Annotated in this window: 50 protein-coding genes (2 of these 50 cut by a window edge); 30 read left to right on the top strand and 20 right to left on the bottom strand. The window is 71.2% G+C overall.

Features of this window, described 5'->3' with window-relative positions; translation table 11 throughout:
- From ACZ432_RS10925 to ACZ432_RS10875, 11 genes are all read left to right on the top strand, one after another.
- Window positions 1–457, top strand: the 3' portion of a protein-coding gene (locus tag ACZ432_RS10925; protein ID WP_426962384.1) for an enoyl-CoA hydratase/isomerase family protein. Its footprint begins 347 nt before the window's first position; 457 of the gene's 804 nt are visible here — the last part of the coding sequence; the start codon falls outside the window, past its left edge; it ends in the stop codon at window positions 455–457.
- Window positions 458–529: 72 nt separating this feature from the next.
- Entirely contained in the window at window positions 530–853 is a 324-nt protein-coding gene (locus tag ACZ432_RS10920) for a DUF5789 family protein (protein ID WP_426962385.1), read from the top strand.
- A 90-nt stretch (window positions 854–943) separates the two neighbouring features.
- A complete protein-coding gene (gene aglM / locus ACZ432_RS10915; RefSeq protein WP_426962386.1) occupies window positions 944–2242 on the top strand; it encodes a UDP-glucose 6-dehydrogenase AglM in 1299 nt (432 codons plus the stop codon).
- Between the two features lie 812 nt (window positions 2243–3054).
- Window positions 3055–4242: a chorismate synthase gene (gene aroC, locus ACZ432_RS10910; RefSeq protein WP_426962387.1), complete on the top strand. Its 1188-nt coding sequence runs from the start codon at window positions 3055–3057 to the stop codon at window positions 4240–4242.
- 173 nt (window positions 4243–4415) lie between these two features.
- Window positions 4416–6311 (top strand): 2-oxoacid:acceptor oxidoreductase subunit alpha, encoded by a 1896-nt coding sequence (locus ACZ432_RS10905; RefSeq protein WP_426962388.1) that lies wholly within the window; start codon window positions 4416–4418, stop codon window positions 6309–6311.
- Window positions 6312–6314: 3 nt separating this feature from the next.
- Entirely contained in the window at window positions 6315–7253 is a 939-nt protein-coding gene (locus tag ACZ432_RS10900) for a thiamine pyrophosphate-dependent enzyme (protein ID WP_426962389.1), read from the top strand.
- A gap of 189 nt (window positions 7254–7442) precedes the next feature.
- Window positions 7443–7871, top strand: a complete 429-nt coding sequence (gene lrpA1, locus ACZ432_RS10895; RefSeq protein ID WP_426962390.1) for an HTH-type transcriptional regulator LrpA1 — start codon at window positions 7443–7445, stop codon at window positions 7869–7871.
- Between the two features lie 133 nt (window positions 7872–8004).
- A complete protein-coding gene (locus ACZ432_RS10890; protein WP_426962391.1) occupies window positions 8005–9495 on the top strand; it encodes a DNA polymerase Y family protein in 1491 nt (496 codons plus the stop codon).
- A gap of 36 nt (window positions 9496–9531) precedes the next feature.
- Window positions 9532–11139, top strand: coding sequence for a hypothetical protein (locus tag ACZ432_RS10885; RefSeq protein ID WP_426962392.1), 1608 nt, complete (start codon window positions 9532–9534; stop codon window positions 11137–11139).
- 87 nt (window positions 11140–11226) lie between these two features.
- Complete coding sequence (locus ACZ432_RS10880) at window positions 11227–13284, top strand: ATP-binding protein (RefSeq protein ID WP_426962393.1); 2058 nt, start codon at window positions 11227–11229, stop codon at window positions 13282–13284.
- A gap of 97 nt (window positions 13285–13381) precedes the next feature.
- A complete protein-coding gene (locus tag ACZ432_RS10875; protein WP_426962394.1) occupies window positions 13382–14506 on the top strand; it encodes a DUF2891 domain-containing protein in 1125 nt (374 codons plus the stop codon).
- Window positions 14507–15077: 571 nt separating this feature from the next.
- Here the strand turns inward: ACZ432_RS10875 and tpiA are convergent.
- Entirely contained in the window at window positions 15078–15728 is a 651-nt protein-coding gene (tpiA, locus tag ACZ432_RS10870) for a triose-phosphate isomerase (protein ID WP_426962395.1), read from the bottom strand.
- Between the two features lie 155 nt (window positions 15729–15883).
- Between tpiA and ACZ432_RS10865 the strand changes: the two genes are divergently transcribed.
- Window positions 15884–16624 carry a DICT sensory domain-containing protein gene (locus ACZ432_RS10865; protein WP_426962396.1) on the top strand — a complete coding sequence of 247 codons (741 nt, stop codon included), beginning with the start codon at window positions 15884–15886 and terminating at the stop codon, window positions 16622–16624.
- Window positions 16625–16672: 48 nt separating this feature from the next.
- Here ACZ432_RS10865 and ACZ432_RS10860 read toward each other — a convergent pair whose 3' ends face one another.
- A complete protein-coding gene (locus ACZ432_RS10860) occupies window positions 16673–17194 on the bottom strand; it encodes a multiprotein bridging factor aMBF1 (RefSeq protein WP_426962397.1) in 522 nt (173 codons plus the stop codon).
- A 118-nt stretch (window positions 17195–17312) separates the two neighbouring features.
- Here ACZ432_RS10860 and aroA point away from each other — a divergent pair, with 118 nt between their 5' ends.
- Both aroA and ACZ432_RS10850 read left to right on the top strand, forming a co-directional pair.
- Window positions 17313–18668 (top strand): 3-phosphoshikimate 1-carboxyvinyltransferase, encoded by a 1356-nt coding sequence (gene aroA, locus ACZ432_RS10855; protein WP_426962398.1) that lies wholly within the window; start codon window positions 17313–17315, stop codon window positions 18666–18668.
- A gap of 59 nt (window positions 18669–18727) precedes the next feature.
- A complete protein-coding gene (locus ACZ432_RS10850; protein ID WP_426962399.1) occupies window positions 18728–19003 on the top strand; it encodes a pro-sigmaK processing inhibitor BofA family protein in 276 nt (91 codons plus the stop codon).
- A gap of 56 nt (window positions 19004–19059) precedes the next feature.
- On the opposite strand, the gene ACZ432_RS10845 is transcribed toward ACZ432_RS10850, so the two are convergent.
- On the bottom strand, window positions 19060–19299 hold the full coding sequence (locus tag ACZ432_RS10845) for a hypothetical protein (RefSeq protein ID WP_426962400.1): 240 nt from the start codon (window positions 19297–19299) through the stop codon (window positions 19060–19062).
- A 157-nt stretch (window positions 19300–19456) separates the two neighbouring features.
- Here ACZ432_RS10845 and pyk point away from each other — a divergent pair, with 157 nt between their 5' ends.
- Both pyk and ACZ432_RS10835 read left to right on the top strand, forming a co-directional pair.
- Window positions 19457–21214, top strand: coding sequence for a pyruvate kinase (pyk, locus tag ACZ432_RS10840; protein WP_426962401.1), 1758 nt, complete (start codon window positions 19457–19459; stop codon window positions 21212–21214).
- A 93-nt stretch (window positions 21215–21307) separates the two neighbouring features.
- Window positions 21308–21538 carry a DUF7312 domain-containing protein gene (locus ACZ432_RS10835; RefSeq protein WP_058365631.1) on the top strand — a complete coding sequence of 77 codons (231 nt, stop codon included), beginning with the start codon at window positions 21308–21310 and terminating at the stop codon, window positions 21536–21538.
- Between the two features lie 64 nt (window positions 21539–21602).
- On the opposite strand, the gene truD is transcribed toward ACZ432_RS10835, so the two are convergent.
- Window positions 21603–22991, bottom strand: a complete 1389-nt coding sequence (gene truD, locus ACZ432_RS10830) for a tRNA pseudouridine(13) synthase TruD (RefSeq protein ID WP_426962402.1) — start codon at window positions 22989–22991, stop codon at window positions 21603–21605.
- Window positions 22991–23329, bottom strand: coding sequence for a peptidyl-tRNA hydrolase Pth2 (pth2, locus tag ACZ432_RS10825; protein WP_426962403.1), 339 nt, complete (start codon window positions 23327–23329; stop codon window positions 22991–22993). The genes truD and pth2 overlap by 1 nt, the downstream gene beginning before the upstream one ends.
- A gap of 138 nt (window positions 23330–23467) precedes the next feature.
- On the opposite strand from pth2, the gene ACZ432_RS10820 reads away from it, so the two are divergent.
- The gene (locus tag ACZ432_RS10820; protein WP_426962404.1) at window positions 23468–24247 is read left to right on the top strand and encodes a YIP1 family protein; all 780 of its coding nucleotides are present in this window, start codon (window positions 23468–23470) and stop codon (window positions 24245–24247) included.
- An 81-nt stretch (window positions 24248–24328) separates the two neighbouring features.
- On the opposite strand, the gene ACZ432_RS10815 is transcribed toward ACZ432_RS10820, so the two are convergent.
- Both ACZ432_RS10815 and ACZ432_RS10810 read right to left on the bottom strand, forming a co-directional pair.
- A complete protein-coding gene (locus tag ACZ432_RS10815; protein ID WP_464378865.1) occupies window positions 24329–25816 on the bottom strand; it encodes a 2-isopropylmalate synthase in 1488 nt (495 codons plus the stop codon).
- A gap of 872 nt (window positions 25817–26688) precedes the next feature.
- Window positions 26689–27735, bottom strand: coding sequence for an NAD(P)-dependent glycerol-1-phosphate dehydrogenase (locus tag ACZ432_RS10810; RefSeq protein ID WP_426964414.1), 1047 nt, complete (start codon window positions 27733–27735; stop codon window positions 26689–26691).
- Between the two features lie 198 nt (window positions 27736–27933).
- Here ACZ432_RS10810 and ACZ432_RS10805 point away from each other — a divergent pair, with 198 nt between their 5' ends.
- Window positions 27934–28560: an NfeD family protein gene (locus ACZ432_RS10805; RefSeq protein WP_426964415.1), complete on the top strand. Its 627-nt coding sequence runs from the start codon at window positions 27934–27936 to the stop codon at window positions 28558–28560.
- Between the two features lie 24 nt (window positions 28561–28584).
- On the opposite strand, the gene ACZ432_RS10800 is transcribed toward ACZ432_RS10805, so the two are convergent.
- The gene (locus ACZ432_RS10800; protein ID WP_426964416.1) at window positions 28585–29016 is read right to left on the bottom strand and encodes a hypothetical protein; all 432 of its coding nucleotides are present in this window, start codon (window positions 29014–29016) and stop codon (window positions 28585–28587) included.
- 122 nt (window positions 29017–29138) lie between these two features.
- Here ACZ432_RS10800 and ACZ432_RS10795 point away from each other — a divergent pair, with 122 nt between their 5' ends.
- A complete protein-coding gene (locus tag ACZ432_RS10795) occupies window positions 29139–30278 on the top strand; it encodes an SPFH domain-containing protein (protein ID WP_426964417.1) in 1140 nt (379 codons plus the stop codon).
- 117 nt (window positions 30279–30395) lie between these two features.
- A complete protein-coding gene (locus ACZ432_RS10790; protein ID WP_426964418.1) occupies window positions 30396–31007 on the top strand; it encodes a winged helix-turn-helix transcriptional regulator in 612 nt (203 codons plus the stop codon).
- Between the two features lie 50 nt (window positions 31008–31057).
- On the opposite strand, the gene ACZ432_RS10785 is transcribed toward ACZ432_RS10790, so the two are convergent.
- Window positions 31058–31729 (bottom strand): HAD family hydrolase, encoded by a 672-nt coding sequence (locus tag ACZ432_RS10785; protein ID WP_426964419.1) that lies wholly within the window; start codon window positions 31727–31729, stop codon window positions 31058–31060.
- Between the two features lie 55 nt (window positions 31730–31784).
- The gene (locus tag ACZ432_RS10780; RefSeq protein ID WP_426964420.1) at window positions 31785–32033 is read right to left on the bottom strand and encodes a DUF7123 family protein; all 249 of its coding nucleotides are present in this window, start codon (window positions 32031–32033) and stop codon (window positions 31785–31787) included.
- 180 nt (window positions 32034–32213) lie between these two features.
- On the opposite strand from ACZ432_RS10780, the gene ACZ432_RS10775 reads away from it, so the two are divergent.
- A complete protein-coding gene (locus tag ACZ432_RS10775; protein ID WP_426964421.1) occupies window positions 32214–34025 on the top strand; it encodes a flippase-like domain-containing protein in 1812 nt (603 codons plus the stop codon).
- A gap of 124 nt (window positions 34026–34149) precedes the next feature.
- On the opposite strand, the gene ACZ432_RS10770 is transcribed toward ACZ432_RS10775, so the two are convergent.
- Complete coding sequence (locus ACZ432_RS10770) at window positions 34150–34680, bottom strand: DUF84 family protein (RefSeq protein WP_426964422.1); 531 nt, start codon at window positions 34678–34680, stop codon at window positions 34150–34152.
- A 75-nt stretch (window positions 34681–34755) separates the two neighbouring features.
- Complete coding sequence (locus ACZ432_RS10765; RefSeq protein WP_426964423.1) at window positions 34756–35550, bottom strand: helical backbone metal receptor; 795 nt, start codon at window positions 35548–35550, stop codon at window positions 34756–34758.
- Window positions 35551–35774: 224 nt separating this feature from the next.
- Between ACZ432_RS10765 and ACZ432_RS10760 the strand changes: the two genes are divergently transcribed.
- The 6 genes from ACZ432_RS10760 (at window position 35775) to ACZ432_RS10735 (ending at window position 41988) form a co-directional block, all read left to right on the top strand.
- Window positions 35775–36758 (top strand): transcription initiation factor IIB, encoded by a 984-nt coding sequence (locus ACZ432_RS10760; protein ID WP_058365617.1) that lies wholly within the window; start codon window positions 35775–35777, stop codon window positions 36756–36758.
- A 424-nt stretch (window positions 36759–37182) separates the two neighbouring features.
- Window positions 37183–37710, top strand: coding sequence for a hypothetical protein (locus tag ACZ432_RS10755; protein WP_426964424.1), 528 nt, complete (start codon window positions 37183–37185; stop codon window positions 37708–37710).
- 24 nt (window positions 37711–37734) lie between these two features.
- Window positions 37735–38712, top strand: coding sequence for a signal peptidase I (locus ACZ432_RS10750; protein ID WP_426964425.1), 978 nt, complete (start codon window positions 37735–37737; stop codon window positions 38710–38712).
- The gene (locus ACZ432_RS10745) at window positions 38709–39227 is read left to right on the top strand and encodes a hypothetical protein (protein ID WP_426964426.1); all 519 of its coding nucleotides are present in this window, start codon (window positions 38709–38711) and stop codon (window positions 39225–39227) included. Before ACZ432_RS10750 ends, ACZ432_RS10745 begins: the two co-directional genes overlap by 4 nt.
- Before the next feature lie 19 nt (window positions 39228–39246).
- Entirely contained in the window at window positions 39247–40629 is a 1383-nt protein-coding gene (locus tag ACZ432_RS10740) for a DUF5305 family protein (protein WP_426964427.1), read from the top strand.
- Window positions 40630–41295: 666 nt separating this feature from the next.
- The gene (locus ACZ432_RS10735) at window positions 41296–41988 is read left to right on the top strand and encodes a type I 3-dehydroquinate dehydratase (RefSeq protein ID WP_426964428.1); all 693 of its coding nucleotides are present in this window, start codon (window positions 41296–41298) and stop codon (window positions 41986–41988) included.
- A 20-nt stretch (window positions 41989–42008) separates the two neighbouring features.
- Here the strand turns inward: ACZ432_RS10735 and ACZ432_RS10730 are convergent, their stop codons facing one another.
- From ACZ432_RS10730 to acs (ACZ432_RS10700), 7 genes are all read right to left on the bottom strand, one after another.
- Window positions 42009–42242, bottom strand: coding sequence for a hypothetical protein (locus tag ACZ432_RS10730; RefSeq protein WP_426964429.1), 234 nt, complete (start codon window positions 42240–42242; stop codon window positions 42009–42011).
- 105 nt (window positions 42243–42347) lie between these two features.
- Window positions 42348–42806: a universal stress protein gene (locus tag ACZ432_RS10725; protein WP_426964430.1), complete on the bottom strand. Its 459-nt coding sequence runs from the start codon at window positions 42804–42806 to the stop codon at window positions 42348–42350.
- The gene (locus ACZ432_RS10720; RefSeq protein WP_426964431.1) at window positions 42806–44491 is read right to left on the bottom strand and encodes a sodium:solute symporter family transporter; all 1686 of its coding nucleotides are present in this window, start codon (window positions 44489–44491) and stop codon (window positions 42806–42808) included. The genes ACZ432_RS10725 and ACZ432_RS10720 overlap by 1 nt, the downstream gene beginning before the upstream one ends.
- Entirely contained in the window at window positions 44488–44889 is a 402-nt protein-coding gene (locus ACZ432_RS10715) for a DUF4212 domain-containing protein (protein ID WP_426964432.1), read from the bottom strand. The genes ACZ432_RS10720 and ACZ432_RS10715 overlap by 4 nt, the downstream gene beginning before the upstream one ends.
- A gap of 59 nt (window positions 44890–44948) precedes the next feature.
- Window positions 44949–46940 (bottom strand): acetate--CoA ligase, encoded by a 1992-nt coding sequence (acs, locus tag ACZ432_RS10710; protein WP_426964433.1) that lies wholly within the window; start codon window positions 46938–46940, stop codon window positions 44949–44951.
- A gap of 121 nt (window positions 46941–47061) precedes the next feature.
- Window positions 47062–48945, bottom strand: a complete 1884-nt coding sequence (locus ACZ432_RS10705) for a bacterio-opsin activator domain-containing protein (RefSeq protein WP_426964434.1) — start codon at window positions 48943–48945, stop codon at window positions 47062–47064.
- Between the two features lie 258 nt (window positions 48946–49203).
- Window positions 49204–51147, bottom strand: coding sequence for an acetate--CoA ligase (gene acs, locus ACZ432_RS10700; RefSeq protein WP_426964435.1), 1944 nt, complete (start codon window positions 51145–51147; stop codon window positions 49204–49206).
- A gap of 229 nt (window positions 51148–51376) precedes the next feature.
- Between acs (ACZ432_RS10700) and dcd the strand changes: the two genes are divergently transcribed.
- Window positions 51377–52033 carry a dCTP deaminase gene (dcd, locus tag ACZ432_RS10695; protein ID WP_426964436.1) on the top strand — a complete coding sequence of 219 codons (657 nt, stop codon included), beginning with the start codon at window positions 51377–51379 and terminating at the stop codon, window positions 52031–52033.
- Entirely contained in the window at window positions 52030–52947 is a 918-nt protein-coding gene (locus tag ACZ432_RS10690) for a thiamine-phosphate synthase family protein (RefSeq protein ID WP_426964437.1), read from the top strand. Before dcd ends, ACZ432_RS10690 begins: the two co-directional genes overlap by 4 nt.
- 669 nt (window positions 52948–53616) lie before the next feature.
- Here the strand turns inward: ACZ432_RS10690 and ACZ432_RS10685 are convergent.
- Entirely contained in the window at window positions 53617–54549 is a 933-nt protein-coding gene (locus ACZ432_RS10685; RefSeq protein WP_058365606.1) for a sulfide-dependent adenosine diphosphate thiazole synthase, read from the bottom strand.
- Window positions 54550–54714: 165 nt separating this feature from the next.
- On the opposite strand from ACZ432_RS10685, the gene ACZ432_RS10680 reads away from it, so the two are divergent.
- Window positions 54715–55580: the 5' portion of a sodium:calcium antiporter gene (locus tag ACZ432_RS10680; RefSeq protein ID WP_426964438.1), read on the top strand. It continues 169 nt past the right edge of the window; 866 of the gene's 1035 nt are visible here — the first part of the coding sequence; it begins with the start codon at window positions 54715–54717; the stop codon falls past the right edge of the window.

Raw genomic sequence — 55580 nt, 5'->3', positions numbered from 1 at the left:
CGGCGCGGGCGGGAACCTCGCGATCGCCTGCGACATCCAGCTCCTCTCCGAGTCCGCGTCGATCGGCTTCGGGTTCAGAAACGTCGGTCTCGCGGTCGACTCGGGGACCTCGTACCTCCTGCCGCGGCTCGTCGGCGACAACGTCGCCCGGGAGCTCGTGTTCACCGGCGAACTCGTCGCCGGCGACCGCGCGCTGGAGCTAGGACTCGCGAACCACGTCTACGCCGACGAGGCGTTCGAGGAGGAGGCCGAGTCGTTCATCGCCGGGATCGCCGAGGGGCCGAGCGTCGCCCTCCGCACCTCGAAGCGCCTGCTCAGACACGGGGCGGACGGGAGCCTCGACGCGGCCATCGAGAACGAGGCCGCCGCGCAGGCGGCGGTGCTCGACTCCGAGGACCACGCGGAGGGCGTGGCGGCGTTCACTGAGGGGCGCGAACCGGAGTTCGAGGGGCGCTGAGGGGCTGGGGGCGGCCGAGACACGCGACCGACGGAGCCGGATTTTTGGGCCCGGAGGCCACACGCTTCCCCGATGGCAGCCAGACCGCCGACCGGGGGTACCGAGGAACCGGACGCGATCGAGTTCGGGATCGCGGCGCTGGACGCCCGCCTCGACGAGACGGAGCTCCAGTTCCCCGCGACGGCCGAGGAGGTCCGCGCCGCGGTCAGGAACGCGGAGGTCCCGTACGACGCGTCGGGCCACACCGTCACGCTCGACGCCGCGCTCGCGGAGACCGACGCCGACCGGTTCGAGACGCGGACCGAACTGCTCGACGAACTGCACCCCGTCTTCGAGCGCCGGCGCCGGCGGGGCGGCGGTCCGATCGCGCGGCTGCGGGACCTGCTGCCGTTTTGAGGGCGCGGTTCACGAAGCGACCGGCCACGGCGTGTTCGCGCTCCGTTCCGTCGAGCAACACTCTTGAGGCCCGGCGCGGTTCCATCGCGTATGCAGATCAACGTCGTCGGGAGCGGCTACGTCGGGACGACGCTCGCGGCCTGCCTGGCCGAGATGGGCCACGACGTGACCGCGATCGACATCGACGAGGCGGTCGTCGCGACGCTCAACGAGGGGCGCGCGCCGATCCACGAACCGGGGCTCGACGCGCTGCTGGCCGAACACGTCGGCGACCGCCTGCGCGCGACGACGTCCTACGACGACCTCGCCGCGGCCGAGGTGACGTTCCTCGCCATCGGCACGCCCTCGCGCGCGGACGGCAGTATCGACCTCGGCGGGCTGACCGCCGCCGGGGAGATGGTCGGCGAGGCGCTGGCCGACCTCGGTCCCGACGAGCGCCACCTCGTCGTCGTCAAGAGCACCGTCACGCCGCCCGGCGTCGAGGAGGTCCGCGAGGCCGTCCTCGCGGGCGCTGGCGAGGCCGCCGACCGCGTCGGCGTCGCGACGAACCCCGAGTTCCTGCGCGAGGGGACCGCCGTCGAGGACTTCCAGCAGCCGGACAAGGTCGTCTTCGGGACGGACGGCGCCTGGGCGCTGGAGCGGTTGGAGACGGTCTACGAGCCGCTTATCGCGATCGAGGACCCCGACGTGGTCCGCACCGACCCCGCGACGGCCGTGCTGATCAAGTACGCCAACAACGCCTTCCTCGCGGCGAAGGTGTCGCTGGCGAACGACCTCGGCAACGTCTGCAAGGAGTTCGGCGTCGACGCCTACGAGGTGATGGAGGCGGTCGGCCTCGACGACCGCATCGGCGCGCGGTTCCTGCGCTCGGGAGTCGGCTGGGGCGGGAGCTGCTTCCCGAAGGACGTGGCGGCCATCACGGCGGCCGCGAAGGCGGCCGGCTACGACCCCGCGATGCTGGAGGCCGCGGTCGCGGTGAACGACCGCCAGCCGGAGCGCCTGCTCGACCTGTTGGACGACCACGTCGACGTGAGCGGGCGACGCGTCGCGGTGCTCGGACTCGCGTTCAAGCCCGGCACCGACGACGTGCGGAACTCGCGGGCGATCCCCGTCATCGAGGGCCTGCTCGCCCGCGGTGCGGAGGTGGTCGCCTACGACCCCGTCGCGACCGCGAACATGCGCGAGCAGTTCTCGGACGGCGAGGTCTCCTACGCCGACTCCGCCGCGGCGGCGCTGGAGGACGCGGCCGGCGCGGTCGTCGTCACCGACTGGGACGAGTTCGCCGCGCTCGACGACGAGTTCGACGCCATGGCCGACCCGGTCGTCGTCGACGGGCGCCGGATCGTCGAGCGCCGCGAGGGGATCACCTACGAGGGGCTGACGTGGTAGCGTGATTCGGGACTGATCGATGCGGGGACCGCGGTGATCGTGACGGCGAGCCCGTCAGCGGTCGCTGCGTCGTGACCGGTACGGAGTCGCGTTGAACGTTCCAGCCGACTCTTCCTGCGACGTGTCTGGGTTTTCTGTGACTTCTGTCGATCCTGCTGCTCGGGATGGAGACACCCAGAAAGCCCCAGCCGGCTCTCTATACGGCGCTTTTTCTGTGTCTGTTGTCGCTCCTACTGATCGGGGCGGCATCATCCAGAAATCCCCAGCCGGCTCTCTATACAGCGCTTTTTCTGTGTCTGTTGTCGCTCCTGCTGATCGGGGCGGCATCATCCAGAAAGCCCCAGTCGGCTCGACCGACCGCGCCTCGCTGCGCTCCTCGCTCTCCGCAACGCCCGCTGCGGTGCTTACGTCGTCGGGGCCGGATCGAGCCGACTGCCCCTTTCAGTCCCACCCGGCACCGCAACCGCACCGCGGCCGCAGCCTCGCACCTCCCCAGCCTCGGCGGTGGCGCGGCCGCGAACCGCAACGCACAGCAGGCGGCCGCGCCACCGCCTCCCTCGCGCGGTCGCGGCGACACGCTTCGCGGTCGCCGCGGCGCGCGCCGACAGCACAGCACCGCTCCGCAACTGCCTGTAACCGCCTGCAACCCCACAATCACCGCCATGGCACCGTAACCGCCCGCAACCGCCACAACACGGGAGTCGCAGTTCTGCCCGGGTTCCGCCTACTGGGCCACCGTGCGCGTACGACCGTTCGGCCGCCCGCTTGCACGGAGTGCAACGCCTAAATGCCCGCGTCCCAACGACGAGGTAATGAACGGGAACCGGTTCGGTCGCCTCTTTCAGGTGACCACCTACGGGGAGAGCCACGGGGACGCGATGGGCGTCACGGTGTCGGGGTGTCCCGCGGGCGTCGACCTCTCGACGGAGGCGATCCAGCGCGACCTCGACCGGCGGAAGCCGGGCCAGTCGATGATCACCACCTCGCGGGGCGAGCCCGACGCGGTCGAGATCAACTCGGGAGTCCAGGACGGCTACACCACGGGCACGCCCATCGGGATGACCATCGAGAACAAGGACGCGCGCTCGGGCAAGTACGAGCCGTACGTCACCGCGCCACGGCCCTCCCACGGCGACTACACCTACTCCGCGAAGTTCGGGACGCGCAACTGGGGCGGCGGCGGCCGGTCGTCGGCGCGCGAGACCGTGAACTGGGTCGCGGCGGGCGCGGTCGCCAAGCAGGTGCTCGAACAGTCCGACCACGACGTGCAGATAAAGGCGCACGTCAACCGCATCGGCGACGTGGAGGCCGGCGACGTGAGCTTCGAGCAGCTGCTCGCGGAGAGCGAGGAGAACGACGTGCGCTGTGCGGACCCCGAGGCGGCCGCGGAGATGCAGGAACTGGCGGAGGAGTACCAGCGGCAGGGCGACTCCATCGGCGGTTCCATCTACTTCGAGGCGCGCGGGGTCCCCCGCGGACTGGGCGCGCCGCGGTTCGACTCGTTCCCCTCGCGGCTCGGCGCGGCGCTGATGGCGGTTCCCGCGACCACCGCCTTCGAGTTCGGCCTCGGCCGTGAGGCCGCGTCGGTCCCCGGCACCGAGCGCAACGAGGACTGGGAGTTCGACGACGGGGAGTCACACCCCGAGACCGCGAGCGAGGAGGGTGACCCGGTCCCGGTCGGTAACGCCCACGGCGGGCTACAGGGCGGCATCACCACCGGCGAGCCCATCTACGGCGAGGTGACGCTCCACGCCCCCACCTCCATCCCGAGCGAGCAGACCACGGTCGACTGGGAGACGGGGGAGGCCAAGGACATCCAGGTCGTCGGCCGCCACGACCCCGTGTTGCCCCCGCGCGGGGTCCCGGTCGTGGAGGCGATGATCTACTGCACCGTCCTCGACTTCATGCTGCTCGCCGGGCGGATCAACCCGGACCGGCTGGACGGCCGACCGGGCGAGTACGACACCGACTACCACGCGGAGCGGCCGGACGGCGAGTAGGCCGGAGCGCCTTTTCGCGACGAGTCGCCGAACACCCAGAACCCACGGGCCGCCGCCGCAATTCTTGCGCGGACCGGAATCTCCCACAATCGTTCATTGTGAATCCATAGCAAGCCCTATTACGGGCGCGGCGAAACCCTGAGACACTAGGCCTACGGAGGGCCAGGCACAATATGACTACCGACGAACTCATCTGGCGAATCTCGGGGGGGTCCGGCGACGGGATCGCTTCGACAAGCCAGAACTTCGCAAAGGCCCTGATGCGGTCGGGGCTCCACGTGTTCACGCATCGGCACTATCCGTCGCGGATCCGTGGCGGCCACACCTACACGGAGATCCGCGCGTCCGCGGACGAGGTGAAGTCCCGCGGCGACGGCTACAACTTCCTCCTGGCGCTGGGCGACTCCTTCGCCCGGAACCCCTCGGAGGGTGCCGTCTACGGGAACGAGGAGATCAAGCCGCTCTCGGAGAACCTCGACGAGCTGCGCGAGGGCGGGGTCATCGTCTACGACGAGGGGCTGCTCGACGCCTCCGAGATCCCGGACTTCGAGGAGCGCGCCGAGGAGAACGACTGGCACGTCTACCCGCTCGACCTGCGGGGCCTTGCGCGGGAGCAGGGCCGCGAGGTCATGCGGAACACGGCCGGCGTCGGCGCGACCTGCGCGCTGACCGGGATGGACCTGGACCACGTCCAGGACCTCATGCGCGACGCGATGCCGGAGAAGATCCTCGAGCCGAACCTCGAGATCCTGCAGACCGCCTACGACCAGGTCCGCGAGGAGTACGACGTGGACGCCCACGACGTCTCCGTCCCGACCGGCGAGCACGACGAGGAGCAGCTCCTGATGTCCGGTTCGGACGCCATCTCCTACGGCGCCATCGACGAGGGCTGTCGGTTCATCGCCGGCTACCCCATGACGCCGTGGACCGAGGTGTTCACCATCATGACGAAGAACCTGCCCGAACTGGGCGGGATCTCCGAGCAGGTGGAAGACGAGATCGCGGCGGCCGCGCTCGCGGTCGGCGCCTCCCACGCCGGCGTGAAGGCGATGTCCGGCTCCTCGGGCGGCGGCTTCGCGCTGATGTCCGAGCCGCTCGGCCTCGCGGAGATGACCGAGACGCCGGTCGTCCTCGTGGAGGCGATGCGTGCCGGTCCCTCGACCGGGATGCCGACGAAGCCGGAGCAGTCCGACCTCGAACACGTCCTCTACACCTCGCAGGGTGACTCCCAGCGCGTCGTGCTGGCGCCCGGCACGGTGGCGGAGGCGTACGAGCAGTCGCGGCTCGCGTTCAGGCTCGCCTACGAGTACCAGATCCCGACGATCCTGCTGTACGACCAGAAGCTCGGCGGCGAGCTCGTCAACGTCCCGAAGAGCCACTTCGACCGCGAGCCCAACCCGACGCTCGGGAAGACGCTCTCGGAGGACCTGCTGGCGGAGCAGCCCCACAGCGAGGACGGCAAGTTCCACCGCTTCCAGCACGAGGCGGAGGACGGCGTCTCCCCGCGGTCCGTCCCGGGCCAGAAGGGCGGCCGCTACCTCGCGACGGGCAACGAGCACGACCCCACGGGCCACATCGCGGAGAGCCCGGACAACCGCGTCGCGCAGATCGACCGCCGCACGCAGAAGCTGGAGGCGATCCGCGCGGACCTGGACACCGAGTCCACGCAGGCGTATCACGGCCCCGACGAGGCCACGTACGGCATCATGACGTTCGGCAGCCAGCAGGGCACCGTCGAGGAGGCCGTCGACCGGCTCAACGAGGCCGGTCACTCGGTCAAGTCGCTCGGCGTCTCGGACATGCTGCCGTTCCCGACCGACGAGGTCGCCGCGTTCATCGAGAGCGTCGACGAGGTGCTCGTCGTGGAGATGACCGCTTCCGGACAGTTCCGCGGGCTCGTCCAGAAGAACCTCGGCCGCTACGGAGAGCAGCTGTCGAGCCTGCTGAAGTACAACGGGAACCCCTTCGAGCCCGGCGAGGTCGTCGACGGGTTCGAGCGCGTCGTCGTCGACGGCGACGCGGAGATCCCCGGCAACGAGACCACCTTCGTCCCCGCGGCAGGTGACTAACCCATGAGCGCATTCTCAGCAATCGGCGAGGAGCGAGAGGTCGACCGCGACGAGTACACCCCGAGCGTCGAACCGCAGCCCACGTGGTGTCCGGGCTGTGGCGACTTCAGCGTCCTCAAGTCGCTGAAGCAGGCGCTCCCGGAGGTCGGGCGCTCCCCCGAGGAGACCCTGCTCGTCACCGGGATCGGCTGTTCCGGCAAGCTGAACAGCTACCTCGACTCCTACGGCTTCCACACGATCCACGGCCGCTCGCTGCCCGTCGCTCGGGCGGCGAAGCTCGCCAACCCGGACCTCGAAGTGATCGCGGCCGGCGGCGACGGCGACGGCTACGGGATCGGCGGGAACCACTTCATCCACACGGCTCGCGAGAACCACGACATGACCTACATCGTGTTCAACAACGAGATCTTCGGCCTCACCAAGGGCCAGACCTCGCCCACGAGCCCGAAGGGTCACAAGTCGAAGACGCAGCCGCACGGCAGCGCCAAGGAGCCGATCAAGCCGCTCTCGATGTCGCTGAACGCCGGCGCCTCCTACGTCGCCCGCACGGCGGCGGTCAACCCCAACCAGGCGAAGGAGATCCTGCAGGAAGCGATGGAGCACGACGGCTTCGCGCACGTCGACTTCCTCACCCAGTGTCCGACCTGGAACAAGGACGCGCGCCAGTACGTCCCCTACATCGACGTCAACGAGTCCGACGACTACGACTTCGACAAGACCGACAAGGTCGAAGCCGCCGAGATGATGCGGCAGACGGAGGAGGCGCTCTACGAGGGCGAGGTCCTCACCGGACGCTTCTACGTCGACGAGGACCGCCCCTCCTACCAGCAGGAGAAGCAGTCCATCGGCGAGATGCCGGAGGAGCCGCTCGCGGAGCGCTACTGGGACGACGACTACGACTGGGAGCGCTCGTACGACCGCTTCCTCGACAAGCACGCCTGAGGCGACTGACTCGCGCGGTCGCCTCGTCGACCGCCTCACCGCCCCGCCACCGGACGCGATCCGGGGCGAAACGTCCGCGGTTCGCGGGAGAACCGCACGATGACGGCGCGGTCGGCTGGCGTTTTTCGCGTCGCGCAACCCGTTTTCGGGTTCGCAAGGTATTTTTTCCGTGGCGACAAAGTTCCAGGCATGAGTACCGTGTCGACGGAGGAGCGCATCCTCTCCGTGTTGGAGCAGGACGCTCAGGCCTCCTACGCCGAGATAGCCGACCGCGCGGACGTCTCGAAGCCGACCGTTCGCAAGTACATCCGCAAGTTGGAAGAGGAGGGCGTCATCGTCGGATACTCGGCCGACGTCGACCCCAAGAAGCTCTCCGGGCAGTCCATCGCGCTGGTGGGGATGGACGTGGACAGCGGCCAGTACGTCGAAGCGACGCGCGCGATCAAGGACCTCGAGGAGGTGGAAGCGCTGTACACCTCCTCGGGCGACCACATGCTGATGGCGGAGGTCCGTGCGGGTGACGGCGACGAACTCGGCGACGTGATAAGCGAGAAACTGTTGACCATCGACGGCGTCACCGCCGCGCATCCCTCTTTCCTCCAGGAACGACTGAAGTAGAAGCGGCGACCGACTCGGCGGCGTCCCGGTCGGCTCGGCGCGGCCCGACTAACCGGGCCGACTCGACGCGGCCCGCGCCACTTCCGCCGCGGGAGGCTGGCGTTTATGTCCGCGGCCCGCGGACGCTCTCACGATGGACGGCGGGACGCTCCCCGGCGCGACCGACGACGCGAACGACGACGCCGAGCGCGTGGTCCTCCACGTCGACATGGACTGCTTTTACGCCTCCTGTGAGCGCCTGCGGGACGAGGACCTCCGCGGCGAGCCGGTCGTGGTCGGGATGGGGTACGAGCCCGGCGAGACCATCGGCGCGGTCGCGACCGCGAGCTACGAGGCGCGCGCGTTCGACGTGAACAGCGCCGACCCCATCTCGAAGGCGCTCCGGAACCTCCCGCGCCGCGCCGACGCGGACCCCGACGATCCGGACGCGCCCGACCCCGAGGAGACCGCCCACTACCGTCCCGTCGACATGGCGTTCTACAAGTCGATCGCGGCGGACGTGAAGGAAGTGCTCCACGACTGCGCCGAGGTCGTCCGCGAGGTGAGCGTCGACGAGGCGTACCTCGACGTGACCGGGCGCACGTCGTGGGACGCCGCTGGGGCCGGGGCGGCCGAGGCGGGCGCCGAGTCCGGAGCGGCCGCCGATCCGTCGGCGAGCGCCGCGGCCGGCCCGGCCGAGCGCCGCACGCTCGCGGAGGGGTACGCCCGGTACGTCCGCGACCGCATCGAGCGCGAGGCGGGCGTCCCCGCCAGCGTCGGCGTCGCGCCCAACATGTCCGCCGCGAAGATCGCCAGCGACTTCGACAAGCCCGAGGGGTTGGTCGTGGTTCCGCCCGGCCGCGTCCGGGAGTTTCTGGCACCGCTGCCAACCGAGGAGGTCCACGGCGTCGGGCCGGTCACCGCACGGACGCTCGCGGACATGGGCATCGAGACCGCGGGGGACCTGGCGGCCGCCGACCCCGCCGATCTGGAGGCCGAACTCGGCGAGCGCGGCCGCGAGCTCCACGAGCGCGCCCGCGGCGAGGACGACCGCGAAGTGACGCCAACAGGGCTCCCCAAGAGCCTCTCGCGGGAGTCCTCGCTGCCGCCGACCGACGACGCGGAGACGAAACGCGAGCGCGTGCGGGCGCTCGCGGCGGACGTCGCCCGGCGCGCCCGCGAGCGGGAGTGTCTATACCGGACCATCGGCGTGAAGGTCGTCACGCCGCCGTACGACGTGAACACCAGAGCCCGGAGCCTCCCCGGCCCGGTCGACGACCCCGAGTTGGTCGAGGAGGTGGCACTGGACCTGCTCGAGGAGTTCGCGGACGAGAAGGCCCGGAAGCTCGGCGTTCGCGTCTCGAAGCTCGACTTCGCCGAGAGCGACCAGTCGACGCTCGGCGGGTTCGAAGGGAACGCGGCCAGCGACGACGAGAACGCCGGCGGCGAGGACGACGCCCCCGACGATGTCCAAGACGACGTCCCCCACGAGCCACCCGGCGAGGCGATAACCGACTGGGTCGGTCGCGAACCGGGAGCCGAAGAGGGGACGAACGACGCGGACGACGCGGACGGAGCGGGCGGGACGCGCGCCGCTCGGAACCGCGAGGGGCAGGCCTCGCTCGGGGAGTTCGACGCCGAGTGACCGCCGCTTAAGTGAACTCCCCGCGAGCCGGAGGGTATGCCCGCCCTCCGCCCTCCCCTCTCCGCCGCGCTGAACGACGCGCGGCTGGTCGCCGCCGCGACCGCGGTAACGCTGGTCGAGGCCGTTCTCAGGATTGCGGTCGCCGTGCTGTTCACTCCGCTTCTCGCCATAGCCGTGCCGCCAGTGGTCGCGGCCGTCGGCCTCGCCGCGGTCACGCCGCGGTGTCTTCCGGACGACGGCCGAAGCACACGCGCAGACGCCCCCGGAACCGGGAGCGTCCGCAACCGACTCCCCCGACTGCTCGCGGTGGCCGTCGTCGGTCACGCCGCCGCGTTCGTCGGCGGGATCGCGCTGTTCGTCCTCGTCGATACCCCCGCGAAGGCCGCGGTCTACTGGCTGGGTCGCGGCGACGCGCTCGGGATCGGCTGGCTCGTCGCGTGGCCCACCGTCGGGCTCGCCGCCGGGACGTTCCTCGCGTGGAGCACCGTCGCGGGCGCGGTGACGGCGAGCGTGCTCGGGGCGGCCGCGGAGGTCGAGAACTCGCCGATCCGCGGAGCCGTCGAGGGCGTCGCGCTCGCGGTCGTCCGCGCGTTCGCCGCCCCTCGATCGCTCGCGGTCGCCGCCGGCTGTCACCTCGTTCCCGTCGCGCTCGCGCTGTCGGCGGCGGCGACGGTGCTCGTCCTCGGTTCGCCCCGAGGTCCCGACGCGGTCGGGGTCGCGCTGATGGCCGGCGTCTCGGTCGGCGCCGTCGCGCTGATCGGGCTCTCCCTCGCGTTCCTGACCGCGCTCCACGCGCAGTGGTGGACGCCGGAGGACGAGGGCGGAGGGGCGGCCGCGACCGACCGCGACCTCCCGGTCCGGCGCGTCGCGCTCGCCCTGCTCGTCGCCTCGGCGCTGGTGGTCGGCGCGGGCGCCGTGCGCGTCACCGAGACGCGACCCGCCGACACGGCGCCCGACCCGCTCCCCGAGGACCCCGACGCGCTGTACGCGACCGCCTTGGCCAACACCGAGCGCGCGAGCCACGACTACCGCGTCGCGGTCGAGGGGGACGACGAACCCTTCGTCGTCGGCCACCGGATCGACCGCGCGGACAGGCGCTACCGGCAGTACCTCCGCGGCGAGGCCGTCGGGCCCGAGGTGTACGCCTCGACCGGCGTCGGGTCGCCCCCGCCGCGGACGGGGGTCGCCGCCTACGCGCTCGGGTCGCGGACCGCGCCGGAGACCGAGCAGTCGGTCGCCGCGCTCCCCGCCTTCGTCTACTGGGACGTCACCTACGAGTGGCGCGCGAGCGGGCTGAACCCGCCCACGGCGGTCGAAGGGTGGGAGGTGGTCGAGCGCGACGCGGACCGCGTCGTCTTAGAGCTCACCGACCCCGCGGCGGTCTACCGCGCCGCGCAGGGGCGGTCCCCAGACGCGGTCCGGAACGTCTCCGCCTCCCGGATCCGCGCCACGGTCGACCGCGACCGCGGCACGCTCCGCGCGGTCGACGTGCGCCTGAACGCGACGGTCGTCCACGGCGACGACGCGCGGCGGTACGACGCGACGACGAGCCACGAGTTCGCGGTCGACGTGAGCGTCGAGCGGCCCGCCGAACTCGGTCCGCCGCGTCCCGGCGAGTTGGTCTGGCGGCTGCTGGTGTACTGACCCGACATCCTCCCCTCGACACGCTCGTCAGACGCACGTCGGACGCGGTGGGAAGGTCTTTGAGGCCCGGCGGGCGTCTGTAGGGTAATGAGCGACGAGGAGACGATCCACGTCGCGGACGTGAGCGACGGAAGGGGAGGTGCCGGGGTCGAGCCCGGAACGCCCGTCGAGGTCCCCGTCGTCGAGATCCTCACGGGCCGCGGCTTCATCACGGGGAAGTCCGGGTCCGGGAAGTCGAACACGGCGTCGGTGTTCATCGAGAGCCTGCTGGACAACAACTTCCCTGTGTTGATCGTGGACTCAGACGGGGAGTATTACGGTCTGAAGGAGGAGTACGAAATCCTCCACGCGGGCGCGGACGAGGAGTGCGACATCGTCGTCTCGCCGGAACACGCCGAGAAGATCGCCTCGCTGGCGCTCGAACAGAACGTCCCCATCATCCTCGACGTGTCGGGCTACTTGGAGGAGGACACCGCGAACGAGCTCCTGCTGGAGGTGGTCAAACACCTCTTCGCGAAGGAGAAGAAGCTCAAGAAGCCCTTCCTGCTCGTTCTGGAGGAGTGCCACGAGTACATCCCGGAGGGCGGCGGGATGGACGAGACGGGCAAGATGCTGATCAAGGTCGGGAAGCGCGGCCGCAAGCACGGCCTCGGCATCGTCGGCATCAGCCAGCGCCCCGCGGACGTCAAGAAGGACTTCATCACGCAATGCGACTGGCTGACGTGGCACCGGCTGACGTGGGACAACGACACGAAGGTCGTGAGCCGGATCCTCGGGTCGACGTACGCCGACGAGATCGAGGACATGGACGACGGCGAGGCGTTCATGATGACCGACTGGGACGAGTCGATCCGCCGGATCCAGTTCCACCGCAAGCAGACGTTTGACGCGGGCGCGACCCCGGGGCTCGACGACTTCGAGCGGCCGGAACTGAAGTCCGTCTCCGGCGACCTCGTCTCGGAGCTGGAGACCATCGCCGACGAGAAGGAGCGCCACGAGTCCGAGATGGCCGACCTCCGGCAGGAGCTCGACAAGAAGCGCCAGCGCATCAACCAGCTGGAACGCGAGCTGGAGGACGCCCGCGACATGTCGAACATGGCGGACAAGTTCGCGCAGGCGCTGCTCCAGAAGGCGGAGGCGCCGTACCGCGGCGGTGACGCCTCGAACGGCGCCGCGCCGGGCGGCCGCGACCAGTCGGCGCTCGACGACTACGACGCGGAGGCCGAGGCGTCCGCCGACGCTGCCGACGACACGGCGCCCGCCGACGCCGCCGAGGGCCGGGAGGCGGCGGACGGCGGGAAAGCGGCGGCCGGCGCGGCCGACGCCGCCGACGCAGGTGCGCCCGAGCCGGACGCCGAGGAGCCGCCGACCGACGTGGACCCGGTGAGCCGCGACGCGGTCGCGGAAGGGGCGCTCCGGTTCGACGCGGCGATGGAGCACGGCACGCGCGAGGCGGTCATCGAGGAGCTCCGCGAGCGGATCGCGGGCCTCCCGGAGCTGTCGGTGGCGATGCTGCGCCACTACCGCCGCGAGGGCGAGAGCGAGCCCCTCGCGGCCCACATCGACGCGGGCGGCAACGGCGACGCCGAGCACGCCTACGCCCGTCACCGCCCGATCCGTCGCTCCGGCCTGATCAGACACGCCGGCCGCGGGAGCTACGAGTACGCGGTCCCGGCCCTGATCCGCGAGGCGTACGCCGACCGCCTCTCCGAGGACGAGGTGGCGGCGATGGTCGCGGAGGTCGAGGAGGCGTTCGTCCCGCCGGGCGAGCGGCGCGACGCCCCGGAGGCGGACATCGGGACCCCCAGCGCGGTCGAGGACGCTCCCCGTGCCGGCGCGGCCGATGCGTCTGATGCGGCCGATGCGGCCGGTGGCTCCGAGCACGAGGGCGCCGGAAGCGAGGGGACGGACGAGGCCCCCGAGTCGGAGGACGGTCCGCGCCCGACGAGCGGTGACGAGGCCGAGGGCTCCCGGTCGGGGCTCAGCGATGCCGCGAAGCGCTTCGCCCGAACCCGATCGGACGGGCGCGCAGCCGACGACGGCGGAAGCGAAGCCGGAGCGACGGATGACGGAAACGAACCGGACGCAGCCAACGACGAACCGGACGCGGTCGACGACGAGGACGTGGAGATCCTCGACTCCTGATCGGTCGCGAGATCCGGTCACAGGTACGGCCCGTATCCGTGTGACCCGCCTCCACGCTACCGACCGATTGAAGCCTCGCGAGCGACGCCGTCGACGCATGAACACGCCGGACTCGCTGGCGGACGCCGACGCCGAAGCGCTGCTCGCCGGGCGGAGCGACTGGGTGGACGCGGCGGTCGCCTCGCGACTGACCGAGCACCCACTGGAGAGCGTCGACACCGAGTACCCGCACTACGTCGGCGCGGTCGAGGGGCCGGCGGGACCGACGCCCCCGAGCGAGCAGCACCCCGTCTTCTACGGCTGCTTCGACTGGCACTCCGCGGTCCACAGCCACTGGGCGCTGGTCCGCGCGTTGCGGCTGTTCCCCGACCATCCCGACGCGGCCGCGGTCCGCGAGCGCGTGGGCGCGCGGCTGACGCCCGAGAACGTCGCCGCGGAGGTCGCTCACTTCGAGGAACACGACTCCTTCGAGAAGCCCTACGGCTGGGGATGGCTGTTGCGCCTCGCCGCGGAGCTACACCTGTGGGCCGAGGAAGCGGACGGAGAGGGCCGCGAGACGGCCGCGGCATGGCGCGAGACCCTCCGTCCGCTGGAGGACCGGATCGCGGAACTCGTCGCGTCGGAGTTCCTCGCGCAGGAGCGGCCGTTCCGCGTCGGGACCCACGACAACTCCGCGTTCGCGCTGGCGTGCGTGCTCGACTACGCGCGGACGGTCGGGCGCGAGGGGTTGGCGGCCGAGGCGGCCGACACCGCGCGCCGGTTCTACGCGGACGACGCGGACTGGCCGCTCGGCTACGAGCCGCTCGGCTGGGACTTCCTCTCGCCGGGGCTGACCGAGGCCGACCTGATGCGCCGCGTGCTCCCGCCGGCGGAGTTCGAGACGTGGCTCGACGGCTTCCTCCCGGATCTGACCGCGCCGCCGAACGACGAGATCCTCGATCCGGTGCCGGTCGACCCCGACTCGGCAGACGGGGTCGCGCTCCACCTCGTCGGACTGAACGTCGCGACGGCGTGGTCGCTGGCGGGGATCGCTGACGCGCTCGGCGACGACCACCGGCACGCGGACCGCCTCCGAGAAAGCGCCGGCCGGCACGCGACCTACGGGGTCGACCGCGCGTTCACGGACGACTACGCGGGCGCGCACTGGCTCTCGTCGTTCGTGCTCTTCCTGATCACGCGCGAGGAGGGCGGAATCGCGCCGACGCCCTGGGGCGGAGACTGATAGTCCGCCGCGGACACAGTGAGAGGCCGATCACGGTTTTCCCTCCAGTGATCGCGGCGATGCTGAGGTACTGATGCGGTCGGCGCGCGCGAGAAACGCGCGCGAGGGAGGTCGCGGGCCGGCCGCCTGCTGTGCGGTTCGCGGCCGGCCCGCGGCCGAGGCTGGGGAGGCGTGAGGCTGCGGTGCGGTCGCAGTGCGGGGTGGGACTGAAAGGGGCAGTCGGCTCGATCCGGCCCCGGCGCCGCAAGCACCGCAGCGGGCGTTGCGGAGAGCGAGGAGCGCAGCGCGTGTCGCGGCCGGTCGAGCCAGCTGGGGCTTTCGAGGTGTTGCTGGCAGGAGCAGCAGGACCAACAGCAGTTACAAAAGCCTCGTACGGAGAGCCGGTGGGGCTTTCGAGGTTGCTGTCCAGATCAGCAGGATCAACAGCAGATCCAGATCAGTATGAGGGAGCGCCGACAGAGGCTTTCGAACTGGAGGGCACCCACGCGATCCGCCCGTCCTCGTCACGGGTTGTCACAGAAGGTCCGAGAACGTCCGTAGCCACCCTGATCTCGCGACCCGGGCGACGTGCCTACTCCGCGTACGGCCACGTGAGGTCGCGCAGCACCGCCTCGGGGTCGTCGGCCTTCGCGACGCCCGACGCCAGCAGGACGCCCTCGGCGCCGAGCTCGCCCGCCGCGCTCACGTCGTCGCCGGTGGAGACGCCGGCGCCGCAGTAGAGGTCCACCGCGGGGTCGACCGCCTCGACGGCGGCGACGGCGTCCTCGACGATGCCGGGGTCCGCGGTCGCGACCGAGTCGTCGCCGCCGATGAGTTCGGGCGGCTCCACGGCGACCGCGTCGGGACCGAGCGCGGCGGCCGCGCCGGACTGGGCCGGGTTGTTCGCACAGACGACCGTCTCCAGGTCCGCGCGGTCGGCGGCCTCGAGCGCGGCGTCGATGTCCGCCAGTTTGAGGCGGCGCTCGGAGTGGTTGATCAGCGTGCCGACCGCGCCGTTCTCCGCGACCGCCTCCGCGAGCGTCGACCCGGTGTGGGAGCCGTGGGCGTTCGGCGAGACGTGCTGGGCCCACGTCTCGACGCCCGTCTCCGCGACGCGGGCCAGGTCCGCGGCCTGCGGGGAGACGGCGACGCGGACGCCGGTCTCCTCGGCCACGTCGCGGGCGGCGGTCGCGACGGCGACTGGGTCACAGGGATACGCCTTCAGGTTGACCAGAACGAACATACGCGAACGCGGGGCCGGGCGGGCAAATAGCTTCATGTGTCGGCGAGTTCCCCGTCGAGGTGTCCGAGCGGTCCGCCGGCGTTCCGACCGTGCACGTCTTTCGCACGACCGACCATAACCACATATACGTCGCGTGCCAACGACTGACAACGAACATGTCCCTCCCCGAACTCATCGCGGGCGTCGAGGCCCACCGCGCGACGCTGACGGTCTACCACGCCCCAGAGGCGGTCCGCGCGGAACTCGCCGAACGGTTCGCCGACCGCAACGTCGAGGTCGCCCACAGCGGCGTCACCGGCGGCGACGAGACGGGGTTCGCGCTGTTGCGGCGCGACGGGGAGGTGATCAGCGCGACGCCGCTTGCCGACCTGCTGGGCGACCCGGAGGCGACGACGCCGAGCTTCGACCGGCGGTCGTACCGCGCGGTGCTCGACCACCTCGACGAGACGCTGTTCACCTCCTTCTCGACGGCGCGGATGGTCGCCGCTTCCCGGGAGATCGAGGACCGCGCGTGGCGCCGCGGTGAGGGGACGCTCAGCGCGGGCTTCCAGACGCTCGACGTGTTCGCCGACCAGACCGACGTGTACGAGACGCTCGGGAGCGAGAAGGCGCTCGACGTGCACGCGTACGCCGCGCCCGAGGGCGAGGTGCCGGACTGCGACGGCGTGACGCTTCACGTCGAGCGCGCGCCGGAGGTCCGCGACTCGTGGTTCGTCGCCTACGACGGGAACGGCCGCGACGCGGACAAGTGCCTGCTGCTCGCGGAGGAACGGCAGCCCGGCCGGTTCTACGGGTTCTGGAGCTACGACCCGGCCACCGTCGACTACGTCTTCGACCACCTCGCGGACGCGTACGGACGCGTCGACGCGGACGGCGAGCCGGACGCGGTCGCCTAATGTCGCCGGAACCCGGGGTAGTCGTCCGAGCCGAGAAAAGCGGCGCCGTCAGTCCTTCCGCTTGACCACGTCGCCGAGCGTCATCGTCGAGCTGTCGCCGGAGTCCCACTCCTCGTCGACGTCGCCGCCCTCGATGAGCGAGATGTCGAGGGTCGACTCCAGCTTCTTTCGCACGTCGTCCGGCGGGAGGATGTCCCCGCGCTCGAGCTTGCGGATGATGCTCGCCTTGAGGTTGAGGTCGTTCGCGAGCTCCTCCTGGCTCTGACCGCGGCTCTCGCGCGCCTTGCGGATGCGGTCGTCGTAGTCGGCGGCGACCTCGTCCATCTCGTCGAACATGTCGCGGCGCCGGCTCGACGATCCGGAGGAGCCGGACGACCCCGACGATCCGCCGCTCGACGATTTGCCGGAGCTCGAGGAGGTGGAGTACTTGCTCGTGGATCCGGAGGTGGACTCCTGGCGGACCTCCGTGCCGAAGTCCGTACAGGAGTCACAAAGCTCCAGTTCGGCGCCTTCGACCTTCGTCGTCGTCAGCGAGGCCTGTTCGGCGCCACACATCTCACACTGGGGCATGAACGAAGCTAGCGGAGCCGAGCGTATAAAGGGTCCGCCGTCGCGGCGCCTCCCCGCCGCGGTCGGCGAGACGCCCCGGGTTCGGTACGCTGATACTTCCGGCGACACACCGGGAGATATGGACGTTCACGTGACCCCCTCGGACGTGCGCGGGACCGTGCGGGCCCCGCCGTCGAAGAGCTACACCCACCGCGCGATCCTCGCGGCGGGCTACAGCGACGGCGCGCTGGTGCGCTCGCCGCTCGTCAGCGCCGACACGAAGGCGACCGCCCGCGCAGTCGAGCGGTTCGGTGGCGACGTGACGCGGGACCGCGAGCGCGACACCTTCGACGTGGCGGGGTTCGGCGGCCGCCCCGCCGTCCCCGGCGACGTGATCGACTGCGCCAACTCCGGGACGACGATGCGGCTGGTGACCGGCGCGGCGTCGCTCGCGGACGGCGGCACGGTGTTGACCGGGGACGACTCGCTCCGCTCGCGGCCGCAGGGCCCGCTCCTGTCGGCGCTGTCGGAGTTGGACGCGCGGGCCGAGTCGACGCGCGGAAACGGACAGGCGCCGCTGGTCGTGTTCGGCCCCGTCGAGGGCGGCGAGGTCGCGATCCCCGGCGACATCTCCTCGCAGTACATCACCAGCCTGCTCATGGCCGGCGCGGTCACCGAGACGGGTCTCGACGTGGAGCTGACGACGGAGCTGAAGTCGGCGCCGTACGTCGACATCACGCTGGAGGTGCTGGAGGCGTTCGGCGTCACCGCGGAGCCGGTCGGTAGCGACACCGCTGAGGGGGCCGAGGGATTCCGCGTCGCGGGCGGTCAGCGCTACGAACCCACAGACGGCGAGTACACGGTCCCGGGCGACTTCTCCTCCATCTCCTACCTCGTCGCGGCCGGCGCGGTCGCGGCCGCGGACGACGGCGAGGTCGTCGTGCGCGGCGCGTTCCCGAGCGCGCAGGGCGACTCCGCGATCATCGACGTGCTCGACCGCATGGGCGCCGACATCGAGTGGAGAAAAGGCGACGGCGCGGTCGTCGTGCGGCGCTCGGACCTCTCCGGCGTCGAGGTCGACGTGGGCGACACTCCCGACCTCCTGCCCACCATCGCGGTGCTGGGTGCCGTCGCCGAGGGCGACACCCGGATCGTCAACTGCGAGCACGTCCGGCTGAAGGAGACCGACCGCGTGGCCGCGATGGCGGCGGAACTGGAGCGGATGGGCGCGTCGGTCACCGAGGAGCGAGACACGCTGACGGTCCACGGCTCCGAGAGCGACCTGACGGGGGCGACCGTGGACGGCCGCGGGGACCACCGGATCGTGATGGCGCTCACCGTCGCCGGGCTGGCCGCGGACGGCGAGACCACCGTGGCCGGCGGCGAGCACGTCGCCGTCTCGTTCCCGACCTTCTTCGAGACGATGTACGACCTCGGCGCGCGCATCGACCGCGAGGCGGACGGCACGGACGCGGACGGCGAAGCCGACGGCTAACCGCGGACTCGCCGCCGTGCCGCCAGAAAAGCTTTCACGGCGAGCGGAGAAGGCCCGGCATGGTTACACCCGTCGAGATCGGACTGCTCGCGGCCGCGCTGATCGGCCTGTTCGTGGCGTTCAAGCTGCTGAAAGCCGTGAAGGGGCTGGCCGTCAACGCCATCGTCGGCGTGGTCATCCTCTTCGTCGCCAACCTCGCCGGGCTCGGCGTACAGATCTCGTGGCTGTCCGTGCTGGTCTGTGCGATCGCCGGCGTTCCGGGCGCGGTGCTAGTCATCATCCTCTCGTACCTCGACGTCGCCTTCGTGGCCGGGATGCTGACGCCCGTGCTGTAGCCGTTTCCGGCCACGGTTCGGCGAAAACGCCGACGCGAAACGGCGGAGCCGGACCGCTACTCGCCGAGGTCCACGTCGACGCGGACGTACTCCTCGGTCACTTCCTCGACCTGCTCGGGGGCGATCGCGTGACCGTCCACGTCCGGAGGCGAGAGCGCCGCCTCCATGCGTGAGGCGACGCCCGTCTCCGGCGAGAGGCGGGCGTAGCCGTCCTCGATCGACGAGATGCGTCCCACGTCCTCCCCGTGGACGTCCACGACGTGCTTGCCGACAGCGTCCTGTCTGAACTCGCGCATGCGTCACTCGTGTGGACGCCATCCCGTAAAGCGCTGTGGCCGCACCGGTCCGAGCCGAGGCCCCGCGTCGACCCGGAACCGGGCGACCCTCACGAACGTTAACTCGGGAGCGACTCCATCGTGGGGCTTTTTGCGGCCGTCCGACGAATCGAGGGGTATGCGAAACGCCAAGATCGTCTGTACGCTGGGTCCGGCGTCGGACGACCGGGCCACGATCCGCGCGCTCGCGGACGCCGGCATGTCGGTCGCCCGCCTCAACGCCAGCCACGGCACTACCGAACACCGTGAGGAGGTGATCGACCGCGTACGGGCGGTCGACGGCGCGACCGTCGACCCGCTCGCGGTCATGGTCGACCTGCAGGGGCCGGAGGTCCGCACCGCGGAGATCGACGAGCCGATCCGACTGGAGGCCGACTCCGAGGTGCGGTTCCACGAGGGCGCCACCGCGACGCCGACCGCGGTCGGGCTCACTCACTCCATCGCGGCCGCCGAGCCGGGCGACACGGTGCTGCTCGACGACGGCCGCATCGAGGCGACCGTGGAGCGCGTCGAGGGCGCGGACGTGATCGCCCGCATCGACTCCGGTGGAAAACTCGGCTCCCGAAAGGGCGTCAACCTGCCGGGCGTCGCCATCGACGTGGACCTGATCACCCCCTCCGACGAGGCCGAACTGGACCTGGCCGCCCGCGCGGAGGCGGACTTCGTGGCCGCCTCGTTCGTGCGCGACGCCGAAGACGTCTACCGGATCGCCGACGGGCTGGAGGAACGCGGCGCCGAGGACATCCCCGTCATCGCGAAGATCGAACGCGCGGGCGCGGTCGACAACCTGGAGGGGATCGTCGACGCCGCCGACGGCGTGATGGTCGCACGCGGCGACCTCGGCGTGGAGTGTCCACTGGAGGACGTTCCCGTCATTCAAAAGCGGATCATCCGAACCTGCGTCAACGCGGGCGTCCCGGTGATCACCGCGACCGAGATGCTCGACTCGATGGTCCACTCCCGCCGGCCGACGCGCGCGGAGGCGTCCGACGTGGCCAACGCCGTCCTCGACGGCACCGACGCCGTGATGCTGTCCGGCGAGACGGCGATCGGCGACGACCCCGTCAACGTCGTGGAGACGATGGACCGGATCGTCCGCGAGATCGAGGGCAGCGACGAGTACGCCGAGACGCGGGAACAGCGCGTCCCGACCGCCGACGAGGGCTCGCGGACGGAGGCGCTCGCGCGGTCGGCGCGCTACCTCGCGCGGGACATCGGCGCGGACGCGGTCGTCGCCGTCTCCGAGTCCGGCTTCACCGCCCGCAAGACGGCGATGTTCCGCCCGGCGGTGCCGGTCGTCGCCACGACGCCGAACGACCGCGTTCGCCGTCAGCTCGCGCTCTCGTGGGGAGTCCGACCGAAGTACACCGACTACGCCGAGGACATGGAACGCGTCCTCGACAACGCCGTCGACGCGGCGCTGGAGGCCGGCGCCGCCGAGTCCGGGGACACGCTCGTCGTGCTCTCCGGCATGATGACGGAACTGGAGGGGACCAACACGACGAACACGCTGAAGGTCCACGTCGCCGCCGAGACGCTCGCCTCCGGGAAGGCCGTGGTCGCGGGCCACGTCGCGGCGCCGATCGCGCGCACCGACGACGGCGACCTCGACGCAGTCCCGGACGGCTCGATCGTCGCGCTCGACGCCGCTTTCGAGGGCGAGTTCTCCGGCGACCTCTCCGGGCTGGCCGGCATCATCGACGCCCGCGAAGGGATGACCGGCTATCCCGCGGTCGTCGCCCGCGAGCTCGGCATCCCGATGATCTCCGGCGCGGCGCTCCCGCCGACGGTCGCGGACGGCGACGTGGTCACCGTGGACGGCGAGCGCGGCGTCGTCTACGACGGCGACGTGACCGCCGAAGGGCGACACAGGTAGGCTGCAGCCGCCACGCAGGGAGGCGACCCCCGCGCGTTTTCGAACCACGGGGAGCCCGCCAACCATTTATCGGACGGTCGACTACGTCCGTTCATGAGTCGCAGCGACGACCCCGTCGGCGACGCGGCCGACGCGGACGCGGCCGACGACGAGGGCGGCGACTGGCGCTTCTCGATCGACGAGGTGGGGCCGGACGGCGTCGTCGAGGAGACGAGTCCCGGCGACGAGCCGATCGAACCGGAGTCCATCGTCCCGGAGCACGCCGTGTTCGTCGCGCTCGGGGTCCTGCTCGCGGTCGGCGTCGTGGTCGTCGGCGTGCTGTAGCGCGGTCGAACGGGCGCGTTTTCTGTAACCCGGTCGTCCCAGACCGATTTCTGTAACGCGGTCGCTACAGGTCGAGCGGCCCGCTCTTGAGAAACTCCCGCAGCAGCACCGTCGCGTAGCAGCCGCTCGGGAGCGCGAACGAGAAGGTGAGGTCGTCGTCGACGGAGAGGTCCGTCTTCACGAGGATCGCTCGCCGCGTCCCGGTCGAGCCGAACTCGCCCGGGAGGTCGAAGTCGGCCGGCTCGACTCCCGCCTCAGCGAGCACCTCGCGCTCGATCTCGCCGGGTTCGCCGTCCGCGAGTTCGGTCTCGGTGCCGACCAGCGGCGCGGTGACGAACGCGCGGTCGCGGCGGCAGTGTCGCTCCACGATGGAGACGCGCGATTCGGAGACGCGCTGGAGTCGGTCGGTGTCAGGCGCGTACAGCTCCGCGGGGGCGTCCGTATCGGAGAAGCACGCCACGTCGCCGGCGACCGGCGCGCCGAAGGGGAGCCCCCGCCGCAGCCGCTCGCTGAGGATGCGGTTGAAGAGGGCGGACTGCGCCGCGTTGACGAACAGCCGCTGGAGGTTCGAGGGGACCGCTTCGAGCGCCTCGCGCCACGCCGCGTCCGGCGCGTCCGCGGGCGCGTCCGCCTCCGCGAGCCGGTGGAGCATGCCGCGCTCGAACCGAAGCTTGCCCGGCATCGCCTCGAGGCAGGCGTCCCAGTCGGGGGCGTCGCTCGCGAACTGCTCGTCGACGAGCGCCCGCGCCTCGCGGGTGTCCGTCGGCTCGCTCTCGTGGGGGTTGCCCGCGTACAGCCTGACCGCCTCGCGCCAGTCGCCGCGGACGACCGCGAGGCCCACCTCGTGGGTGACGGGGCGCCGACTGCCGAAGCGCTGCTGGCCGAAGTAGTTGGGGACGCCGACCGGGTCGTCGGGGTCGGGCGGCGTCCCCTCGTCAGCGTTCCCCGCTCCCGCCGCGAACGCGCGGAGGGCCGCGGCGATCTCCGCGGCGCGCTCGCGGGCGTCGGGGGCGGCGTCGCGGACTCGGATCTCGAAGGCGTTGCCAGCCAAATCGCCGAAGGTGAGCGCGCGTCCCGCGCGGCCGAGGACCTCGATGTCGGCGTCGCGGACCTCGGGGAGGTCCTCGGGGGCGGCGTCGCGGACGGAGATCAACTGGGTCGTGACCGCGCGCTTGTCCTTCGTGCCCGCCCACGAGACGCGCTCGCGGCTGATCCCCATCGCGTCCGAGAGGCGGCGGACGAAGTCGTTCGTGTCCCAGTCGCGGAGCGTGACCCGACAGACGAGGTGGGGGTACGCGCCCGTGGGCGCCTCGAGGGGCTCGACCGAGAACGCCTCCAGTTCGCGGACGCGGAAGTCCTCGGGGCTGGTGCGGAGACGCCCCCCGATGCCGTCCGCGTCGCTGACGTAGTGGTCGATGCCGACCGCGCGCTCGACCGGGTGGGCCTCGCGCATCAGTACAGCGGGAGGTCCCCGGTGACGCGGTCGATCAGGTCGTCACTGGCCGGCCCGACCGCGAGCGCGGAGACGGTGCCCGGCTCCAGCTCGGTGTGGCCGGCGTCGCGGACGATCGCGTAGGGGATCCCCTCCTTGTCCGCCCTGTCCGCGAGCTCGAACAGCTGCGACTCGGAGTCGCCGCGCAGGACGACCTTCTTCTGTCCCTCGCCCTGCCACTTCTTGCGCGTCCGGCGGCCGGCGTCCTGGAACGCCGACAGCGAGGCGTGGGCGACCTGCGCGGCGAGTTTGCCCTCGCCCATTCCCAGGTCCGCGCGAGCGACGATGGCCTGCTTCATACTCGCTCTCTGCGTGGCCGCGGCTTTAGGTGTGGCTACTCGGGGCGCGTGGCCGCGCCAGCGGGCGGGGACGGGCGCCGCCGAACCCCGGCCCAGCCGGACGAAAAACCCTTGCCGGCGCGCCGAGAGGCGTCGCCCGTGCCCTCCACGTTCGCCCGCTTGCGCGCCGCCCTCGGCCGCGCCGCGACCGCCCCGCACCGCTTCTTCGACCGCCGCTCGCCGTCGCTCGGGACCGCGGTCGTCGTCGTCCTCGCGGTCGCGGTCTGCGTGAGCCTCGGAATCGTCGCCCTCGGCGCCGTCTTCGACGCGACGATCGACGCGACCGTCACCGTCGAGAACCCCGACCGCCCGCCGGAGTGGGTCTGCGAGCAGCACGGCACCGACGGTGGCGGCGATGGAACCGACGGCGGAACCGCGACCGACGGCCCCTTCGCGTCGAGCTGCGAGGAGCCCGAGTACGTCGACGTCGACGCCGGCGCCGAGCTCCGCGACGCGGTCGGCGGGTACGTCCACTACGGCTTCCTCGGCGTCCTGCTCTGGTGGGTGTTCTCGGCCGGCGTGTTCCACGCCGCCGCGCGGTTCGCGGGCGGGAGCGCCCGGTTCGGCGCCTCGCTGACCGCGGCCGCGTGGGCGCTCGTGCCGGAGTTGCTCCGCATGGGCGCCGCGCTCGCCCTCCTGTACGGCGCGTTGCGCTCGGCGACCGTCTCCGCTGCCGGCATGGAGGCGCTCGCGGACGACGTGCTCGCCGCCCTCGCTACGGTCGAGCCCTGGCTCGTCGTCGCCTCGCTCCTGACCGTCGCGCTGGAGTGGTGGATCCTCGCGGCCGCCGGCGAGTCGTTCCACGACCTCTCCCGGTCGAGCGCCGCCGTCGCGGCCGCGATGCCGGCCGGGTTCTCCCTGATCGCGGCGCTGATCTAAACCGGCGCGAGAAGAGCCGCTTTCGCCGGGTCGTTCCGGCCGGATACCGACCCGCGGTCCGGGCAGCGGCGTCCGGAGGGGTCAGTCGGCGGCGGCCGTCCGCTCGTCCACCGGCGCGTCCGCGAGGCGGTCGAGCGCGTCGACCATCGCGGCGACGCTGGCGCGGGTGATGTCCGCGTCGGAGGCCTCGACGGAGACCGAGCGGTCGCCGTGGGAGAGGTCGACCGCGACCGTCACGACCGCGTCCGTCCCGCCGGTGATGGCGTCGACGTGGTAGGCGTCGAGGTCGAACGCGGCCAGGTCGCCGTCATCCGGAAGCGCGGTCCTGACCGCCTCGACCGCGGCGTCGACCGGGCCGGCGCCCGTGCCGGAGGCGACGCGCTCGTCGTCGCCGACGCGCAGGCGGACGGAGGCGGTCGGGAGGCCGGAGCCGGAGGTGGCCGAGAGGTCCACCAGTTCGACGTGGCGGTCGCGGTCGCGGCCCTGCACGTCCTCGGCGATGGCCAGCAGGTCCGCGTCGGTGACGCGCTTGCCGCGGTCGCCGAGGTCCTTCACGCGCTCGACGACGGCGTCGAGTTCGTCGTCCGTCGCCTCGACGCCGTGCTCCGAGAGCGCGGCGCTGACGCCCGCGCGTCCGGCGTGCTTGCCGAGGACGAGCCGTCGCTCGCGCCCCACCGTCTCGGGCGGGTACGGCTCGTACATCGCCCCGTCCTTGAGCGTGCCGTCGGTGTGGATGCCCGACTCGTGAGCGAAGGCGTTGGCGCCGCAGACCGCCTTGTTCGGCGGGAGCGCGACGCCGGTGGCGTCCGCCACCGCCCGGCAGAGGTCGTAGAGCCCGGTCAGGTCCACCGTCTCCACGTCGTAGACGCGGTCGAGCGCGACCGCGACCTCCTCCAACGCGACGTTGCCGGCGCGCTCGCCGACGCCGTTGACGGTGGCGTGGACGGTGTCCGCGCCCGCTCGGAGGCCGGCGTGGACGTTCGTCATGCCGAAGCCGAGGTCGTCGTGCGTGTGGAGGCTCGTCGGGCCCAGTTCCGCCAGCCGCGAGACGACCTCGCGGGTGCGCTCCGGGCCGGCCGCGCCCACGGTGTCGCAGTAGCAGACGCGGTCGGCGCCGGCGTCGAGCCCCGCGCCCATCAGGCGTTCGAGGTAGTCCAGGTCGGCGCGGGAGCCGTCCTCGCCGAGCACCTCGACCCAGAGGCCGTGGTCCTTCGCGTACGCCACGAGGTCGGCGGTGCGCTCGACGACCGCGTCGCGGTCGCTGCCCACCTTCGTCTCGACGTGTCTGTCGGAGGCGGGGACGACGAGGTTGATGCCGTCGACGCCGCAGTCGAGCGCGCTGTCCACGTCGGCGCGGACGCCGCGGGCGAAGCTCGTCACGGTGGCGTCGAGGCCCGCGTTCGCCACGCGGCGGATCCCCTCGCGCTCGCCCTCGGAGGTGCACGCGGAGCCGGCCTCCACGAGCGGGACGCCCGCGGCGTCGAGGTCGCGGGCGAGGTCGAGTTTCTCCGACGGCGTCAGCGAGACGCCCGGCATCTGCTCGCCGTCGCGCAGCGTCGTGTCCAGCAGCTGGACGCCCTCGCTGTGTACGGCCTCGGAGAAAACTGTCGTTACGTCGGTCGGGTCGCGGGCGCCGTCGTCGCGACGCGCGCGGTCGTCGTCACCGGAGAATTTCGCGGCCAGCCGCCGTGTGGCGACTTCCTCTATCCTCCGAATGACTGGAAACGTCTCGGGTCATTCGTACTCGTGTGGTTGTGACACGCACGGATAAGTTCGCGGGTCGGGACAGATATAGCGACGGCCGGCGAGGAGGGAGATTTCGGTCGGACCGAACTCCCGGCGCGGAGCTGTTGCGGTCGGCGCGCGAGGAACGCGCGCGAGGTCGCCAGCGCGCTACTGCACGCTGGCTGCTCGAAAATCTCCGATTTTCGGTGGAGGCGGCGGCGCGGCCGCCTGCGGTGTCTCCGGCGCGCCACTGCACGCCGGAGGCCAGCGGGACGCGGGTTGTCCCGCGCTGCGGTTTCGCGGCCGCGCCGCCGCCGAGGCTGGGGAGGGACGAGGCTGCTGTGCGGGGCGGTGGGTGGGACTGAAAGGGGCAGCCGGCTCGGTCCCGCCCGGACGACGCAAGCACCGCAGCGGGCGGTGTCTCCGGCGCGCTACCGCACGCCGGAGAGCGGCGAGACGCGGGTTGTCTCGCCAGCCTGAGAGCGAGGAGCGCAGCGAGGGTCCCGCGAGGAACGAGCGGGACGACGGCAGTCGCAGCCCGGCAGCCCGCCACCGCAGGCAGCCCGGACCGTCTGCCGGAACCCGGCGGGTCGAGCCGGCTGGGGCTTTCTGGACGCTGCTGTTCCAAGCAGCAGGCTCTGCAGCAGAAACAGAAAAATCGAACCCGTCGTACAGTGAACCTGCGGAAAATTTCACAGCAGGTTCGCGACGCTCCCTCAGATAACGCCCGTATAGCTCGCGACTTCGCGGGCGGCCGCCTCGCTCATCCCGCCGGAGATGATCGTGTAGCGGTCGCGGATCTCGTGGGCGGTCGTCAGCGCCTCGATCACCTCGTCGTCGCTGACGCCGAGGTCGGCCGCGGTCGTGGGCGCGTCGATGCTCGCCAGCGCGTCGCGGATGGCGGTCCACTGGCCCTGCTCGCCGCTGTGGAGGAACTCGGTGAGGATGGAGCCGACGCCGACCTGGTGGCCGTGGAGCGCCTTCCCCGGCGCGATGCGGTCGAGCTGGTGCGAGAACAGGTGCTCGGCGCCGGAGGCCGGCCGCGAGGACCCCGCGATGGACATCGCGACGCCGGAGGAGACGAGCGCCTTCGCGACGATCCACGACGACTCCTCCAGCCCGGGCCGGATCGAGTCCGCGTTCTGGACGAGCAGCTCCGCGGTCATCTCCGAGAGCGCGCCCGCGTACTCCGAGTACTCCACGTTGCGCAGCCGGCGGGCGAGTCGCCAGTCCTTCACCGCGGTGTAGTTGGAGATGATGTCCGCGCAGCCGGCGGTCGTCAGCTCCCACGGCGCGTCCGCGAGGAGTTCGGTGTCCGCGACGACCGCGAGCGGGGGGTCCGCGGCGACCGAGTGGCGCGTGTCGCCCTCCGGGATCGAGGAGCGCCCGGAGACGATGCCGTCGTGGGAGGCCGCGGTCGGGACCGAGACGAAGCCGACGCCGAGGTGGTCGGCGGCCATCTTCGCGGTGTCGATGGGCTTGCCGCCGCCGAGGGCGACGAGGTAGCCGGGGTCGACCGCCTCCGCGGTGTCGATCAGCTCCTCGACCGCGTCGAAGGAGGCCTCGTCGACGACCGCGGTCGCGGGGTCGTCGAACTGCGCCCGGACGCGGTCGCCCGCGAGCTCGTTCGGCGTCGGGCTGGTGACGACGAGCGGCCGCCCCGAGAGGTACAGGTCCTCGACGGCGCCCCCGAGGTCGTCGAGCACGCCGTGGCCCAACAGGACGCTCCGCGGGAGCTTGATCCACGTCGACTTGTCGAACATACGCGGGCCGACGCGGGGGAGTTTCAAAGGCGTTCCTCTTGATCCGGAACGGCGACGGGCGGCCGACGGCTCGCCGCGTCGTCGGGCAACGCGGAGCGTCCTCGACCGCTCGACGTGGTCCCACGGCCGCTCGACGTGGTCCGAACGCGAGCCGGCCCGTGGGCCACAACTTAATCGGATGGCCCCCGAAGCGGGAGTATGGAACTGCTCGTCCAGCTGGACCTGGTCGGCCCGGAGACCCTGCCGCTGTTGCTGCTCGCGGCCGGACTGCTGCTCTCGATGGCGGAGGCGATCGCACCGGGTGCGAACTTCATCGTCGTCGGGATCGCCCTGTTGGGCGCCGGTCTCGTCGGGCTCGCGCTCGGTCCGCTCGCGAGTCCCTTCCTGCTCGGCCTCCTGATACTGGTCTTCGGGGCGGCCGCCTTCTACGGCTACCACGAACTCGACCTCTACGGGGGAAAGGGCCAACAGCAGACGCGGGACAGCGACACGCTCAAGGGCGAGACCGGCCGCGTGACGGAGCGCGTCACGCCTACCGGCGGCGAGGTCAAGCTCGACGCCGGCGGGTTCAACCCCTACTACTCGGCGCGGTCGTTCGACGGCGAGATCGAGGAGGGGACCGAGGTGATGGTGGTCGACCCCGGCGGCGGAAACGTGGTGACCGTGGAGTCGCTGGGCGTCGTCGAGGACGACATCGACCGCGAGCTCGCGGCCGACCGGGAGCGGACGAGACGCGCCGCGGAGACCGAGCGGAACGCCGACGCGGAGCGAGAAACCGAGACCGGCCGAGACACCGAAACGGAAACCGGATCCGGCGGCGTCTGACCGGACTCGGTGGCGTCCGCCCGGCTAGCGAAGCAGGTATCGGAGCCCGTAGCCGATCAGGAAGCCGGCGCCGCCGAGCAGCACCGCCGCGGCCCCCGCCCCGACCGCGGACGCCGCCGCGGTGGCCAGCAGTCCCGATCGCACCTCCGCGAAGACGGCACCGCCGAGCCCCGCGGAGACGCCGAACAGCGGCCCGAACGCGAGCAGCCAGCAGACGAGGAGCCCCCCGTTCAGGTAGGCGTGAGCCGCCGTCGCCGCGACGACGACGAGCGCCCCCGCCTGCCACCAGAGCGGGCGAACGACCGCGTCGATCCCGTAGAACCGCTCGACGATCGCGAGGCCGGCGGCCGCCGCGACGAAGGCGGCCCCCGCGAGCGCGATCGCCCGCCTGGCCCGGACCGCGCTCCGACCGAACAGCGCGCGGTTGATCGGGTCGTCGCTCTCGGCGCGTGCCATGAACCGGTCCGGGTCGGGCTGTGCGCCGTCCGAGGGAAAAGGGTTGGGTGGTCGGGGGACCCGGACCCGGGCCGGACTCCCGTCGGGCCAACCCTTATGGTCGGATGTGCTAACGTGTGAACATGGAGTTCCTTACCCTCCAACTCGACGTGGGACTGGCAGGCGTCGGCCTGCTGTTCCTGCTTCTGGTCGTCGTCGCGGTCTGGCAGTCCGTCGAGATCGTGGACGCGTACGAGAAGAAGGCGCTCACGGTGTTCGGCGAGTACAGGAAGCTGTTGGAGCCGGGGATCAACGTCATTCCGCCCTTCGTCTCCCGCACCTACCCGTTCGACATGCGGACGCAGACGCTGGACGTGCCCCGACAGGAGGCGATCACCCGGGACAACTCCCCGGTGACCGCCGACGCGGTCGTCTACATCAAGGTGATGGACGCCAAGAAGGCGTTCCTCGAGGTCGACGACTACAAGAAGGCCGTCTCGAACCTCGCACAGACCACGCTCCGTGCCGTGCTGGGCGACATGGAACTGGACGACACGCTGAACAAGCGCCAGGAGATCAACGCGAAGATCCGCAAGGAGCTCGACGAGCCCACCGACGAGTGGGGGATCCGCGTCGAGAGCGTGGAGGTCCGCGAGGTCAACCCCTCGAAGGACGTCCAGCAGGCGATGGAGCAGCAGACCTCCGCGGAGCGTCGCCGCCGCGCGATGATCCTCGAAGCGCAGGGAGAACGCCGCTCCGCGGTCGAGCAGGCGGAGGGGGAAAAGCAGTCCAACATCATCCGCGCACAGGGTGAAAAGCAGAGCCAGATCCTCGAGGCGCAGGGTGACGCCATCTCCACCGTCCTGCGGGCGAAGTCCGCGGAGTCGATGGGCGAGCGCGCGGTGATCGAGCGCGGCATGGAGACGCTCGAAGCCATCGGTCAGGGCGAGTCCACCACCTTCGTCCTCCCGCAGGAGCTGACGAGCCTCGTCGGCCGGTACGGGAAGCACCTCACCGGCTCCGACGTGGCCACGGAATCGGAGGGGCTGGAGGGACTGGAGTTCGACGAGGAGACCCGCCAGATGCTCGGCCTCGACGACATCGACGAGATCCTCGGTCAGATCGACGAGGCGGCCGAGATGAACGTCGAGGAGCTCGAACAGGAGGCGGAGAAGGTCAAGGCAGGCGGCGAGTCGGGCATCAAGTCCGCCGACGAGGTCATCCAGGAGATGGACGAGGAGGTTCCCGAAGCGGACGCGGAAACGGAACCCGAGACGGAGTGACGACCCATCCCGTTCGGCGAGCCGGCCGTCGGCCCGTCCGGGTGTGGCGCCGTCCCGTGTGACAGACGCACACGGCGAACGAAGCCCTTTTAATCGGCGCTCGTCCACCTTCGGACGATGAGTGACGGCGTCGACGGGCGGAAGCGGGCCACACTGCGGCGCTTCGCCGCGCTCGGAGCCGCGCCGCTCGCCGCCGCCGGGAGCGCGGCAGCGGCCCCCGACGAGGACGCCAACGAAACGCGGGAGGCCATCCAGGGATACGTCGCGACCACGCCCGGCGCGCATTTCTCGAAGCTGCGCGACGACCTGCGGCTGGGGACCGGTGAGACCCAGCACCACCTCCGTAAGCTCGAGGAGACGGGGGCGGTCGAGTCGATGAAGGACGGCGACTACCGGCGGTTCTTCCCCGCCGGCCGGTTCGACGCCGTCGACAAGCGCGCGCTCGGATACCTCCGCCGGGAGACGCCGCGCGGCCTGGTCCTCGCGCTGCTCCGCGACCCCGACGCGACGGGCGCCGCCGTCGCCGACGAACTCGGCGTCTCACGGCCGACGATCAGCGCCGCGGCCGCGGACCTCGCGGACGCCGGACTGCTGACCCGCGAGGGGGGCTACGCGCTCCGGGAGCCGGAACGGCTCATCACGCTCGTGGTGCGCCACGCGGAGTCGTTCGGCCCCGACGCGGTCGCGTTCGCCGACGCTGCCGCCGACTACGTGCGGTACGACCCCTGACCGTCGACGACCGATCTCGGTCGCGCACGGCGCCTGCCGTCCGAGGACGGTCAGTCACCGATCCGGTCCCGGAGGTCGTACAGCGACGCCACGACGTGGGTTGGCTCCGCGTCGAGGTCGGCGGCGTCGTTGTGCGGGCGCTCGACGAACGCGGCGTCGAGGCCCGCGCGCTCCGCGGCGACCACGTCGGTCTCCCGGTCGCCGACGTACAACCCCGTGGTCGCGTCCATCGCCGTCAGCCCCCGCTCGACGAGGGCGGGGTCCGGCTTCCGTCGTCGGTAGTCGGCGACGGTCGGCTCCCGACCGACGACCGCCTCGAAGACGCCGGGGAAACAGAAGTCGGCGACGAAGGCGGCCGTCGCGTGCCGGTTGTTACTCACGAGGCCGAGCCGTCGATCCGCGGCGAGGTCGGGCAACGCCGCCACGTCGTCGTACCGCCGGCGAGCGCCCGACCGGACGCGCGCGTTCGTCCGTCGAGAGGCGTGCCGTTCGCGGGCCGCCCACCACCGGTCGCGGTCGACGTCGAGCGCGTCGCACGCCGTCGCCATCTCGTCGGAGTAGTGGACGGCCTCGAGGGCGTCGGCGTCGCCGGCGGGGACGCTCGGCGGGTCGACGCCGAGTTCGCGGAGCGCGTCGTGGGCCGCCATCCGGTAGACGCCCGGATCCGTGCCGGCGCCGACGAGCAACACGCCGTCCATGTCGAACAGGAGGGCGTCGTACATGCTCCACGGGAAGTGGGGGAGGGACAAAAGCGTCGCGTCGGTGGGGCGGTACGGCCTACGCCGAGACCATCCAGGTCGTCCCCGAGGAGTACCCCCACTTCTCGATCGTGAGGTCCGTCACGGCGTCGCGGACGGCGCTCATGTTCGCACCGACCTCCTTCGCCGAGAGGTCGAGGTCGTCCGCGATGAGCCGGGACTTGAAGTAGGTGCGGTCGCTGGCGTGCTCCCGGAGATACGCGAGGATCCGCGCCTGCTTGTCGGTCAGCGCCGCACCGGCCGTCGCCGTCGCGGTGGTGGTGCTCATACCGTCCCGAACGGCTCCGCCTCGGAAAGGGCGTTTGGTAGACGTGGTTAACACGCTCCCCGCTTGCGGTTTTGAGGCCGAAGGCGTGCGGATCGCGGAGCCAGGGCGCCGGTTCCGGTACGTCGGCCGAACCTCGCGGCTTCAGAAGGTACTTATCTCCGCCGCGGCCAGGATTGGCCAATGACCGGGTCGTCCGAGGACCGGACCGTAAGCGTCGTCCTTCCCGCGTACAACGAGGAGGCGACGATCGAGGGGACCGTCGAGACGGCGCTGACGACGCTCGGCGAGTTCCTCCCGGCCGGCTCCTTCGAAGTGATCGTCGCGGAGGACGGCTGTGACGACCGGACGCCCGAGATCGCCAAGCGGCTCGCGGCCGCGGACGACCGCGTCCACCACTACCACAGCGACGAACGGCTCGGCCGCGGCGGGGCGCTCGAACGCGCGTTTGCGACCGCCGACGGCGAGACGCTCGTCTACTTCGACACGGACATGGCGACGGACATGCGCCACCTCGAGGAGCTCGTCGAGTCGGTGCGCTCGGGGGAGTACGACGTGGCCACCGGCTCGCGCTGGATGCCCGGAAACGAGGCCGAGCGACCGGCGAAGCGCGGGGTCCCCTCGCGCGGGTTCAACCTGCTCGTTCGGACCGTCCTGCGGTCGGACGTCCGCGACCACCAGTGCGGCTTCAAGGCGCTGTCCCGGGAGGCGTTCGAGCGACTCCGCGACGACGTCGAGGACGACCACTGGTTCTGGGACACGGAGCTTCTGGTGCGCGCCCAGCGGGCGGGGCTCGCGGTCAAGGAGTTCCCGGTCGACTGGGAGCCGAAGGGCGACACGAAGGTCGACCTCGTCCGCGACGTGGTCGGCATGGGCTCGCAGGTCGTGCGCCTCTGGTGGCAGCTCTCGGTGGCGCCCCGGGTCGGTCGCCGGGAGACGGCTGCCGCCGGGTTCCTGCTGGTGTTGGCCGCGGCGGCGCTGATGACCCAGTACCTCGATCTGGGTGCCGTGCTGGCGGAGATGCGGCGCGCGGACACCGGGTTAGTGGCCGCCGCGACGGTGCTGTACGCGGCGTCGTGGCCGCTCCGTGGCTACCGCTACCGGGACATCCTCCGGGAGCTCGGCTTCCGGGAGCGGACGGGGTTCCTGACGGGCGCGATCTTCATCTCGCAGACGGGGAACCTCGTGTTCCCGGCGCGGATGGGCGACGCGGTGCGCGCGTACGTCGTGAAGGTGCGCCGCGGGATCCCGTACCCATCCGGATTCGCATCGCTGGCGGCCGAGCGCGTCTTCGACCTGCTAACGCTCGCGGGGCTGGCGGGCGTGGTGCTGGTCGGCTACGCCGCGTCCGGCCAGTTCGCCGAGGTAGTCGCGGCGATCGCGGGCGGCGACGACGCCGGCCGCGTCGCGGTGTACGTCGCCATGGCTGTCGGACTCGCCGCGGTCGGCGCGGTCGTCGGGATCGTGCTGTCCGCGCGGTCGGACGCGAACCGCGTGCGTGCGCTCGTCGAGGCGGTCAGCGACGATTCCTACGGCGAATACGTGGCGGCGGTGCTGGAGCGGTTCGTGGGCGACGTCCAGCGGGTCGGCGGCGACCCGGCGGCGTTCGCCCGCGTCGGCGCCTCGAGCGTGGTCATCTGGGTGATCGACGTGCTCGTGGCGGCGCTGGTGCTGGCGGCGTTCGGCGTCGGGCTGGCGCCGGTCACGCTGCTCGCGGTCTGTTTCTTCGCAGTGAGCGTCGGGAACCTCGCGAAGGTGCTCCCGCTGTCCCCGGGCGGGATCGGCCTCTACGAGGGGGCGTTCACGGTGCTGGTGATCGGGCTGACGCCGATCACGTTCCCGGTCGCGTTCGGCGCGGCGGTGCTGGACCACGCGCTCAAGAACGTCGTCACGGTGGTCGGCGGCGTCGCGTCGATGCTGGTGCTCAACGTCTCGCTGACGACGGCAGTCGAGGAGAGCTCGGACGCGAGCGAGGCGGAGCCGCTCCACGAGTAGGGCGGACAGGCGGCACGGACTCGCCGCTCGCCGGAACGTCCGTGCCGCGCACCCGCGTTCCGTCCCGGCGCCCGCCGTCGGGCACGGGGCGTCTGGCGCGGCATCGGTCAAAAGGGCGTGGGGATCAGTAGAGGTCCGTGACGAACGGCCCGAGCGCGCCCGCGACCGCGGTCTCCAGCGCGGTGGTTCTGTCGACGCGGTCGCCGGTGAACGCGCCCGCCGCGCCGCCCTTTCTGGCGACGCCCTCGGCGTCGAGCACGTCGTCCATCACCGGCCCGAGTTCGGCGCCGTCGGCGACTCGTCGCTCGATTTCGGCCGGGAGCCGCATGCTCGGCCCGGCGCCGCGGCCGACCGTCTCGCCGTCGTCGACCGCGGCCCACATGATCAGGAACAGGCCGTCGGCGCCGTCGAACGCGGCGACGCCGCCCTCCAACCCGACCCCGAGGTCGTAGTCGCCCTGGGCGAGCACGTTCCGCGCCCGGGTCTCGGCGCCGCGGATCGTCTCCGCGTGGCCGCGGGGCTGTTCGCTCACGCCCGAGGAGACGGGACGGGCCTCGACCGTCGCGTCGCTCGGGACGGCGGCCTCGCCCGCCGCGAGGGCGCGCTCGACCGCGTCGCGTTTCACCGGGTTGCCGCTGCCGACGCCGACGTGCATGGGGGCGGCTCCGAGCGGGGCTCACAAGTCGGTGTCGGCTCCGGTGAGGCTCACGACTCGGCGTCCGCTCGACGTTCACACGCCGGCGTCGACCGTCGCCGAATGGAGGAGTTCGGCCAGCCGCTCCACGCCGTCGATCAGCGCCGGACTCGGCTGATTGAGGAGGTCGTCGTCGACGACGTGGACCGGCGCGTCGATCGCCCACTCCCGGTTCCGGACGGCCTCGGGATCGGAGCGCTCCCCGCGGCCGCAGACGTGGAGGACGACGTGGTCGGGGTCGGCCGCCTCGACGGCGTCGCCGGCGACCTCCCGGGAGCGCTCGCCCGCGTCGACGAAGGGGTAGCGCCCGCCGGCGGCGCGGACGGCGTCCGGGACCCAGTTGCCGGCGGCCATCGGCGGGTCCGACCACTCCTCGCAGTAGACGACCGGCCGACCGCGCTCGGCCACCGCCGGCGCGACGGCGTCCGCGACGCGGTCGAGGCGGTCGGCGGCGTCCGCACGGAGGTCGCGGCCGGCTCCCGGCCTGTCGACGGCGACACCCAGATCGGCGAAGGAGTCGAGAACCACGTCCAGCGTCGCCGGCTCGGCGTGGTGGACGGCGTGGCCGCGGTCGCGGAACTCCTCGGCGAGGTCGGCCTGCAGGGGGTCGCTGGTCAGGATCAGGTCCGGGTCGAGCGCGGCCACGCGCTCGGGGTCCGGGTTCAGCCACCCGCCGATCCGGGTCGGCGAGGCGTCGCCGGTTCCGCGGCGCTCCGGAGCCGGCGGGACCTCGCAGTGCGTCGTGACGCCGACGAGCAGGTCCGCGGCGTCCATCGCCGCGAGCGTCGCGGTCGCGCTCGGCGCCAGCGAGACGACGCGTGGGTCCGTCATTGGCGGGGCGAGGGCGGCCGGCGACATGGGCGCTTCGGTCGGCGCGGGGTCGCGTCCGGGGCGGCAGGTCGGGGCCGCGCGCAGGGGCGGCGCCGGCGCGGAGAGCGGCCGAGACCGCGGGACGCGGACCGGACCGATTCCGGTCCCTTTATGCGTCGTCCTCGCATCCACTCCGTAAGACCTTCCTCGGCTTCTATCGGTTCGTCCGGGGGACCCATACACCCATGAGCGAACGATCACACGTGCGGGGCCGATCCGCCCGCCACGAAACGGAGACGGAAGACGAGACCGAAAGCGAGAGCGAGGCCGAGAGCCTCACCTGCCCCGAATGCGACGGCAACGTCATCACCGACGAGGAGCACGGCGAGACGGTGTGTGCCGACTGCGGGCTCGTCGTCGAGGCGGACTCGGTCGACCGCGGGCCGGAGTGGCGCGCGTTCGACTCCCGCGAGAAGGACGAGAAGTCGCGCGTCGGCGCCCCGACCACCAACACGATGCACGACAAGGGGCTCTCGACGAACATCGACTGGCGCGACCAGGACGCCTACGGCCGCTCGCTCGGCGCCCGCCAGCGCCAGAAGATGCAGCGGCTCCGCAAGTGGAACGAGCGGTTCCGCACCCGCGACTCGAAGGAGCGCAACCTCAAGCAGGCGCTCGGCGAGATCGACCGCATGGCCTCCGCGCAGGGGCTGCCGGACAACGTCCGCGAGACCGCCTCCGTCATCTACCGCCGCGCGCTGGAGGAGGACCTCCTCCCCGGCCGCTCCATCGAGGGGGTCTCGACCGCCTGCGTCTACGCGGCCGCCCGCATGGCCGGCGTCCCGCGAAGCCTCGACGAGATCGCGGACGTCTCCCGGGTCGAGAAGTCGGAGATCGCCCGCACCTACCGCTACGTGGTCCGCGAACTCAAGCTGGAGGTCAAACCCGCCGACCCCGAGCAGTACGTCCCGCGCTTCGCCTCCGACCTCGAACTCTCCGACGAGTCCGAGATGCGCGCCAAACAGCTCCTCCGCAACGCGAAGGACAAGGGCGTCCACTCCGGCAAGTCGCCGGTCGGTCTCGCCGCGGCCGCCGTCTACGCCGCCGCCCTGCTGACCAACGAGAAGACGACGCAGGCGGCGGTCTCGGAGGTCGCCGACATCTCCGAAGTCACCATCCGCAACCGCTACCACGAACTCCTCGAGGCCGAGGACGGCCTCGTCGCCTGATCCGCGACCGACCGGACTCGACCGGCACCCGCTCGTTCTCGCGGACTTCGTTCTGACACCGCCGCCGGTCGACCGCACTGCCACGGTACCGGCCGCCTCTTCCGACCGCTCGACGGTCCCGGCTCTCGACTACCAGATCGTGACCGTTGAGACCATTTTCGATCTCTAGATCCATTTATGATAATCTTGCATCCCGTTAATTTCTGTATCTAGAAACTTCTGTGCCGTTTTCTCGGATTTCGTTATCAATATTGATTTTTAGCTGCCAAGGCTTTTACACGGTGTTCGTCTGGCTTCGCTAGAGCCAGTGATTCGGGCGGGCGTCCGTCGGGATCGCCGCTCCCGTTCGGAACGGGACGGCGGCATGTCGCTGCGATCGCGGACGGCGGTCTCCAGGCGCGGATCGACGCGGCTCGACCAACTCATGAACACGAAAATTGCGGTCCTACTGATCGCGGTCATCGGTGTATCGAGCGTCGCGGGCACGGCAGCGTTCACGACGGGGCAGGTCGACAGGACGGCCACCGTGCAGGTGGCCGGCGACGACGCCGCCCTCACCGGGCTGGCGCCCGGAGCGTCAGACCTCGTCTACTACGACGGCAACAACGAGCTCCAGATCGACTTCAGTCAGGTGACTGCCGACGGCGTCAACGCGAACTCGACGTACACGGTCGGCGACACGGGCGCGGCCAACGAGACGTACGCGTTCAACGTCACGAACAACCACAACACGCAGTACCAGTACACGTTCGACTACGTGTTCGACAATACGAATAACGCGGGCAACGTCTCCTTCCTGCTCTACGACAACACGGGGACGCAGGTCGACACCGCCTCGCCCGGCTCCACCGGCTCGATCAGCCTGGCCGCCGGCGAGGTCGGCTACGTCGTGATCGAACTCGACGCCGCGAGCACGGATCTCTCCGGCACGCTGTCGGTCTCGATCAGCTAATCCGCACGGAGGAATAGCGAACCAATGACCCCACGAACCGTCGGGATACTGCTGCTCGCCGCGCTCGTGGGGCTCCTGCTCGCTCCGCCGGGCGCACCGGTCGGAGTGAGCTTCGTCGAATCGGACAGCATGGAACCGGAGATGAACGTCGGCGACGGGATCGTGCTGCTTCCCAGTGGCGACGTTGCTCCCGGCGACGTGGTGACGTTCCGCTCCGACCACCGTGACGAGTACGTCACGCATCGCGTGGTCGGAGAAACGGAGGCGGGCTACGTGACGCAGGGAGACAACAACGACGTGACCGACCAGCAGGCGGGACACCCGCCGGTATCGCGGGACGCGATCGTCGCCAGCGTGCTGACGCTCGGCGGTTCGCCGGTGACGATCCCGGGGATCGGAACGGCCGCGACGGGGATCGAGCGACACAAGCGCGGCCTGGTCGCCGCGACCGCGATCGCCCTGTTCGTGACGGGATACGGTCGCACGCGTCCGCGACGGACGCCGATCTCGGAGGGCAGCCTCGTGCGTCTCGCCCTCGCGGTCGGCGCCGTCGCCGCCGTCGTGCCGATGCTCGTCGGGGGCAGCGCCGTCGGCGTCACGCTCACCGACGCACCTGGCGAGGACGGGGTGCTGTTGGAGGACGGCCGCGCGACGGTGGAACTGGAGACGACCTCGCACCCCTGGCTCGTCTCCACCGTCACCGCGCGCGGCGCGACCGTCCGCGACAGCGCGTGGACGGACGGCAGCCACGAGATCACACTCGAGAGGCCCTCCGGCCTGTCGGGGACGACGGCCGCGACGCTGCACGTCTATCAGTACCCACCGATGCTCCCTCCGTCGGTGCTGGCCGCGCTGCAGTCGGTCCACCCCGCGGTGGCCGGGCTGGCGACGACCGCCGTGATGTACACGCCGGTCGTTGCGCTGTACCGGCTCTCGTCGCTCCCCGGGGCGCCCCTCCGGAGCCGATCGCGGCGGACGGGGAAGGGGGGCCGAAACACGTGAACCGCGGTCGACGCGGTCGTGGCGGATCCGGCCGGACCGCCACCGTCGCGGCGGTGCTGCTCGTCTGTCTGCTCATCGGGCCGGGACCGGTCGGGCTGCAGGCGTTTCAGACCGGGGCCCTCGATCGGGCGTCGTCGTTGGAGACCGTCGACGACGGAAGCGGCGGGGTCACGATCGAGCCCTATCACGGGATGCAGAGCGGCGAGACCTGCATGCTCGCGGACCTGTCCAACGGGCTCGGGTCGACGCTCTCCGTGACGGTGGCGCTCCGCGACGACGCGACGCAGTACGGCAACCTGACGCTCGGCAGCGGGAACGAAGGCAACGAGGTCACGTTCTCGCTGGCGGTCGGTGCGACCGAGCGCGTCGAGATAGACCTCGCGAGCGACGTTTCCGACGGGACCGCCGTCGGCTTCGACGTGAACGCGAGCGACGAGTCGGTCGCGGTTTCCGCAGCGGACCGGAGCGCGACGGTCAACGAGAGCCGCACGGGAACGGAGTGTTCGTCGACGTGACCGAACCGGGTGGGGTACCGTGACCGACTGGACGCGAGTCGGGGTCCTCCGATGGCGTCGGCTCGTCGGACGGCACGGCCGAGCGCTCGTCGTCGGTTTCCTCGTGATCGCGGCGGTCGGAATCGGGGTCGCCGCGGTCTCGCTCGCGTCCCCGCCGATGATCGACTCCTCGGAGGAGCGCTCCACGACGGTCCTCGACGTGGACGGCGAGACGAGCGCGGTCGTCACCGGGGAGACGACGCTGTACGAGGACGGGACGCGACTGCGGGACCGGTCGGTGTACCTCCGAAGCGCCACGCCGAACCTCACCGTGCGGACGACCGCGCGGCCGGACGGTGCCGACGAAGTGGACCAGCGGCTCGCGCTCGTCTACCGCGCCGAGCGGGACGGCGAGTCGATCTGGTCGGAGACGGTCCCGCTCGCCGCGAACGCCTCGACCGGCGACTCGCCCACGACCGTCCGGACGACCGTCGACATCGACCAGGTCGACGCACGACTCGCCGAGGTGATCGACGAAGTCGGCGGCGCGGCGACCGTCCACGCCTACCTGCGTCACGACCTCACGTACCGGGTCGACGGGGAGACGAACGAGCGGACGGAGGCCGTGGAGCTGCGCGTCTCACAGAGCTCCTATCGGCTGACCGGTGATCTCGGCGGTCCGGTTCGGACGACCGAGACGGTCCCGACCTCGCGACCGGACCCGGGTCGGACAACGGTCATGAGCGTCGCCGGCGAGACGGTCATCGTTCCGACGACCGCGAGTTGGTCGCTCGGAATCGGGCTGCTCGCACTCGTCGGCGCCGCACTTGCCGGACTCGAACGCCGCCGGGAGCCGGACCCACGGGCGATCAGCCGGGAACTGGAGCGGCTTCGGTTCGCGGAGTGGATCTCGACGGCGAACGTCGACGTCGCCGACGCCGACGCGCGCGTCCCCGTCGCCTCGCTGGCGGACCTCGTCGACATCGCTATCGACTCGAACCGGCGCGTCATCCACGACCCCACGACCGGCCACTACGTCGTGACGGTCGACGGCATCGCCTACACGTACGCGCGGGACGGCCGCGCGACCACGGCGCCGGCGGCGGTCGACCGCGAAGAGACCGTGGCGACCGACCGCGAAGAGACCGTTGCGGCCGCCGAGACACCGGAGCCGGATGACGAGGCCGCGACGGACCCCTCGACCGGAGCGGGGACCGATCGGATCGAACGGTTCCTGCAGGGCGGCATGGGTGACGGGGAGGACTCCGACGATGACGCGAGCGCCGAGGAGACCGGTGCACGGACAGACGAGACGCCTCGGTCCGGCGCCACGTCGGAGGGAGAGTCGGGTGCCGAGCCCGACGAGCGCTCCGAGGAGGGATCGGCCGAGGACGCGGACGCCTTCGTGTTCCCGGACCGCTAAGAGGACAGAAATATGCCCAGAGTTCGGCGCCGGCTGTCCGTTCAGCGATCCCAGCGGTGCTGGGGCGGTCGGAACGCGCGAGAAACGCGCGCGAGGTCGCCGGCGTCGCCGTGAGCGCGGTGGGGAGCGAACGGCGGCTCGAAAATCTCCGATTTCCGGCGCGCTACTGCACGCTGGCTGCTCGAAAATCTCCGATTTTCGGTGGAGGTGGCGGCGCGGCCGCCTGCTGTGCGGTTTCGCGGCCGCGCGGCCGCCGAGGTTGGGGAGGTGTGAGGCTGCGGTGCGGTCGCGGTGCTGGGCGGAGCGGTGCTGTGCGGGGCGGTGCTGTGCGAGGCGGTGCTGTGCGGTGGGTGGGGCTTTCTGGGTGGTACTGTCGCGATCAGCAGGATCTACAGCAGTCACAAAAGCGTCGTACTGAGAGCCGGCAGGGACTCTCTGAGTGTTGCTGCCCCCAGCAGCAGGCTCGGCCACAGAAACAGAAACAGAAAACCCGTCGTCCAGAGAGTCGGTAAGCTCTCGAACGGGAGAGTATCCCCACGATCCGACCGTCCCAGTCACTACTCCTTCTGAGACCTTCGAAAGCCTCCCTGGAGCACCGTGATCGACTTCGTGAACGGCGGCGCCGCGGCGGGAACGCTCAAGTCGGTCGCGGGCGCAGGGGGAGACATGTTCGAGGAGTTCGTGCTGGCGGCGAGCACCGCCGACCTGTCGGAGGAGCCGGCCGCGCGCGAGGACGCGGACGCGGTGGAGTTCCGGATGGACCTGGCGGACGACCCGCTCTCGGCGCTCGACGACTACGACGGCGAGCTCCCGGTGGTCGCCACGAACCGCGCGTCGTGGGAAGGCGGCGAGGCGGCGGGCCCCAACCGGCTCGACGACCTCGCGGCCGCGGCCGCCGTCGACGCCGTCCGGGCGGTCGACATCGAGTTGGCCGCGCTCGACGGCACCGCGCCCGAGGGGGAGCCCGAACACGCCCGCGCGCTCCGGGAGACGGCCCGCGAGGAGGGCGCGGACGTGATCGCGTCGGTCCACGACTTCGCGTCCACGCCGCCGGCGGACGCGCTCGCGGAGCTGCTTGCCGACGCCGCCGCGGCGGGCGACGTGGCGAAGCTGGCGACGACCGCGGAGGTGCGCGCGGACGCGCTGGCGATGTTGGAGGCGACCCACCGCGCGACCGAAGCGGGTCACGTCGTCGCGACGATGTGCATGGGCGAACCGGGCAGACACACCCGCGCGGTCGCGCCCGTGTACGGCTCGCGGATCGGCTACGCGCCGGTCGACGCCGCCGAGGCGACCGCCCCCGGCCAGTACCCGCTCGCGGAGCTTCGCGAACTCGTCGACGGGCTCGTCGGCGAGTGAGGTAGAGACCGCGGCGCGGGTCAGTCCCGGGCCGCCTGCTGCTCTTTGGCGATCTCCAGCGAGATGAAGAAGCCGAAGTACGCCGGGATCCCCGCGAGCATGAACAGGTAGTACGCCCAGCGGGGCGCGCTCGTGAACACGGTGCTCGTCAGTACCGTCACGAACGCGACCCACGCGACCGCGAACAGCAGGTCGTGGACCATGCCGGTCGGGTTGTCGCGGACGTGGCTCCGGATGCGGTCGCCGAGGCTCATCGGCGGGCCCTCCGCGGCCGTCGGTGCGGCAAAAAAGTCGTCGTCCGTCGGTGCGTCGGCGTGGGATCGCTCACGGGAGGGTGTCGTGGGCGACCCACCTGAAGCTTACTCCTCCTCGTAGTCGACCACGAGGACGGGGACGTGCGTCGACCGGAGCGTCCGCTCGGTGACGCTGCCCAACAGCGCGCGCTTGACGCCGGCGCGGCCGTGGCTCCCCATCACGATCATGTCGATGTCGTGGTTCTCGGCGTAGTCGCCGATGAGTTTGTGCGGGCGGCCGGCCGAGACGTGTTCGACCACGTCGATCCCGCGCTCGGCGGCGCGGTCGGCCACGGCGCCGGTCGCCTCGTCCGACCGCTGTTTCACCTCCTCCATTTCGTCGAACCGGCCCTGCTTGAGCCGGTCGACCTGCTCGGTGCCGAGGCCGAGGTTGATCGAGTCGATGTCGACCACGTACAGCGCGTGGACCTCGGCGTCGTACCGCTCCGCGAGGTCCAGCGCGTGATCGACCGCGGCCTCTGCCACCTCGCTACCGTCCGTGGGAATCAGGATTCGCTCGTACATCAGTCGTCACCTTCGGTTTCGCCGCCGTCGGTCGCGACCACGTCCTCCGCGGTCTGCTGCTGGCTCATCGGCTCGGGGCTGTGACACTGCCGAACGATCTTCTTCGTCTCCAGCGGCGGCTCGTCAGTCATCAGCGACACCCCGATGGTGACGGCGAAGACGATGGGCACGGCGATGAGCGCCGAGCCGATGGCAGGCATCCACGTCGCGAGCGCACCGTTCAGCGGCGCTTCGAGCGCGCTCGTGTACGTCGGGACGACCTCGTTGATCATCGGGATGAACCAGATGACCAGCCCGGTCGTCATGCCGGCGAGCGCGCCCTCACGGTTCGTGTTCTCCCACCACATGCCGAGGAAGAACATCGGGAAGAGCACCGCGCCCGCGAGCGAGAAGGCGTACGACACCAGCGCGGCGATGGGCGCCGCGGGGTCGAGCGCCGCCAGCGTCGTCAGGACGCCCAGCGCGACGATGCTGAGGCGGCCGACGAGCACCTGCTGGCGCTGCGTCGCGTCGGGGTTGACGATGTTGGTGTAGATGTCGTGAGAGATCGCCGAGGAGCCGGCGATGAACAGGCCCGCGGTCGTCGCGATTGCGGCGGCGATACCGCCCGCCGCGACCAGGCCGACGAACCACTCGGGCAGGTTCGAGAGCTGTGCGGCCAACACGACGATCACGTCGGCCGCCTCGGTCGTCATGCCGGGGTCACCGTACACCGCGCCGATGTTCCGCGCGTACAGGTCCGTCCCGAACGCCGCGAACGCCGGCGCGCTGAAGTAGAGGATGCAGATGAAGAAGAGGCCCCAGACGGTGGACCAGCGGGCCGTCCGCTCGTTTTCCACCGTGTAGAAGCGGACTAGCACGTGCGGGAGCCCGCAGGTGCCGACGACGAGCGAGAACGCCGTCGCGATCCAGAGGTAGTAGCTCGCGTTGACGAACGGTTCGGAGAACTCGGTGCTCAGGTCGGCTATCAGCGCGCCGTACTCGATCTGCGGGAGGATCGTCGAGTAGTCGTTCGTGAAGCCGACCGCGTACAGCCCGGCGACGAACGCGACGATGAGGATGACGTACTGGACGGCCATGTTCTTGGTCGCGCCCAGCATCCCCGAGAGGGTCAGGTAGCCCACGGTGATGGTCATCATGATGATCACCATCGCCTGGTAGCCGCTGAGCCCCCAGAAGCCGAGGTCTCCGAAGATGTACAGCCCGACGAGGCCCATCCCGCGCGCCTGGCCGATCGCGTAGACGAACCCGATGAGGAACGTCGTGACCGCGCCGATGGCGCGTGCGGTGTCGGAGTTGAAGCGGTCGCCGACGAAGTCCGGCGCCGTGTACTTCCCGAAGCGCCGCAGCTGCGCGGCGAGGAAGATGAGCAGGATGAAGTAGCCCGTCGTCCAGCCGACGACGAACGCGAGCCCGTACACGCCGGCCGTCGCGATCAGCGCGGCCATCCCGAGGTACGACGCGGCGGACATCCAGTTGGCGCCGATCGCCATGCCGTTCTCCAGGTTACCGATGGAGCGGCCGGCGACCCACATGTTCTCGGTGTCGGCCACGCGGAAGACGAAGCCGATCGCGAGGAAGATCAGGAGCATGCCGATGACGAGCAGCGCCGGGAGGAGCTTGAACGAGACGTTGAGCCCCTCCGGAAGCAGCTCGCTCTGGAGCAGCGTCGCGGCGAGCGTCATGCGTCACCGCCCGTGACGTCGTGGTCGATGCCGTACTTCTCGTCGAGCTCGTCGCGTCGCCTGGCGTACCAGGCCGACAGGATCAGCGCGCCGCCGGGCGCGCCGATGGCGATGAGGAAGTAGTGGAGCGGGAAGCCGATGATCGGCATCGCCGTCGACATGGCGCCGGGCGCCAGGTACGTGGCCGTCACCGGGCCGAAGACCACGACCGCCCAGATGGCGAACCCCGTCCAGACGATCCGGAGGTGCTCGCGCATGTACGGCGTACTCGGGTTGAGGAGGTTCACCTCCGACCCCAGATAGTCCGTCTCTCGATGCTTCTGTGCCGCACCCGAGGCGACGCCCCCGTCGGTTCGGGGCCCGTCCTCGGCCGTGTCGTGTGAGCTATTGTCTGTCATATCGCGTGTGAGTGTGGGTCGTTCGTCGCTCGGTACGGTTCGAAAAACGGTGTGGTCGGTCAGTCGCCGCCCGCTTTCTGCTGGATCTCCTCGACGATCTCCGGGTTCCGGAGCGTGCTGGTGTTCCCCAGCTCCTCGCCGTCCGCGATGTTCTCCAGCAGGCGACGCATGATCTTCCCCGACCGCGTCTTCGGCAGGTCGGGCGTGAACACGACCTGCTCGGGGCGGGCGATGGGGCCGATGGCGTCCTCGACGCCCGCGACGATCCGCTCGCGCAGCGCGTCGTCCTCCTCGTAGCCCTCCTCGGTGATGACGTAGGCGTACACCGCCTCGCCCTTGATGTCGTGGTGGCCGCCGACGACCGCGGCCTCGGCGACGCCCTCGACGCCGACGATGGCCGACTCGATCTCCATCGTCCCCAGCCGGTGGCCGGAGACGTTGATCACGTCGTCGACGCGGCCGAGGACGGTGATGTAGCCGTCCTCGTCGATCTTCGCCCCGTCCTCCGGGAAGTAGACCCAGTCGTCGGGGTCGTCGCTGTCGAGGTCGGAGTACTCGGCCCAGTACTCCTCGATGTAGCGCTCGTCGTTGTTGTACAGCGTCCGGAGCATGCCGGGCCACGGTTTGTCGACCGTGAGGTAGCCGGCGCGTCCCGCTTCGACTTCATCGCCCTGGGTGTCGACGATCCGTACGTCGACGCCCGGGAGCGGCGGTCCGGCCGATCCGGGCTTCATGTCGCCGACGCCCGGGAGCGTCGTGACCATCATCCCGCCGGTCTCCGTCTGCCACCACGTGTCCACGATGGGACACTCCTCATCGCCGATGTGCTTGTAGTACCACTTCCACGCGCGCGGGTTGATCGGCTCCCCGACGGTGCCGAGCAGCCGCAGGCTCGAGAGGTCGTGAGCGTCGGGGTACTCCGACCCCCACTTCATGAACGCGCGGATCGCGGTCGGCGCGGTGTACAGCTGGGTCGCCTCGTACTCCTCGACGATCTCCCACAGCCGGTCGCGGTCCGGGTGGTCGGGCGTCCCCTCGTACATCATCGTCGTCGTCCCGAGCGCGAGCGGCCCGTAGACGATGTAGGAGTGGCCCGTGATCCAGCCGATGTCGGCCGAGCAGAAGTACGTGTCCTCGGGCTTGATGTCGAGGACGGACTGGGAGGTCCAACTGGCCCACGCGAGGTAGCCGCCGGTGGTGTGTTTGACCCCCTTCGGCTTGCCCGTGGTCCCCGAGGTGTACATCAGGAACAGCATGTCCTCGGCGTCGCGGACGACCGGCTCGACCTCGGCGCCCGCGTGGGCGGCCACGAGGTCGCCGTAGTCGTGCTTGTCGCCGAGGTCGCGGCCGAAGTCGTCGCCGTTCGGGCCGAGGCGGTCGACCACGACCGTCGTGGTCTCGTGGTCGACGCCCGAGAGCCCCTCCTCGGCCTTCTCGAGGTGGTCGAGGGGGTCGCCGCGGCGGTAGTAGCCGTCGCAGGTGACGAGGTACTCGGAGTCGGCCGCGTTCATCCGGGTCGCGAGCGCGTCCGCGGAGAAGCCCGCGAAGACGACGCTGTGGGGCGCGCCGATCCGGGCGCAGGCCAACATCGCGACCGGCAGCTCCGGGATCATCGGCATGTACAGCGTCACCACGTCGTCCTCGCCGACGCCGATGTCGCGGAGCGCGGCCGCGAACTCGTTCACCTCGCGGTGGAGCTCCTCGTAGGTGTAGGTCCGGTCGTCCTCGTCGACCGGCTCGCCGACCCACTCGATGGCCGCCTCGTCGCCGCGCTCGTCGAGGTGCCGGTCGAGACAGTTGGCCGAGGCGTTCAGCTTCCCGTCGGTGAACCACTCGTAGAACGGCGGGTCGCTGTCGTCGAGGACCTGGTCGTACTCCTCGTACCAGTCGAGGAGGTCGGCTGCGCCCTCCCAACAGGCCGGCCAGTTCTCCTCGAACTCCTCGTAGATGCCCGGGTCCGAGACGTTCGCCTGCTCGACGAACGACTCGGGCGGTTCGAACACCTCCTGTTCTGCCAGTCGCGCTTCGAGTTCCGCGTCACCCTCTGTCATGGGACGGTCGTACACTACAGATCATGGGTAATAAGCCCCGTATCTAATTATCAAAAATACGCTCCGAGCGGCGCGTGAGAAACGCCGGCCGGAGACGGGGAGAACGCCGCCCTCGAGCGCCCTATCGCTCGAAGACCGCCTCGAGCAGCTCCCGCTGGGCCTTCCGGAGGTGATTGTGGAACGTGGGCGAGGAGACGCCCATCGCGTCGGCGACCTCCTCGGCGGTGCTGTCCCGCGGCCAGTCGAAGTAGCCGCTCTCGTAGGCGGCCTCCAGCGCCGTGCGCTGGCGGTCGGTGAACCGCTCCGCGACCGTCTCGCGGAGCTGTGCCCCCGTGGTCGGCGGCGCGTCCACCACCTGCCGGCCGACGAGCCGCGCGTCCGGGAACGACGCGCGGAGCCCGTCCGCGATGGGGCCGACCTCCGTGCCCGCAGGCACCTCCGCGACGACCCGGAGCCGGCCCTCCTCCGCGGTCGCCTCCGCGATGGTCGCCCCGCGGCGCGTGAGCGCGCGGACGGGCGACCCCCCCGAGACGACGACCGAGAGCCGACAGCCGTCCTCGCGCGTCTCGACGACCCGCGGCTCGGCGATCCCGCGGACGGCGTCGACCACCTCCGCGACCGCGGGCGGGCGGGCGCCCTCGACCGAGAGGTAACAGAGCAGTTCCGCGTCGGAGACGACGACCGTCGACTCCAGTTCGACGGTGCAGTCGAGCCGGTCGGTGAGCGCCGGGAGGAACGCGCGCGCGTCGCTCGTGCGGAACTCCAGCCGCAACACCGCGTCGGAGTGGAGCAGGTCGCGCCAGCGAAGCGCCGTCAGTCCGCGCCCCGCGACGCGGCCGAGAAGCTCCACCGCGCGCCGCTCCCGGTCGGTCGGCGGGTCGTCCGCCGCGACCACACAGCAGACGCCGTCGGTCGCCCCCGCGTACGCCAGCGGGACCGCGAGCGCCGGGCGCTCCGAGCCCTCCGCCTCGATGGTGCCCGCGACCGGTTCGCCGCGGTCGAGCGCCGCGCTCCAGGCGAGCCCGCTCCCGCCGCGTCCCCCGTCCCCGCCGCCGGACTCGCGGACCGCGTCGAGCGGGGCCGCCTCTCCCGCGGCGGCGGCGACGGAGAGCGTTCCCTGCCGACCTTCGCGCGTGGCCGTCCACGCCGCCTCCCACCGCCGGTCGGCCGCCAGCGCCGCCGGCACGCCGGACAGCAGGTCGGGACGGTCGTCCGCGTCGACCACCGCCGCGACGGCGGCCGCGAACCACTCGGGTCCCGCGTCGGACCCGCCCTCGTCGCGGACGGCTTCATCCCCGACCGATCCACCCTCGGCCGATCCACCCTCGGACGATCCATCCTTGGCCGATCCACCCTCGATCGCGTGCGCGCCGTCGGTCGGCCGGTCGCCCGCGAGCGCCGCGACCACGGCCGTCTCCGAGGGCTCCGTCAGATGCGGCTCGAGCGCGTCGAGCGTCTCCCATCCGCCGACCGCCCGGACGATCCGGGGGTCGACTTCCTCCTCGACGAGGAGGCGGCGGGCGAAGGTGCCGCGGAGCGTGCGCGGGGTCACCTCTCGGAACCGGTCTCGCCCCGTCCGCTCGGCGGCGCGGTCGCCCACCTCCGCGACGAGCATCTGGATCCGGCGCGGCGAGAGGTCTACCAGCGGTTCCTCGGCAGCGACCCCGCGCTCGGCGGCGTACCGCTCCGCCGCGGCCGCGAGCGAGTCGGGGACGACGACGCGCCTGTCGGGCCCGCCGTCGCCGTCCAGTACGGTCAGCACTCGGGCGTCGAACGCGTCGGTCGTCGCACCGCCGGCCGCGGTGTCCCCCGCGTTCGGCTCGACCGCCTCGTCTGCGGGCCCGGCCTCATCTGCGGGCCCGATGTCGGACGGACACACGCGCGGGACCTCCGAGGTCCGCAGTCCCGCCTCCCCCGCGAGACGGACCACCAGGTCGGACCGATCGGTGGCGGCCGCCTCGCGGAAGGTCGCGTACTCGTCGGGCGTCAAGGCGTCGGGCGCCATGCGTTTCGTAAGAGATCTAAAAGCCGAAGCAAAAAACTGTCGCCGACGGACCGCGCCGCCGTTCCGGCGGGACCCGGTCGGAGCGCGGCACGCCCGATTCGGTCGGACGGGACTCCCCGCCCGGACGGACGGGACACTCGACCTGCACGGACGGGTCTTTCGGCCCGGACGAACGGAGCGGACCGTTCGAGGGGCGCTCGCGACGCTCGCCGGCCGCGACGCCCGACATATTTCGGGTTCAGTAGAAATAGCGAAACGTCACTCCTCGCGGACGGCCGAGGCGATCTCGCCGACCACCTCGGGGTTCCGGAGCGCGCTGATGTCGCCGAACTCCTCGCCCTGGGCGATGTCCTCCAGCAGCCGGCGCATGACCTTTCCGGACCGGGTCTTCGGGAGGTCCGAGGTGAGCACGACCGCGTCGGGGCGAGCGATCTCCCCCACCCGGTCGGCGAGTTCGTCGCCGATCCGCTTCCGGAGGTCCTCGTCGGACGGCGCCTCGCCTCGGGTGGTCGCGTACACGAGGATGCCGGCGTCGGCGGAGCCGACGACCGCCGCCTCGGTGACCCCCTCGACCTCGACGACGGCGGCCTCCAGCTCCGCGACGTTGAGCTGCTGGCTCGAGACGCGGACCACGTCCTCGACCCGGCCGAGGATCGAGACGTAGCCCTCCTCGTCGACCGCGGCGCCGTCGCCGGTCCGGTAGCACCACCCGTCGTCGGTCTCCTCCCAGTACTCCTCGACGTAGCGCTCGTCGCCGCCGCGGAGCCCGGTGCACATCCCCGGCCACGGCTTGCCGACCACGAGGTAGCCCGGCTGGTTCGGCTCGACCGGCTCGTTGCGCTCGTCGACGACGCGGGCGTCGATCCCCGGCAGGGGCGGCCCGACCTTCCCCGGCTTCATGTCGTCGACCCCCGGCAGCGTGGCGACCATGGTGGCGCCCGTCTCCGTCTGCCACCACGTGTCGACGATGGGCACCTCGCCGCCGCCGACGTGTTCGTGGTACCACTCCCACGCGCGCGGCGAGATCGCCTCGCCGACCGTGCCGAGCAGCCGCAGGCTGGAGAGGTCGTGCGCGTCGGGGTACTCCGCGCCCCACGTCATGAACGAGCGGATGGCGGTCGGCGAGGTGTAGAACACGTCGACCGCGTTGCGCTCGATGAGCTCCCAGACGCGGTCGCGGTCGGGGTAGTCGGGCGTGCCCTCGTAGATCAGTGTCGTCGCGCCGAGCGCGAGCGGGCCGTAGACGCCGTAGGAGTGGCCCGTGATCCAGCCGATGTCCGCGGCACACCAGTGGGTGTCCTCGGGCTTGACGTCCAGCACCGCCCGCGTGGACCAGGCGACGTGTGCGAGGTAGCCGCCGGTCGCGTGCTCGACCCCCTTCGGCTGGCCGGTGGTCCCGGAGGTGTACATCACGAACAGCAGGTCCGTCGCGTCCCGGGGAACCGGCTCGACCGTCTCGCCGTCGTGAGCGTCGATGAGGGCCTCGTAGTCGTACTCGTCCGCGCCGAGGTGCGTCGGGAGCTCGTCGCCGAGCCGGTCCACGACCACGGTCGCCTCAAGGTCCTCGTCGAGCCGGAGGCGCGCGTTGTCCGCCTTCCCCTTCTGGTTGAACGCGTCCTCCCGCCGGTAGTAGCCGTCGCAGGTGATCAGGTACCCGGAGTCGGCCGCGTCGAGCCGCGTCGCGAGCGCCTCCGCGGACAGCCCCGCGAAGACGACGTTGTGCGGCGCCCCGAGCCGGGCGCAGGCCAACATCGCGACCGGGAGCTCGGGGATCATCGGCAGGTACAGCGTCACCACGTCGTCCTCCCCGACCCCGCGCTCGCGGAGCGCCGCGGCGAGCGCGTTCACCTCCCGGTGGAGGTCGAGGTAGGTGTAGGTCCGGCGCTCGCCGCGCTTGCCGACCCACTGTATCGCCACCTGGTTCTTCCGGTCGTCGAGGTGTCTGTCGAGGCAGTTGGCGCTCGCGTTCAACTCGCCGCCGGGGAACCACTCGTAGAAGGGCGCGTCCGCGTCGTCGAGCACGCGGTCGTAGGGCGCCTCCCAGTCGAGGATGGCGGCGGCCCGCTCCCAGCAGTCGGGCCACTCGGCGGCGAACCGGTCGTGTATCGCCGAGTCGGCGACGTTTGCCGACGCCACGAACGGCTCGGGCGGTTCGACCCGGCCCTCGCCCGCCGCGGGCGTCCCGCCGGCGCGGTCGTTCATGCTCTCGCTTCCGGGTCGCGGTAACGTATATCTTGCCCGTGATCGGCGCGCATGCTGTCGGTTCCCCGCCGCAGATTCTGCCGGTTTCCTGCCGCAGGTTCTGCTGATTCCCCGCCGCCGTTCCGACGGGGCTCGCCACAGGATCCGTCGAGTTCGCGGCCGTCGACGGCGCGACCGGTCGCGGTCGGGATTCGTGAGCTTTTACGTCCGCGGCCGCGGTTGTGTGGACATGATCCTGTCGGACGCCGACATCCTGCGGCGCCTCGAGGCCGGCGACCTCGAGATCGAGCCCCTCGACGACGTCGACCAGCAGGTCCAGCCCGCGAGCGTGGACCTCCGGCTCGGCGAGGAGTTCCTGGAGTTTCAGCGGACGAACATCCCCTGTATCCATCCCACCGAGGCCGACGAGGTCGGCGACTACGTCACCGAGACGCACGTCCCGAACGGCGAGGACTTCATCCTCCACCCGGGCGACTTCGTGCTCGGCACGACGGCCGAGCGCGTCGCCATCCCGGACGACCTCGTGGCCCACGTCGAGGGGCGCTCCTCGCTCGGCCGGCTCGCGGTCGTGGTCCACGCCACGGCGGGCCTGTGTGACCCCGGCTACGAGGGGCAGATAACCCTCGAACTCTCGAACCTCGGCACCGCGCCGGTCGCGCTCTCGCCCGGGATGCGCGTCTCGCAGCTCACGTTCACGGAGCTCTCGACGCCGGCCGAGCGCCCCTACGGCGAGGAGCGCGGCTCGAAGTACCAGGGACAGAAGGGCCCGCAGGCGTCCCGCATCGGCGACGACCCGGAGTTCGCGGGCGAGGCGGAGGTCCGCGGGACGCCCGCCGACGAGGCGGAGCGACCGGCGGACGACGACGCGCGAGGTGACGGGGCGTGAAGTTCATCGAGGAGGTCATCGTCGAGGAGTTCCTGCCGACGGTGCGGGCGATGCTCGCCGAGGACCTCCGCGACCGCGGCTTCACACAGCACGAGGTCGCGGACGCGCTCGGCATCTCGCAGTCGGCGGTCTCGAAGTACGCGCACGGCGACGTGGCGCGCCACGAGCGCGTGGTCGCGGACGCGCGCGTACAGGACCTCGTCGACCGCGTCGGCGAGGGGCTGGCATCGGGCGACATGAGCCGCGTCGCCGCGCTCGTGGAGATCGAGGTGCTGATCCGGCGGCTGGAGGAGGGCGACCTGCTCGCGGAGCTCCACGAGGCGGCGATGCCCGAACTACGGGACGCGGACGTCGACTTCTCGGTCCACGACCCCGAGAGCGGGCTCCGCGAGCGCGAGCGCGTGCTCGCCTCGGTGCGGCGCGGCCTCCGCACGCTCACGAACGCCTCCGGCTTCGCCGCGCTCATCCCGAACGTCGGCGCCAACGTCGTGGAGTGTCTGCCCGACGCCGAGACGATCGACGACGTGGCCGCGATCCCCGGTCGACTGGTGGACGTGAAGGGACGCGCGATGGTCCCCGGCGAGCCCGAGTTCGGCGTCAGCGAGCACGTCGCGACCGTCCTCCTCGCGGCCCGCGAGGCCGGCAGCGACGCCCGCGGCGCCGTGAACGTCCGCTACGACCCGGAGCTGATCGAAGCGCTGGACGACGCGTACGCGACCGTCGCGTTCGACGCGGAGGCCGACACCGCGGCCGCGGTGCGGGAGGCGGTCGACGCGTACGGAGCCGAGGACGGGGACGACGCGAGCGACGCGCTCGTGCTCTACCAGACCGGCGCGGTCGGCGTCGAGCCCATCGTCTACGTGCTCGCGCCGGACGCGCCCGAGGCGGCGCGGATCGTCCGCGAGCTCTGCTGATCGCGGTCAAAAAATACCGACGCAGCGACCCGATCGGAGACCACTCCGGAACGAACGGTGCCGATACCCTCACCGTGGCGCGCGCGAGGAACGCGCGCGAGGGAGGTCGCGGGGCGGGCGCGCTGCGGTGCGTTGCGGTTCCGCGCCCGCCCCGCGGCCGAGGTTGGGGAGGCGTGAGGCTGCGGTGCGGGGCGGTGGGTGGGGCTGAAAGGGGCAGCCGGCTCGACCCGGCCCCGGCGCCTCAAGCACCGCAGCGGGCGGTGCTGAGAGCGAGGAGCGCAGAGCGTGCCGCGGCCGGTCGAGCCGGCTGGGGCTTTCTGGGTGGTTCCGTCCCGATCAGCAGTGCTGCGACAGAAATAGAAGATGAGTCGTACAGAGAGCCGGCTGGGGCTTTCTGGGTGGTTCCGTCCCGATCAGCAGTGCTGCGACAGAAATAGAAGATGAGTCGTACAGAGAGCCGGCTGGGGCTTTCTGGACGGTGCTGTCCAGCACAGCAGGATCTATCCCAGAGCCGGATGCGTAGTAGCGAACGCGGACTGAGGCTTTCGGAGCGGTCGAGACACGTCGGACAAGTGCCCGCCCACTGTACGACCCGACTTCCTACGACCCGACTTCCCAGCGATCGACCGTCGAACACGCCCGCGGAACGCGTTTTTTGCAGTCGTTCGCTCAGTCGTCCGCGGGCGCGGGCGACCGCGAGGAGAGCGCCACGTCGCCGGCGTCGACCTCCAACTCGTCCAGCGCGGCCTGCGCGCCCGCCTTTCCGGAGACGAGCATCGCGCCGAAGGTCGGGCCCATCCGCGGGAGGCCGTAGGCGGTCGCGACCGCCATCCCCGTCGCGACCACGCCGTCGTGGACGACGCCGGTGTGCTCGACGACCGCGTCCTCGCTCTCGCCGACCCACATGGAGTCGTGGCCGGGCGAGTCGTGGCCGGGCGCGCCGTACTGGCCGTCCTCGGTGGCGTCCATGCCGGTGTTGTGCTCCTTCGCGTGCTGGATGCCGGGCGCTTCGAGGACCCCGCGTTCATCGAGCTTGCTGATCACGACCGAGTCGTGGCCCGTCGAGTCGACGACGAGGTCCGACTCCACGGCGATGGGGTCGACGCAGGTTATCTCCCGCGGGAGCGCGTGGACCGGCGTCCAGTTCATCACGATGCCGCCGACGCGGTGGTTCTCGCGGACGACCACGTCGGTGAACTCGGTCATGTTCTGGATCTTCGCGCCCGCGTCGCAGGCGGCCTTGATCAGCGCCGAGCAGGCCTCCGGCCCGTTCGCGACGAACAGCCCCTCGGTCTCCTCGACCGGCTCGTAGTCGACGCCGAGGTCGTCGAGGATCTCCTGTGCGGGGTCGCGGACGGTCACCTTGTTCATCAGGAACCCGCCGAGCCAGAAGCCGCCGCCGAGGTAGTTGTTCTTCTCGACGACCATCGTCTTCACGCCGCGCTCGGCCAGCTCCTTGGCCGTCATCAGCCCCGAGGGACCGCCACCGACGACGATCACGTCGGACTCGGAGAAGTCGAGGAACTCCTCGCTCCACTGTTCGCCGATCGCGCGAGTGACTGCCGCCTCGTCCGCGTCGCTGAAGCCGTCGAACTCGAACATACAACCAAGTAGTATTCTCGGGTTGTATTATTCCTTGTGGTTCCACCGGCTCCGAGAGCGGTCGGGACTCCCGGTGTGCTTGTCGGAGGATCGCGGTCCTGGGTGCTTTTGTCAGTAGGTCGTGGACCCCGGCGCTTTTGCCGGCCGGCCGCGCACTACCCGTCGATGGTTCTCGGACTCTCGCCGTCCTCGCCGCTCGGACACGTCCTCCTGATCCTCCTTGCGAGCGGCGCGGTCTGGGTCGGCAGCGACTGGCTGGAGTCGTCCGCGGAGCACCTCTCGGCGCACTACGGGCTGCCCGCCGTCGTGCAGGGGTCGATCGTCGTCGCGGTCGGCTCCAGCTTCCCGGAGCTCGCGAGCGTCGTCGTCGCCGCGCTCGGCGGGAGCTTCGACCTGGGCGTGGGGGCGGTCGTCGGCTCCGCCATCTTCAACATCCTCGTGGTGCCGGGCGTCGCGGGGCTCGCGACCGACGACGCGCTCGACGCCAACCGCACGCTGGTGTACAAGGAGGCGCAGTTCTACATGGTCGCTGTCGCGGCGCTCATCGTCACGTTCGCGTTCGCGGTCATCTACGAACCGATCCCCGAGGGCCCGCCGCTGGGCGGGTCGATCACGCGCGAACTCGCGGTCGTCCCGCTGTGTCTGTACGGGCTCTACCTCTTCATCCAGTGGCAGGACGTGAGCGACCACGAGGCCGGGGAGCCGCCGGCGGGGATCGCCGTCGGCCGCGAGTGGCTCACGCTCGCGGCGGGGCTGGCGGTCATCCTGATCGCCGTCGAGGCGCTCGTCGGGAGCGTCGAGGCGCTGAGCGTCACGTTCTCGGTCCCCTCGTTCCTCGCGGGCGTGACGATCCTCGCGGCCGCGACGAGCCTCCCGGACACGCTCGTCAGCGTCCGGGCCGCCCGGAGCGGCAAGGCCGTCACCAGTCTCGGCAACGTGCTCGGGTCGAACACCTTCGACCTGCTGGTGGCGGTCCCGCTCGGCGTGCTCATCGTCGGCGCCGCGCCGGTCGACCTCGCGGTCGCGGTGCC

The sequence above is a fragment of the Haloparvum alkalitolerans genome (genome assembly GCF_055381565.1).
The sequence above is the reverse complement of the archived record's forward strand: the minus strand, read 5'-3'. Positions and strand labels throughout refer to the sequence as shown.

What these genes read in the sequence shown, in the direction of transcription:
- ACZ432_RS10775 (WP_426964421.1), top strand. Translation starts at nt 32,214, where the DNA reads ATGACCGGGTCGTCCGAGGACCGGACCGTAAGCGTCGTCCTTCCCGCG.
- ACZ432_RS10765 (WP_426964423.1), bottom strand. Translation starts at nt 35,550, where the DNA reads ATGACGGACCCACGCGTCGTCTCGCTGGCGCCGAGCGCGACCGCGACG.
- ACZ432_RS10885 (WP_426962392.1), top strand. Translation starts at nt 9,532, where the DNA reads ATGCCCGCCCTCCGCCCTCCCCTCTCCGCCGCGCTGAACGACGCGCGG.
- ACZ432_RS10835 (WP_058365631.1), top strand. Translation starts at nt 21,308, where the DNA reads ATGAGTCGCAGCGACGACCCCGTCGGCGACGCGGCCGACGCGGACGCG.
- aroA (WP_426962398.1), top strand. Translation starts at nt 17,313, where the DNA reads ATGGACGTTCACGTGACCCCCTCGGACGTGCGCGGGACCGTGCGGGCC.
- ACZ432_RS10730 (WP_426964429.1), bottom strand. Translation starts at nt 42,242, where the DNA reads ATGAGCCTCGGCGACCGCATCCGGAGCCACGTCCGCGACAACCCGACC.
- ACZ432_RS10705 (WP_426964434.1), bottom strand. Translation starts at nt 48,945, where the DNA reads ATGGCGCCCGACGCCTTGACGCCCGACGAGTACGCGACCTTCCGCGAG.
- pyk (WP_426962401.1), top strand. Translation starts at nt 19,457, where the DNA reads ATGCGAAACGCCAAGATCGTCTGTACGCTGGGTCCGGCGTCGGACGAC.
- ACZ432_RS10760 (WP_058365617.1), top strand. Translation starts at nt 35,775, where the DNA reads ATGAGCGAACGATCACACGTGCGGGGCCGATCCGCCCGCCACGAAACG.
- truD (WP_426962402.1), bottom strand. Translation starts at nt 22,991, where the DNA reads ATGCGCGAGGCCCACCCGGTCGAGCGCGCGGTCGGCATCGACCACTAC.
- ACZ432_RS10795 (WP_426964417.1), top strand. Translation starts at nt 29,139, where the DNA reads ATGGAGTTCCTTACCCTCCAACTCGACGTGGGACTGGCAGGCGTCGGC.
- ACZ432_RS10715 (WP_426964432.1), bottom strand. Translation starts at nt 44,889, where the DNA reads ATGACAGACAATAGCTCACACGACACGGCCGAGGACGGGCCCCGAACC.
- ACZ432_RS10880 (WP_426962393.1), top strand. Translation starts at nt 11,227, where the DNA reads ATGAGCGACGAGGAGACGATCCACGTCGCGGACGTGAGCGACGGAAGG.
- ACZ432_RS10890 (WP_426962391.1), top strand. Translation starts at nt 8,005, where the DNA reads ATGGACGGCGGGACGCTCCCCGGCGCGACCGACGACGCGAACGACGAC.
- ACZ432_RS10750 (WP_426964425.1), top strand. Translation starts at nt 37,735, where the DNA reads ATGACCCCACGAACCGTCGGGATACTGCTGCTCGCCGCGCTCGTGGGG.
- ACZ432_RS10685 (WP_058365606.1), bottom strand. Translation starts at nt 54,549, where the DNA reads ATGTTCGAGTTCGACGGCTTCAGCGACGCGGACGAGGCGGCAGTCACT.
- ACZ432_RS10785 (WP_426964419.1), bottom strand. Translation starts at nt 31,729, where the DNA reads ATGTACGACGCCCTCCTGTTCGACATGGACGGCGTGTTGCTCGTCGGC.
- ACZ432_RS10810 (WP_426964414.1), bottom strand. Translation starts at nt 27,735, where the DNA reads ATGTTCGACAAGTCGACGTGGATCAAGCTCCCGCGGAGCGTCCTGTTG.
- ACZ432_RS10790 (WP_426964418.1), top strand. Translation starts at nt 30,396, where the DNA reads ATGAGTGACGGCGTCGACGGGCGGAAGCGGGCCACACTGCGGCGCTTC.
- ACZ432_RS10905 (WP_426962388.1), top strand. Translation starts at nt 4,416, where the DNA reads ATGACTACCGACGAACTCATCTGGCGAATCTCGGGGGGGTCCGGCGAC.
- lrpA1 (WP_426962390.1), top strand. Translation starts at nt 7,443, where the DNA reads ATGAGTACCGTGTCGACGGAGGAGCGCATCCTCTCCGTGTTGGAGCAG.
- ACZ432_RS10900 (WP_426962389.1), top strand. Translation starts at nt 6,315, where the DNA reads ATGAGCGCATTCTCAGCAATCGGCGAGGAGCGAGAGGTCGACCGCGAC.
- ACZ432_RS10805 (WP_426964415.1), top strand. Translation starts at nt 27,934, where the DNA reads ATGGAACTGCTCGTCCAGCTGGACCTGGTCGGCCCGGAGACCCTGCCG.
- acs (WP_426964435.1), bottom strand. Translation starts at nt 51,147, where the DNA reads ATGAACGACCGCGCCGGCGGGACGCCCGCGGCGGGCGAGGGCCGGGTC.
- tpiA (WP_426962395.1), bottom strand. Translation starts at nt 15,728, where the DNA reads ATGTTCGTTCTGGTCAACCTGAAGGCGTATCCCTGTGACCCAGTCGCC.
- aroC (WP_426962387.1), top strand. Translation starts at nt 3,055, where the DNA reads ATGAACGGGAACCGGTTCGGTCGCCTCTTTCAGGTGACCACCTACGGG.
- ACZ432_RS10860 (WP_426962397.1), bottom strand. Translation starts at nt 17,194, where the DNA reads ATGCCCCAGTGTGAGATGTGTGGCGCCGAACAGGCCTCGCTGACGACG.
- ACZ432_RS10920 (WP_426962385.1), top strand. Translation starts at nt 530, where the DNA reads ATGGCAGCCAGACCGCCGACCGGGGGTACCGAGGAACCGGACGCGATC.
- pth2 (WP_426962403.1), bottom strand. Translation starts at nt 23,329, where the DNA reads ATGAAGCAGGCCATCGTCGCTCGCGCGGACCTGGGAATGGGCGAGGGC.
- dcd (WP_426964436.1), top strand. Translation starts at nt 51,377, where the DNA reads ATGATCCTGTCGGACGCCGACATCCTGCGGCGCCTCGAGGCCGGCGAC.
- ACZ432_RS10720 (WP_426964431.1), bottom strand. Translation starts at nt 44,491, where the DNA reads ATGACGCTCGCCGCGACGCTGCTCCAGAGCGAGCTGCTTCCGGAGGGG.
- acs (WP_426964433.1), bottom strand. Translation starts at nt 46,940, where the DNA reads ATGACAGAGGGTGACGCGGAACTCGAAGCGCGACTGGCAGAACAGGAG.
- ACZ432_RS10755 (WP_426964424.1), top strand. Translation starts at nt 37,183, where the DNA reads ATGAACACGAAAATTGCGGTCCTACTGATCGCGGTCATCGGTGTATCG.
- aglM (WP_426962386.1), top strand. Translation starts at nt 944, where the DNA reads ATGCAGATCAACGTCGTCGGGAGCGGCTACGTCGGGACGACGCTCGCG.
- ACZ432_RS10875 (WP_426962394.1), top strand. Translation starts at nt 13,382, where the DNA reads ATGAACACGCCGGACTCGCTGGCGGACGCCGACGCCGAAGCGCTGCTC.
- ACZ432_RS10770 (WP_426964422.1), bottom strand. Translation starts at nt 34,680, where the DNA reads ATGCACGTCGGCGTCGGCAGCGGCAACCCGGTGAAACGCGACGCGGTC.
- ACZ432_RS10865 (WP_426962396.1), top strand. Translation starts at nt 15,884, where the DNA reads ATGTCCCTCCCCGAACTCATCGCGGGCGTCGAGGCCCACCGCGCGACG.
- ACZ432_RS10850 (WP_426962399.1), top strand. Translation starts at nt 18,728, where the DNA reads ATGGTTACACCCGTCGAGATCGGACTGCTCGCGGCCGCGCTGATCGGC.
- ACZ432_RS10725 (WP_426964430.1), bottom strand. Translation starts at nt 42,806, where the DNA reads ATGTACGAGCGAATCCTGATTCCCACGGACGGTAGCGAGGTGGCAGAG.
- ACZ432_RS10780 (WP_426964420.1), bottom strand. Translation starts at nt 32,033, where the DNA reads ATGAGCACCACCACCGCGACGGCGACGGCCGGTGCGGCGCTGACCGAC.
- ACZ432_RS10845 (WP_426962400.1), bottom strand. Translation starts at nt 19,299, where the DNA reads ATGCGCGAGTTCAGACAGGACGCTGTCGGCAAGCACGTCGTGGACGTC.
- ACZ432_RS10735 (WP_426964428.1), top strand. Translation starts at nt 41,296, where the DNA reads ATGTTCGAGGAGTTCGTGCTGGCGGCGAGCACCGCCGACCTGTCGGAG.
- ACZ432_RS10800 (WP_426964416.1), bottom strand. Translation starts at nt 29,016, where the DNA reads ATGGCACGCGCCGAGAGCGACGACCCGATCAACCGCGCGCTGTTCGGT.